Raw genomic sequence first — 48,510 nt, 5'->3', positions numbered from 1 at the left:
TATGGTGCGCGGGACCGGCAATGTGAAGCCCGTCGCCCCGGACCCTTCCCGATCCCGGCCGACGCGCCACGCCTGGTCGAGCTTGCGCGAGCCGTCCGCGCCGGCGTCCGCGGCATGGAGCAGCAGGCACGTCTGCTGCGTGAAGCCGACGAGCAGCGCATGCAGGCGCTCGAGGAAGCTCGCCGTCGCGAAGAGCGCGCCCGCGCCGAAGCGGCCGAGGCCGAACAGCGCCGCGCCGCGGAAAAGGCGCGTGCCGAAGCCGAAGCGGCTCAGGCACCCAAGGAAGAACCCAAGCCCGCACCGGTAGCCGAGGCACCCGCGCCTGCGGCCGAGCCCGTCCCGGCCCCTGCGTCGAAGCCGGCTCCGGCTCCGACCCCGGCTCCCGCTCCGGTGCGTCAGGAGCCCGTCGCGCTTCAGCTCGATACCTCGCGTCCCGCGCCGCGCCAGTTCACGCCGGTGCAGCGTCCGGAAATCCCGCGTCCCGCCCCGGCCCCCAAGCCGGAGCCGACGACCGCCGCGCCGAGCAACACGGGCGGCGCAGCCGCGCCGCGCAGCGCGAATCTCGGCCCCAATCGTGCCCCGACGCGTGCGCCCGAACCGCAAAAGCCACAGCAGCGCGATCGCAAGGGCGACGAGCGTCGCGGCGGCAAGCTGACCGTCAACCGTGCCCTCGGTGGCGACGACGGCGCCCGCGCGCGCAGCCTCGCTGCGTTGAAGCGTGCCCGCGACAAGGAAAACCGTCGTCATTCCGGGCCGCGCGAACCGCAGGTCAAGCAGGTCCGCGACGTGCAGGTGCCAGAAGCGATCACCGTCGCCGACCTCGCCGTCCGTATGGCCGAAAAGGGCGCCGATCTGGTCAAGGCGCTATTTAAGATGGGCATGCCCGTCACGCTGACTCAGACGATCGACCAGGACACCGCCGAACTGCTGGTGACCGAATTCGGGCACAATATCGTGCGCGTGTCGGATTCCGACATCGACCTGGCCGTCGACATGGTCGAGGATGCGCCCGAAAGCCTGCGTCCCCGTCCGCCGGTGGTCACGATCATGGGCCATGTCGATCACGGCAAGACCTCGCTGCTCGACGCGCTGCGCGGCACCGACGTGGTGCGCGGCGAGGCTGGCGGCATCACGCAGCATATTGGCGCCTATCAGGTAACGCTGAAGGACAAGTCCAAGGTCACGTTCCTCGACACGCCCGGCCACGAAGCGTTCAGCGAAATGCGCGCGCGTGGTGCCAACGTCACCGACATCGTCGTGCTGGTGGTCGCGGCCGATGACGGTCTGATGCCGCAGACGGTCGAGGCGATCAATCATACCAAGGCGGCCGGCGTGCCGATGATCGTGGCGATCAACAAGATCGACAAGCCCGAAGCCAATGCCCAGAAGGTGCGTGAGCGCCTGCTGAGCGAGGAAGTCGTGGTGGAGTCGCTTGGCGGCGACACGCAGGATGTCGAGGTTTCGGCCAAGAACAAGACCGGCCTCGAGGACCTGATCGAGAAAATCCAGCTTCAGGCCGAACTGCTCGAACTGCGCGCCAATCCGGATCGCGGGGCCGAAGGTACGGTGATCGAGGCGAAGCTCGACAAGGGCCGCGGGCCGGTCGCGACGATCCTGGTGACGCGCGGCACGCTGAAGGTCGGCGACGTGTTCGTCGTCGGCGCGGAAAGCGGCAAGGTACGCGCGCTGGTCGACGACAAGGGGCGTCAGCTCAAGTCCGCCGACCCGTCGATGCCGGTCGAGGTGCTGGGCCTGTCGGGCGTGCCGATGGCGGGCGATCCGCTTCAGGTGGTCGAGAACGAGGCACGTGCCCGCGAGGTCGCCGAATATCGTGCGAGTGTCATCCAGACCAAGCGCACGACCAATGCGCCGGCAAGCCTGGAGAACATGTTCTCCGCGCTGCGCGAGAAGCAGGCGATGGAGTATCCGCTCGTCGTCAAGGCGGACACGCAGGGCACGGTCGAGGCGATCATTGGTTCGCTGCACAAGATCTCGACCGACGACATCAGGGTGCGCATCCTGCACTCGGGCGTCGGCGGCATCACCGAGAGCGACGTCAATGTGGCGGCGGCTTCGGGTGCACCGATCATCGGCTTCAACGTCCGCCCCAATGCCAAAGCGCGCGAGATCGCCGAACGCAACAAGGTCGCGCTGAAATATTACGACGTGATCTATGACCTGACCGACGAAATCCGCGCCGGCATGGCCGGGCAGTTGGGGCCGGAAGCGTTCGAAACGGTCGTCGGCCGCGCCGAAATCCGCGAGGTCTTCTCGGCGGGCAAGCATGGCAAGGCCGCCGGTCTGCTGGTGGTCGAGGGGGCGATTCGCAAGGCGCTCAAGGCACGCATCACGCGCGACGACGTCATCATCTATCAGGGCGAGATCGCGTCGCTGCGCCGCTTCAAGGATGATGTCGCCGAAGTTCGCGCTGGGCTCGAGTGCGGTGTGACGTTCAGCCAGAACTTCACCGACATCAAGGCCGGCGACTATCTCGAAACCTTCGAGGTCGAGCTGCGCGAACGGACGCTTTAACCAGGTCCCTCTCCCATCGGGAGAGGGAGGGAGCCGACAAGGTCGGCGGAAGGGTGAGGGCAGCGGTGATGGGCAGATCTGCCCTCACCCTCCCACCTGGCGTTGCCGGGCGGGCCCCACCCTCTCCCGTTGGGAGAGGGAAATATGAAGCATAACGAAACGTCCGAAACCCGCTCCGTCCGCCTGCTGAAAGTGGGTGAGCAAGTGCGTCACGTGCTGTCCGACATTCTCCAGCGCGGCGACGTGCATGACGAGGTGCTCGCCAGCCATGTGGTGAGCATCACCGAAGTGCGCATGTCTCCCGATCTGCGCCATGCGACCGTGTTCGTGAAGCCGCTGCTCGGCAAGGACGAGGAAGCGGTGCTCAAGGCGCTGCGCACCAACACCGCCTATCTCCAGCGCGAAGTCGCGCATCGCGTGAAGATGAAATACGCCGCCAAGCTCAAATTTCTCGCCGACGAAAGCTTCGACGAGGGCAGCCATATCGACCGGCTGCTGCGCGATCCCAAGGTGGCGCGCGACCTAGCCAGCGAAGGCGACGAGTCGGACGACTCCGGCGTCTGATCGCGCTACGCTCCACGCATGGCCAAGCTCTATTTCTATTATGCCAGCATGAATGCGGGCAAATCGACCACGCTGCTGCAGGCCGATTTCAACTATCGTGAGCGCGGCATGCGCACGCTGCTGTTCACCGCCGCGATCGACGACCGTGCCGGGGCCGGCCGCATCGCGTCGCGGATCGGGCTGGCGGCAGAGGCGGTGGCGTTCGACGCTGACACCGATCTGCGGCTGCATGTCGAGCGAGAAGCCGATCACGGCCCGGTACACTGCGTGCTGGTCGACGAGGCGCAGTTCCTGACCGCAGCGCAGGTCGATCAGCTGTCGGCGGTCGCCGATGTGCTGGGCATTCCGGTGCTGGCCTATGGACTGCGTACCGATTTCCGCGGCGAACTGTTCGTCGGGTCGGCGCGGCTGCTCGCACTGGCGGACGCATTGGTCGAGATCAAGTCGGTGTGCCGCTGTGGGCGCAAGGCGACGATGAACCTGCGCGTCGATGCGCAGGGGCGTGCCGTGGCAGAGGGGGCGCAAACCGAGATTGGCGGCAACGATCGCTATATCGCGCTCTGCCGCCGCCACTTCACCGAAGCCGTGACGATGGTGGCTTGAGGATGCTGGCAATGGGTCCCGATTCGATCATCTATCGCGCGGCGGTGTGGATCATCCCGCTCGTCATCGCGATTGTGTTTCACGAGGTCGCGCATGGCTGGGTCGCGCGTGCGCTCGGCGATCCGACCGCGGCCGAGCGCAAGCGGCTGTCGCTCAACCCGCTACGCCACGTCGACCCGATTGGCACGGTCGCGCTGCCGCTGATGCTGGCGATCGCCAAGGCGCCGGTGTTCGGCTGGGCCAAGCCGGTGCCGGTCGACTACCGGCGATTGCGCGACCCGCGGCGCGGCATGATGCTGGTCGCGCTCGCAGGGCCGGGCATGAACTTCGCGCTGGCACTGGTCGGCGCGGTGCTGCTCGGACTGCTCGCGGCAGCGAACGGCGCCGCCGAGTTGAGCGCAGGCATGGCCTTCGCGTTCGAAAATCTGTTCAACTTCATCGCGGTCAACGTCTTCCTCGCGCTGTTCAACCTGCTGCCGATCCCGCCCTTCGACGGCGGCCATGTGGTGGAGGGGCTGTTGCCGCCGCATCTGGCCGAGCGCTGGGCCTCGCTCGCGAAGTTCGGCTTTCCGCTGTTGTTCATTCTCCTGCTGGTCGTGCCGTCGATCTGGCCCGAGGCGAACATCGTCGCAAAGTTCGTTGCGCCGCCCGCCCAGGCGGTGACGAGCTGGTATCTGCAGATCGCCGGCGCGCTGGCGGGCTGACGCGATGCACGGCTGGATCATCCTCGACAAGCCGCTTGGGCTCGGCTCGACGCAGGGCGTGAGCGCGGTCAAGCGTGCGCTGCGCGAGGGCGGCTACGGCAAGTACAAGGTCGGGCATGGCGGCACGCTCGACCCGCTGGCGACCGGCGTGCTGCCGATCGCGCTGGGGGAGGCGACGAAGCTTGTCGGGCGGATGCTCGACAGCGACAAGGTCTACGACTTCACCGTGCACTTCGGCGTCCAGACCGAGACGCTCGACCTGGAGGGGCGCGAGGTCGCAACATCGCACGTGCGGCCGACGCCCGCGGCGGTCGAGGCGATCCTGCCGCGCTTCACGGGCCCGATCGAACAGGTACCGCCCGCCTATTCCGCGCTGAAGATCGATGGCGCACGCGCCTATGACCTGGCGCGTCAGGGCGAGGAGGTGGTGCTGGCGACGCGGGCTGTCACGATCCACGCGCTGACGCTGCGCGACACGGATGCCGAATCGGCAACGCTGACCGCGCATGTCTCGAAGGGCACCTATATCCGCAGCCTCGCGCGCGACCTTGCGCTGGCGCTCGGCACGGTGGGGCACGTCACCATGTTGCGGCGGATCAAGGCTGGCCCGTTCGACCTCGCCGCCGCGATTTCGCTGGACAATCTGGCCGATGCCGCTAAGCGCCGCACGCTTGAACAATTGCTCCTGCCGTTGAGGGCGGGGCTGGACGACATCCCGGCTCTACTCCTCGCACCCGGTCAGGCAGGGGCGCTCCGTCAGGGGAAAGTGCTGACCGGGATCGCTGCGAATGACGGCCAACACTTCGCGCTGGACGGCGACACGCCGGTCGCGCTGGTCGAGGTTTCGGACGGCAATGTCCGGGTCGTGCGCGGCTTCAACCTGTAGATGATGTCGAAGGAAAAGACATGACGATCACCACCGAGCGCAAGGCCGAACTGGCCAAGGAACATGGCCGCAGCGAAGGCGACACCGGCAGCGCCGAAGTCCAGATCGCGATCCTGACCGAGCGCATCGTGAACCTGACCGAGCACTTCAAGGGTCACCACAAGGACAATCACTCGCGCCGCGGCCTGCTGATGCTGGTCAACAAGCGTCGCAGCCTGCTCGATTACCTCCGCAAGACGGACGGCGATCGCTACACGGCGCTCATCGCGAAGCTTGGGCTTCGCAAGTAACCGGAAAGGCGGCCTTCGGGTCGCCTTTTTGTCATTTCGGGGACGTAAAACCCGGAACGCTGGCGTTACGGCAATCCGGCCGTGAGCCACACAGGCGTGAAGCTTCATGCCGCACCGCGCAGGCCGGACAGCCTGCAAGATAGGCCCCGGACGCATCGGGCGTCCGGTCCAAAGGAAAAAGAATGTTCGACAAGAAAACCGTATCGATCGAGTGGGGCGGACAGACCCTGACACTCGAAACGGGCAAGGTTGCCCGTCAGGCCGATGGCGCCATCATGGCCAGCCTCGGCGAAACCGTGGTGCTGTGCGCCGTCACGGCCGCCAAGACCGTCAAGGAAGGGCAGGACTTCTTCCCGCTGACCGTCCATTATCAGGAAAAGTACAGCGCGGCCGGCCGCATCCCCGGCGGCTTCTTCAAGCGTGAGCGCGGCGCGACGGAAAAGGAAACGCTGGTTTCCCGCCTGATCGACCGCCCGATCCGCCCGCTGTTCCCCGAAGGTTTCTACAACGAGATCAACGCGATCGCGCAGGTCCTCAGCTATGACGGCCATAACGAGCCGGACGTGCTGGCGATGGTCGCCGCTTCGGCCGCGCTCACCATCTCGGGCGTGCCGTTCATGGGCCCGATCGGCGCGGCGCGTGTCGGTTATGTCGATGGCGAATATATCCTGAACCCGACCGACGAGCAGGTGGCACAGGGCGACCTCGATCTGGTCGTCGCCGCAACCTACGACGCGGTGATGATGGTCGAATCCGAAGCCAACGAGCTCTCGGAAGAGGTCATGCTGGGCGCCGTGCTGTTCGCGCACGATGCGTGCCGCGAAGTCATCAAGGCGATCGTCAAGCTCGCCGAACAGGCCGCCAAGGAGCCGTGGGCGCTCGACAAGGTCGATGACAAGGCCGCGACGCTCGCCAAGCTCAACGACGTGATCGGCGCCGACATCGCCGCCGCCTACAAGCTGACCGACAAGCAGCAGCGCCAGAACGCGCTCAACGAAGCGCGTGCCAAGGCGCGTGAGGCGTTCGCCGACCTCAAGGAAAGCGATCCCGCGCAGTATCTCGGCACGCTCAAGCTCGTGAAGAAGCTCGAAGCGAACATCGTTCGCGGCGCCATCCTGAAGGACGGCATCCGCATCGACGGCCGCTCGACCACGCAGATCCGCCCGATCGAGGCTGAAACGCACTTCCTGCCGCGCGCGCACGGCTCGGCGCTGTTCACGCGTGGCGAGACGCAGACCATCGCGACCGCGACCTTGGGCACCAAGGACGCCGAGCAGATGATCGATGGCCTCAATGGCCTGCGCTACGAGCACTTCATGCTGCACTACAACTTCCCGCCCTATTCGGTCGGTGAAGTCGGCCGCTTCGGCGCGCCGGGCCGTCGCGAAGTCGGTCATGGGAAGCTCGCGTGGCGCGCGCTGCACCCGGTGCTGCCTACCAAGGACGAGTTCCCCTACACGATCCGCCTGACGAGCGACATCACCGAGTCGAACGGCTCGTCGTCGATGGCGTCGGTGTGCGGCGGGTCGCTCGCGATGATGGACGCCGGCGTGCCGATCAAGCGCCCGGTCTCGGGCATCGCCATGGGTCTGATCCTCGATGGTAGCGATTATGCCATCCTCTCGGACATCCTCGGCGACGAGGATCACCTCGGCGACATGGACTTCAAGGTGGCCGGTACCGAAGTCGGTATCACGACCATGCAGATGGACATCAAGATCGCCGGCATTACCAGGGAGATCTTCGAAGCGGCACTCAACCAGGCGAAGGCCGGTCGTGCGCACATCCTGGGCGAAATGGCCAAGGCGCTGGGCGAGACCCGCTCGGAGCTGTCGGCCCATGCCCCGCGCATCGAGACGCTGCAGATCGACAAGTCGAAGATCCGCGACGTCATCGGCACGGGCGGCAAGGTGATCCGCGAGATCGTCGCGACCACCGGTGCCAAGGTCGATATCGACGACGAGGGCCTGATCAAGATCAGCTCGTCCGACACGGCGCAGATCGAAGCCGCGATCAACTGGATCAAGGGCATCGTCGAAGAGGCCGAGGTCGGCAAGATCTATAACGGCAAGGTCGTCAACCTCGTCGATTTCGGTGCCTTCGTGAACTTCATGGGCGGCAAGGACGGCCTGGTTCACGTGTCCGAGATCAAGAACGAGCGCGTCGAGAAGGTCAGCGACGTCCTGAGCGAAGGTCAGGAAGTCAAGGTCAAGGTGCTCGAGATCGATCAGCGCGGCAAGGTTCGCCTGTCGATGCGCGTCGTCGACCAGGAAACCGGTGCCGAGCTCGAAGACACGCGCCCGGCGCGCGAACCGCGTGAAGGCGGCGAAGGCCGTGGTGATCGCGGCCCGCGTGGCGACCGTGGTCCGCGTCGCGACGGCGACCGTGGCCCGCGTCGTGAGGGCGACCGCGATCGCGGCCCGCGCCGCGACGGCGGCCCGCGCGGCGAAGGTCGTGGCGATCGCGGCCCGCGCCGCGAGCGCAGCGAAGGCGGCAAGGACGAGGGTCCCGAGGACTTCTCGCCGCCGGCCTTCCTGACCGGCGATCGCGACTGATGAGCTGACGTCCTGACGGACGCGGAGAGGATGGGGCTCCGGCAGCAATGCCGGGGCCCTTTTTCATTGGCGCGCCGCGCGTTGCGCGATAGCCTTGGCCTTTCCCGTTTCGACCAGGATGTGCCCGTGAACCTTCGCCTTGCCTTGCCGATGCTTCTTGCCACCTGCGCCGCTCAGCCGCTTTTCGCCCAGACGGCCCCGGCGGCATCCCCGGCTCCGGCCGCCGCTGGCACCCAGGCTGAGGACGCGCGGCTCAACGCATTCCTCGACGCCGCGTTCGACGCCAGCGCGGCGCTCAGCCCGGAATCGCTCACTGCGCTCGGCAGCAAGACCAACTACGACAAGTTGGACGATTACACCCGCGCCGCCGGCGAGCGGCGGCGGGCGCTTGCCGAGCAGCAGTTGAAGGACATGCGCGCGCAATTCGATCCGGCGAAGCTCGGGGGCCAAGCGCGCCTGTCCTATCGGCTGTTCGAAACGCAGGTCGAACGCGCGCGCCGATCCTATGCGTTTCGCGACTATGGCTTCCCGGTGTCGACCAACGGCAGCCCCGCCGGCCAGATCCCGGTCTTTCTGATCAACAACCACCGCATCGCCAGCGTGGCCGATGCGCGCGCCTACATCTCGCGGATCACGGAAACCGAGCGCGTGATGCGCGAAGTGGCGCAGACGATGCGCGACCAGGCGGCCAAGGGCATCGTGCCGCCCAAGATGGTGTTCAAGCCGGCGCGCGAGGATGCGGCCAAGGTGATCGTCGGCGCACCGTTCGGCGGCGGCCCGGACAGCACCGTGCTGGCCGATTTCCGCAAGAAGGTGACTGCGCTCGACGTGCCGGAAGCGGAAAAGGCGAGGCTGGTCGCCGACGCGCAGGCCGCGCTGAAAGGCCCGTTCAAGCGCGACTTCGACACGCTGTTCGCGGTGCTCGACGAAATCGAGCCCAAGGCCAAGGGCAATGACGGCGCGTGGAGCCTGCCCAATGGCGCCGCCTTCTACGCAACGCGACTGGCACAGAACACGACGACCGATCTCACCGCCGACCAGATCCACCAGATCGGGCTGGATCAAGTGGCGGCGATCCGCGCCGAGATGGAGGTGGTGAAGCAGCGCATCGGCTATTCGGGCAGCCTCGAAAGCTTTTTCGACGCGGTGCGCACCGATCCGCGCTTCAAATTCCCCAACAGCGATGCCGGGCGCGAAGAATATCTGACTCAAGCGCGCGCGGTGATCGCAAAGATGATGGCGGCGGCGCCGCGCTTTTTCCACACGCTGCCCAAGGCGCCGCTGGAGGTCCGCGCGGTCGAGAAATGGCGCGAGGGCACGGCAGCGGTCGCCTTCTACAACCGGCCCGCGCCCGACGGATCGCGGCCCGGCATCTATTATGTGAACCTCGCCAACATGGATCAGGTGCAGAAGGTGCAGCTGGAGGGGATTGCCGTCCATGAGGGCGCGCCGGGTCATCACTTCCAGATCGCACGTGCGCAGGAACTGCCTGGGCTGCCCAAGTTCCGTCGCTTCGGCGGCTATAGCGTCTATAGCGAGGGCTGGGGGCTATACACCGAACGGCTTGCCAAGGAGATGGGCGCCTATACCGATCCCGAGGCGGAATTCGGCATGCTCTCGCTCCAGATGTGGCGGGCGATCCGGCTCGTCACCGATACCGGGCTGCACGCCAAGCGGTGGAGCCGGGAGCAGGCGATCGACTATTTCGCGAAGAATTCATCGATCGCACGCGCCGATATCGAGCGTGAGGTGAACCGCTATATCAACAATCCCGGTCAGGCGACGAGCTACATGATCGGACAGCTCAAGATCAGCGAACTGCGCAAGCGCGCGCAGGATGCGCTCGGCAGCAAGTTCGACATTCGCGATTTCCATGAAGTCGTGCTGGGCAGCGGGGCGGTGCCGCTCGACGTGCTCGAGGAGGAAGTGAACCGCTACATCGCCGCAAAGCGGAGTTAAGCCGCAGCGTATCGGGACGGCGGCGGGTTCAAGTGGAGGGGCTTCTGTTGCCCGGCGCCCTCCGAACCGCTGAATTCCCTTCTGTTGCCCGGTGGGTTCAACCGCGCATTTTAGTCTAACCTTGGTCCGTTAGGACGTAGGGTTAGGCCGCAATAGCGAGTGCTTCGTTATCGTTGGCACTTGTGTGTATGGGCCGTCGCGGTGGTCCCATTCCGAACGAAGGTAGCGCCTTTCAATACACGTCGATCCTGGTTCGGCCCCGTCAGAAACGGTGTCCAGAAACACCACCTTATGGTGGAGCCGCCGGGTACTGCCCCCGGGTCCGCTGCATCTATTATACGCCACGATTTATCGTCATAGCCGGGCGAACCCGGCACGACCGATATAGGAGGCGCGCACCGCGATGGGAAGGGGGGGGCGGCTGCCAACGATCGCCCGGCCGGCTGCGTTTTCAATCCCCCCATAAAATACTGGGATTTGGCCTTCACTTCGCCGCAAAGCGGGTGCATGGGATCGTCATGCTGACTCAGCGTTCCCGTTATGCCCTCCGCGCGATGCTGTTCATGGCGACTCAGCCCCCCGAAGGTGCGCCTGTGCCCATGACGCGCATCGCGGCCGAGGCGAACGTGCCGCGCAAGTTCCTGGAACTGATCCTCGCTGATCTTCGCGAGGCCGGCTTCCTCATCTCGACTCGCGGCAAGATGGGCGGATACCGGCTGTCGCGGCCCAAGCATCTCATCTCGCTGGGTGAGATTGTGCGCGTGATCGAAGGGCCGCTGGCGCTGGTGCCCTGCGTCAGCCGCACCGCCTATCGTCCGTGCGGCGATTGCAAGGACGAAGCGACTTGCGCGATCCGGCTGGCAATGGCGCGGGTGCGCGATGAAACGGCGCGCATTCTCGACGGCACCAGCCTCGCCGATGCGACCGCACAGGAACTGGCGGCAGCCTAGGCCAGGACCCTAGTCCCGCTTGCGCAGCTCGTCGCGGATTTCACGAAGCAGCGCGACGTCGGCAGGCTCGGCCGCCGGCTCGGCGGTGCCCTCCTTCTTCTCCTGCTCCATCGTCGTCGCCAGCTTGTTCACCGTGCGCACCAGCATGAAGATGATGAACGCGATGATGAGGAAGTTGACCGCGACGGTCACGAACTGGCCGTAGCCGAGCAGCGGCACGCCGGCCTTCTTCAGCGCCTCGTAATCGCTTGACCCCTGCAGGTTCGCGGGGACTTCGCCCAGCACCAGGAAATAGCTCGAGAAATCCAGGCCGCCAAAGATGCGGCCGATCACCGGCATCAGGATATCCTCGGTCAGCGAGGTGACGATCTTGCCGAATGCCGCGCCGATGATGACCGCGACCGCGAGGTCGAGTACGTTGCCGCGCGCGATGAACGCCTTGAATTCCTTGAGCATGAACGCACTCCCGCTTTGCTGACGCGACAAGGGTAGCGTTGCGATTCATCTGGATCAACGTGCGCATCCATTGCGCAAGCGGCGGCGCGGCCCTAACTTGCTGGTGTCGTATCGATGCGACACACTGGTTAGAGGGTGTTTCCACATGAAGCTTCGTCTGGTTGCCGGACTCGTTTGTGCGGCGTTGCTGTCCGCCTGCGGTCTCAACAGCGTGCCGACATCGGAAGAGAATGCGAAGGCCAAATGGGCCGAAGTGCAGAACCAGTATCAGCGCCGCGCCGACCTCATTCCCAACCTCGTCTCGACCGTGAAGGCGGCGGGCGCGCAGGAAAAGGACATTCTGGTTCAGGTGACGCAGGCGCGTGCCTCGGCCAGCCAGGTGCGGGTCAGCGACGCCGACCTCACCGATCCGGCCAAGGTCCAGGCCTATGAACGCGCCCAGGCTGGCGTCACCCTGTCGCTTCAGCGGCTGCAGGAGGCCTATCCGGAACTGCGCAGCCAGGCCAATTACGCCACGCTGATGACTCAGCTTGAGGGGACCGAGAACCGCATCGGCATCGCGCGCCGGGACTATAACGAGGCGGTGCAGAGCTATAACACCACGATCCGAACCTTCCCCGACGCGATCGGCGCCAAGATCTTCTATGGCGCCAAGCCGCTGGTCCCGTTCCAGGCGACCACGCCCGGCGCGGACACGGCGCCAAAGGTCGATTTCGGTACTTGATCGCGCGCCTCGGAGCGGCGGTATGATCCGTTTCCTGCTGACGATCCTCGCCGCGCTGTCGCTGGGCAGCGCGGCGCAGGCTCAGACCTTCCCGAAGCTGACCGGCCGGGTGGTCGACGCCGCCAGCCTGCTCTCGCCCGAGCAGACGGCGCAGATCACGGCGATGTCGGAGGCGACGGAACAGGCGACCGGCCGCCAGCTCGTCGTCGCCACGATCCCCGATCTCCAGGGCTATGAGATCGACGAGTTCGGCTACAAGCTCGGCCGCGCCTGGGGCATCGGACAAAAGGATGCCGACAACGGCGTCATCCTGATCGTCGCGCCGAACGAGCGGCGTGTGCGGATCGAGGTCGGCTATGGCCTCGAACCGATCCTGACCGACGCGCTGTCGGGCATCATCATCCGCGACACGATCACGCCCGCGTTCAAGGCCGGCGACATGGGCGGCGGCATCGTCGCCGGGGCAAGCGCGATCAACGAGCAGCTGAAGCTCCCGCTCGAAGCCGCCGAAGCACGCGCCAAACAGCAGATCGATGCCGGCCAGCGCAAGAAGCGCAGCAGCAGCAGCGGCACGAGCATCTTCACCGTCATTTTCTGGCTGTTCATCCTCCTCTTCGTCATCCTGCCTATCGTGTTCGGCTCGGCGCGCGGCAAACGCTATCGCCGCGGCAGCGCGCCGGTGGTGATCTGGGGGCCGGGCTGGGGCGGCGGATCGTCGGGCGGCGGCGGCTGGGGCGGCGGTGGCTTTGGCGGCGGTGGCGGCTTCGGTGGCGGCGGCGGATCGTTCGGCGGCGGCGGTGCCTCCGGTGGCTGGTAACGCAGGGGGCTGGTGATGGCGCGCAAGTTCACGGCGCAGGAGCATGAGATCGTCACCGCCGCGGTGGCGCAGGCCGAGCGCGGCACGGATGGCGAGATCGTGACCATCGTCACCGACTGGTCGGATCATTATCACGACGTCTCGCTCTATTATGCCGCCGCGGTGATGATCGCCGCGCTCGGCGTGTTCGCGATCTGGCCCGGGCTGCTCGATGCGAAGCTCGCCTGGTTCACCGGCGGCTGGGGCGAGGCCGAGCGGCATGTCGAGCTGGGCCTCATCGTCGTCGTCCAGGCGATCCTGTTCCTCGCCATCCGCTATGGGTTCGAGGCGCTGCCGTTTCGCGGGCTCCTGATCCCCGCCGCCGTGCGCGGCCGGCGTGTGCGGCGGCGCGCGGTGCAGTTCTTCAAGGCCAGCGCGGAAAAGCGCACGGCCGCGCGGGTCGGCGTGCTCCTTTACCTCAGCCTGGCCGAACATCGGGCCGAGATCGTCGCGGACGAGGCGATCGTAGGGAAGGTCGACGACGCCGTCTGGGGCGAAGCGATGGTCGCCCTGGTCGATCGCATTCGCGCCGGCGATCCGGCCGGCGGCATGGCCGCGGCGGTCAGCCGGATCGGCGCAGTGTTGAGCGAGCATTTCCCCAAGACGGCACACGACCTGAACGAATTGCCCGACCGGCTGATCGAACTGTGACGCTACCGCCCGATGCCGACGCCCCGGTCGAAACGATGTGGGCCGGCAACTATATCACCGCCAGGAAGCAGGGGCGGTGGGAATATGTCGGCCGCGCCCGCGGTATCAAGGCGGCAGCGATCGTCGCGCTCGATGACGGTCACCTGATCCTGGTCGACCAGTATCGCGTGCCGCTCGGGCGACAGAGCCTGGAACTGCCGGCGGGCCTCGTTGGCGACGAAACGTCGGGCGAAGCCATCGAGGTCGCGGCCGCGCGCGAGCTTGAGGAGGAAACCGGCTATCGCCCGGGGCGCGTCGAATCCCTCGGCGAATTCTGGTCCTCGCCTGGCATGGTCAGCGAAAGCTTCTTCCTGGTTCGCGCGCACGATCTGACGCGGGTCGGCGCGGGCGGCGGCGTCGGGGAGGAAGGGATCACCGTCCACCGCGTCAGGCTGGACGAGGTGCCGGCCTTCGTTGCCAAGTGCCGCGCGCGCGGCATGGCGATCGACGTCAAGCTGCTGCTGGCACTCGGTTCGGTGTTCCTCGGCTAAGCGGCCGCCGCGAGGAGCTGCGGCACCACCCCGCCGCCGCGCGACTTACCGGAAGTTGTCGGCGTAGGCCTGAAGCTTGAGCTTGCGCTGCGGGGCTGGAACCACGTGGAACTCGATCCCCTCGCGCCGGGCATAGTCCTGCGCCGCTTCGAGCGTCGGGAAGTTCAGCCGCAGCTGATTGCGCGTGTCGCCCGATCCGGCCCAGCCGGTGAGCGGATCGGCGCGCTGCTGGCTCGGGTCGAACTCCAGCACCCAGCGATCGGTGCGGGCGCGGCCCGACTGCATGGCGTTCTTGGGACGCTGATAGATGCGAGCGGTAGTGGACATGACGCTTCCTTTAACGCGCTCCATTGCGGCGCGCATCTGCATTTTTGGTCCGCAACGTCGCACTGGCATTGGCCGGGTCGTCGGGCCAGGGATGGCGCGGATAGCGTCCGCGCATTTCCTTGGCGACATCGGCCCAGCTGCCCTTCCAGAAACCGGGCAGGTCGCGTGTCGTCTGGATCGGCCGGCCCGCGGGCGAGGTGAGCGACAGGACCAGCGGCACCTTGTCGCCGATGGTGGGGTGCGTGGACAGGCCGAACAGCGATTGCACGCGCAGCTCGACCGTTGGCCCCGCCTCGGCGGCATAGTCAATCTCGTGGCTCGACCCGGCAGGCGTTTCAAAGCGGGCCGGGGCGCGGCCGTCGAGCGCCTTCTGCCCTTCCCAGCCCAGCCGGTTCTGCAGAGCATGAGTCAAGGCATGGGGATCGATCACGTCGAGCCGCCGCTTGCCGGCAAGCGCGGGCGGCAGCCAGTCGTCAAGGTCGGCGATCAGCGCCTCGTCCGACAAGTCCGCAATCCCGGCATAGGCGGCGCGGGTGCGCAGCGCGCTTGCGGCGGCGGACCAGGGCAGCAGGTCTAGGCCATGCTTGTTGCGCACGCCGTCGAGCAGCGCGGCGGCGATCTCGTCCGGATCGGCCTGGGTGTCCGGGCCGGACGACAGGCGGATCGCACCCAGGCGACGTTCGCGCGTCGCCTCGGCGCGACCGGTCGCTGGGTCGAAGCGGACGGTGCGGCGCGTAGCGATCCGAAGCGCGAACAACCCTTCGACCACGGCGCCGTCGATCGGCGCGGCCGACAGGATGCGCGCGCCAGCGGCCATGCCCTGCGTTTCGGCGACGGCAAGCCATTCGTGACGGGCAAGGCTGGAGGTGGGATCCAGCTTGAAGCCGCGCCCGCCGGCCGACGCCCAGGTCTCGCCCGACCCGTCGCGGCGCCTGGCGATGCGGTCGGGAAAGGCGAGCGCGACGCAGACGGCGACTTCGTGATCGCCCTCACCTTGTCCACCGCCTGTGGCGGCGGGCCCTGTCCCTCGCCCCTGGGGAGCGGGAGGAAGGGGCGCAGCGCCGGAAGGGTGAGGGTGATCGCTTGCCAGCCGTGCCCAGCGTTCCGCCAGCTTGCGCGCGGCCTCTGCACGCGCCCCGCGCTCGCTCCGCCAGCGGCGCAGGCGGTGCTCCAGGTCGGCATCGGGCCCACCCAGTCCGCGTTCGCCGAGCAGCACGGCGACTTGTGCAGCGGTCCGCGCCAGCCCGCGCTCGCCCGCGCGGACCAGCATGTGGCCAAGGCGCGGCGGCAGCGGCAGGCCGGCGATCGCCTTGCCATGCGGCGTGGGGCGGCCGTCCGCGTCGAGCGCTTCCAGGGCCATGAGGCGGGCACGCGCTTCGTCGATCGCGGCTTGCGGCGGTGGATCGAGCCACGCCAGCTCGCGCGGATCGGACACGCCCCAGATCGCGCAATCCAGTGTCAGCGCCGACAGGTCCGCCTCGAGAATCTCGGGCGGGTCGAAGCGCGGCAGGCCAGCGGTGGCGGCGGCATCCCACAGGCGATAGGCGGTGCCCGGCCCCTGCCGCGCGGCGCGACCGGCACGTTGGGTCACAGCCGCCTGGCTGGCGCGTTCGGTGACCAGCCGGGTCATGCCGGCGGCGCGGTCATAGCGCGGCCGGCGGGCGAGCCCTGAATCGACCACAATGCGAATGCCGTCGAGCGTCAGCGAGGTTTCGGCGATCGACGTGGCGAGCACGATCTTGCGCCGGCCTTGCGGGTCGGGCTGGATCGCGGCGCGCTGCGCGGCCGGGTCCAGGCTGCCGTGCAGCTTGTGCAGGATCGTGCCGGGCGGCGGGTCGATCCGTTCGGCGGTCCGCTCGATCTCGGCAACGCCGGGCAGGAAGGCCAGGATACCGGCAACCGGATCGTCGGCGGCTTCGCGCAATGCCTGTTTGATCGCGGCGGCGACGCTGTCCTCGATCCGCGCTTCGGCGGCGCGGCCAAGATGGATGCAGTCCAGCGGATGGCTGCGTCCTTCGGATTCGATGACCGGCGCGCCCCCCATCAGGGTTGAAAAGCGTGCGCCGTCCAGCGTCGCGGACATTGCCACCAGGCGCAGGTCGGGCCGCAGCGCCGCCTGCGCGTCGAGCGCGAGGGCAAGGCCGAAATCGCTGTCGAGGCTGCGTTCATGCACTTCGTCGAACAGCACGGCGGAGACGCCCGCCAGTTCGGGGTCGCTCTGGATGCGGTTGACGAAGATGCCCTCGGTGACGACCGTGACCCGCGTTCGCGCCGACCGGCGGCTGTCCATGCGCGTGGCATAGCCATAGGTTTCGCCGGGGCGCTCATCGGCCAGCGCGGCCATCCGCTCGGCGGCGGCTCGCGCCGCGAGCCGGCGTGGCGATAGCAGCAGGATCTCCCCCCCTGCGACCCACGCCTCGTCCAGCAGTGCCGGCGCGACGGCGGTGGTCTTGCCCGCACCGGGCGGCGCGACGAGCACGGCGGTGCTGCGCTCGCGCAGCGCGGCGAGCAGGTCGGGCAGGACCGCATGGATCGGCAGCGTCATGCCCGGCCTCATGCCGCGCCGCGCGGGAAAAGTCATTCCGCCGCGCGCGTCGGCGTGCTGCTCCGGGCGATCACGGCCGTTGCCAGTAACGGGTCCTGATCCTAGGCAACGTCCTGCATGGACTTGTACCTTCCCATCGCCAGCCTGTCGGTCAATGCGCTCGTCATCGTGCTGCTGGGGCTCGGCGTCGGGCTGCTGTCCGGCATGTTCGGCGTGGGCGGCGGGTTCCTGACGACGCCGCTGCTGATCGTCTATGGCATCCCGCCGACCGTCGCCGCCGCCTCTTCCGCCAGCCAGGTCACCGGCGCCAGCGTCTCGGGGGTGTTCGCGCATCTGCGCCGCGACGGCGTCGACCTGCACATGGGCGCGGTGCTGATCGCCGGCGGCGTGCTGGGATCGGTCGTGGGCGCGGTGCTATTCCGGCTGCTGCAATCGACCGGGCAGATCGATACCGTGATCGCCATCCTCTATGTCGTGATGCTCGGCGCGATCGGCGGCCTGATGCTGAGCGAAAGCTGGAGCGCGATCCGCGCCTCGCGCTCGGGCGCGCCGCCGCGGGCGCGGCGGCGGCGGCATCATCCGATGGTGGCCGCGCTGCCGCTGCGCTGGCGCTTCTATCGCTCGGGCCTCTACATCTCGCCGCTCGCGCCGCTGCTGCTCGGCTTTGCGACGGGTATTCTCACCGTGCTGCTCGGTGTCGGCGGCGGGTTCATCCTCATTCCCGCGATGCTGTATCTGCTCGGCATGCCGGCGCGGGTGGTGGTCGGCACCTCGCTGTTCCAGATCCTGTTTGTCAGCGCGGCGGCGACGATGATGCACGCGCTCACGACCAAGGCGGTCGACATCGTGCTGGCGGCATTGCTGCTGCTCGGGTCGGTGGTCGGCGCGCAGCTCGGCGCGCGCTTCGCACAGCAGGCCAAACCCGAATATCTCCGGCTGGCGCTCGCCGTCATGGTGCTGCTCGTCGCGGTGCGCATCTTCCTCGGCCTTGTGTGGCGGCCGGACGAGATCTTCACGGTAGAGCTGGCGTGAGGAAGCTGCTCGGCCTTGCGCTCGCGGCACCGTTGCTGCTCGGACAGGCAAAGCCGGTGCTGGTGCCCGACGTGTCGCAGCGCGAGATCGAGATCGCCTATTCCTTTACCGGAGCCGACTTGCTGCTGTTCGGCGCCATCCTCCATGCCGGTGGCAGCGAGCGGCGGGCGGGCGAACCCCCGGCCGATATCGTCGTGGTGGTCAAGGGACCGACCGAATCGGTGTTGGTGCGTGAAAAGCAGAAGGTCGCCGGCATCTGGGTCAATGCTGATCGCACCCGTTATCGCTCGGCACCCAGCTTCTATGCCATCGCCTCGTCGCGCCCGATCCGCAAAATCGTCGATGCGCGCACGCGTGCGATCTACGAACTCGGCCTCGACAGCCTGCAATTGTCGCCGGCCTCCGGCGCGGTGCCCGCAGTCCAGGCGCGGTTCGACGCGGGGCTTGTCGATCTCAAGAAGCGCTCGGGCCTCTATTACGAAGCGCCGCGCGCGGTCGAGATCACCGACGACGTGCTCTATCGCGCCCGCGTGAACATTCCCGCGCGCGTCCCGGTGGGCAAGTTCACGGCCGAAACCTTCCTGATTCGCGACGGGCGCGTGCTGGCGGCGGCGGTGCGCGACATCGACATTCGTAAATCCGGCTTCGAACGGTGGATCGCGCGCGCGGCGGAGCGCTCGTCCTTCCTCTACGGGCTGGCGGCGGTGGCGCTGTCGGTGCTGCTGGGCTGGGCGGCCGGCGCGATCTGGCGACGCTTCTGACCAGGCGGTGGCCGGGCCACACGCAATCTTTACCTTGTGCCGCGCATAACCGACCGCTGATCGACGCAAAGAGCGGTGTGCCGAATGACAGACGAGGTTAGCCTGCATCGCCTTGACCGGATCCGGCCGGCTTCCGAGGCGATGGCACCGACGCCGACCAGCTTCGCGCCGGCTGTGATCGGCAGCGTGTCGGCAGTGGGCGGCGCATCGTCCGAGATCATCCTCGATCCCGCCGCGACGAACGTCCTCTCGACCAGCGCCGACCCGGCGGTCGCCGCGTCGGGCACGATGGGCAGTCAGGTCAAGATGCGCTCTGGACAGGCGTGGCTGATCGCCAATGTCCGCGCCCTGCGGCTCGACGGCAGCAAGTTGGTCGCCCAGGTCGATTTCCTGGGCGAAGGCGACGAAGAACGCCTCACCGGCAAACTCTACAACTTCCGCCGCGGCGTCACGCGATACCCCACTCCGGGTACGCCGGTATTTCCGATTTCGACGTCGGACTTGAAGCAGATTTATTCCGCGGACGACCGCGCGCATATTGAGGTTGGCAACGTCTATCCAACCAGGGATATCCGCGGCGCGCTGTATGTGGATGCGATGCTAGGCAAGCATTTTGCGTTGCTTGGATCAACCGGCACCGGCAAATCGACCAGCGCGGCACTCATCCTGCATCGGATTTGCGAATTGTCGCCGCAGGGCCACATCGTGATGATCGACCCGCACGGCGAATATTCCGCCGCATTCAAAACTAACGGCGCGCTGTTCGACGTCAGCAATCTTGCGATGCCATACTGGCTGATGAACTTCGAGGAGCATTGCGAGGTCTTCGTGACCACGCAGGGTTCGGACCGGCAGGTCGATGCCGACATCCTCGCCAAGTGCGTGCTGATGGCCAAGCAGAAGAACCGTCTGGCGGCCGAGTTCGGCAAGCTGACCGTCGACGCGCCGATCCCCTATCTGCTGTCCGACCTCACGACCATCATCCAGAACGAGATGGGCAAGATGGACAAGGCGACCGATACAGCGCCCTATCTACGTCTCAAGTCCAAGATCGACGAGATCAAGGGCGATCCGCGCTATGCGTTCATGTTCAGCGGCATGCTGGTGTCGGACACGATGGCGAGCTTCATCAGCCGCATCTTCCGCCTGCCGAGCGACGGCAAACCGATCTCGATCATCGACGTGTCGGGCGTTCCGAGCGAGATCACCAGCGTGGTTGTCGCCGTGCTGAGCCGGATGGTGTTCGACCATGCGATCTGGTCGCGCGGTGAAGCGCAGCGGCCAATCCTGCTCGTTTGCGAGGAGGCGCACCGCTATGTGCCCAACGAGCGCAACGCCGACGGTTCGTCAGTCGGTCGGATCTTGAGCCGGATCGCCAAGGAAGGGCGTAAATACGGCGTGTCGCTCGGGCTGATCACGCAGCGTCCGTCCGACCTTGCCGAAGGCGTGCTGTCGCAATGCGGCACCATCATCGCCATGCGCCTCAACAACGATCGCGATCAGGCATTCGTTCGTGCGGCGATGCCCGAGGGCGCGCGCGGATTTCTCGATGCGATCCCGGCGCTTCGCAATCGCGAGTGCATCATGGTGGGTGAAGGCGTGGCGACCCCGGTTCGCGTCACGTTCGATTCGCTCAGCGAGGACAAGCGGCCTGCCTCGAGCGACCCGGTCTTCTCGCAACTGTGGCGACAGACCGGTGGCGAGGATGCAAGCCTTGAGCGGACCATCCGAAAATGGCGGTCGCAGGGACGGTAGGGACCGGCCTTACGGCCGCTTCAACACGAACTGGTCGGGCGTCAGGGCTTCGCCACGCGTGAAGCCGGCTTGGCGGACCGCACCCTTGAACGGGTTCACGCGGTTCATGCGAATGCCGACCGATGCCTTGCCCGGACCCTGCGGCTTGAATGCCAGCGGCAGTTCGAGCTGAAGCACCCCGTCGACATAGGAGCGATAGACCGCGCCGTCATAGCTTTGCGCGACATGATACCAGCGGCCGACCGGAAAGGTCTTGTTCGGGGCCATCAGCGCCTGATTGTAGCCAGGCCCGCGCATGAATGCGTCGAGGTACCAGCGATCGTCGACCACGCGGATCTCGAACAGGATGCGCGTCGTGCCCGTGCCGGGCGCAACCGGCGGACTTTCGTCGCTTTCGAGGTGGAACCAGCGTTGCTCGAACACCCCGCCATCGGGGCGGAACAGCGCTTCGAACGTGAAGCGGGGCGAGCCGGCCAGCGGATGGTCGTCGATGAACACGGCATCGTTGACGCCGTCGAATTCGACCGCGCGACCAAGCGGCGAGCGGATGACCCGGGGATTGCCGATCGCCCGAACGCGATGTCCGCCGATCCGCGTCAACGAGTCGAAGGTCCAGATTCGGGTATCGCGGTGCGTCGCCATTGCCGGCGCGGCGAGCAGCGCGGTGCCGCCGACAATCAGGGAACGGCGATCGAGGATCATTCGGCTGCGTCCGGGGCCTTCTTGCGCGCGCCGCCGACCGGCACTGCGAGCAGTTGGGCTAGCTTTGCCTTGAAGGCGCGCAAGTCGCCGCCGCCGAGCTGCTCGACGACCGAGAAGCTGACCGAGCGCGGGTTGATCGCGACGCCGTTGCGATAGAGTTCGTAATGGAGATGCGGCCCGGTGGAGATGCCGGTCGAGCCGACATAGCCGATCACCTGCCCGCGCGCGACGCGCTGGCCGCTGCGCACTGCGATGCGGCTCATATGGCCATAGCCGCTGCCCATGCCGGCGCTGTGGTTGAGGCGCACGAAATTGCCATAGCCGCCGTTCCGGCCGGCGAACGCGACGACCCCGTCATTGGCAGCGCGGATCGGGCTGCCATGGCCAGCGGCGATGTCCAGCCCCTTATGCATGCGCGCAAAACCCAGCACCGGGTGGCGGCGCAGGCCAAAGGTTGAGCTGATGCGGCCAGCGGCGGGCATCGCCATCTGCCCCTTACGCTCGCCCATGCCGCGCCCGTCATACCAGGTGATGCGCCCATCTTCTTCCCAGCGGACCAGTTGCAGCTTGCCCGATCCGCCGTTGAGCCCGGCATATTGCAGCTCGCCCAGCTGAACCTCGCCGGTCGCGGCCTTGGCTTGCTTGACGATGATGTCGAATTCGCTGTCCGCGCCCACGCGGCCGATCGGCATGCGCGTGGCGACCGCGCGGATATAAGCTTCGACCGCGCTGGCCGGTGCACCTGCGGCACGGGCCGAACGATACAGCGAGTCGCCGACCCGGCCGCGGATGCGAAGCGGAGTATGGTCGATCGCGATCGGAATTTCGTTGAGCGCGAGAGCGGTGCCGCTGCGCACCAGTTCGAGGCTCAAGTCGAAGCGAGCACGAAACGCCAGCTTTTCCAGCGGTCGTGGCTGGGACTTGTCGGCGCGCCGTCCGAGCGTGAGGTCGAGCTGCGTGCCCGATTTGAGGTCGCCAAGATCGACCGCGGCGGCGACGAGATCGGCGGCGCGCGTCGCATCCGCACTCCCCACCCCCGCACGCTGAAGCGCCGACGCGAGCGCACTGCCGGAACCGAGCGTCACCGTGCTTTGCAGCACCGGGCGTTCGGGCGTGTCGGTCAGCGGGTTGGCGAGTCCTGTCGCGGCAAGGCGCGTCCCGGTCTTGCCGCCCATGGCAAGCGGGGCGATGGCTTGTGCCCGTGCGATCGCGGCGTCGTTGCCCGACAATGCGGCAGGGACGGCGCCATAGATCGGGCGTTCGAACCCTGGCGAAAGAAGGACGGCGCCCGCGAGCAGCGCAGCGCAGGTCGCGGTGCCGCGCCACCAGCTGGCCGAGCCGATGCGTGAGCCGAGATCGGGGATCAGTTCGAAGTCTGGGTAGCGTTCCTGGAAGCGTGCAATCAGGCCGGGCGTCGGCAACGGCGCAGGGACGGCACGGCCGAACGACAACGCTGCTGCGCCGCCGGCCTGTTCCACCCCGAAATCGCTGCGCAGAAACAAGGCGCGCGGTCCCCCATTCATCGACTGATCTTTTGCCGACCCCCGGCACAGGTCGGAGCGTTGTGGACGAGAGTTCCTAAAGTCAAATTAAGCAGCCTGCATAAGCGCTTGGCTTGCGGCGAATCGTGCGGGCGTGGGGACGAGGCGTGAGCGGATCCAAGTTGGCCCGAAACGCGTGTGGCGACAATGGCTTGCGCCGGGGCCGCGTCGCGACGATCTTGGCAGTCTGATGAGCCTGTTCTCCACCTCGTCGGTCACCGCAGTGCTGGGGCCGACCAACACCGGCAAGACGCATCTCGCGATCGAGCGATTGTGCGGCCATTCGAGCGGCATGATCGGCTTCCCGCTGCGGCTGCTGGCGCGTGAGGTCTACGACCGCGTCGTCGCGATCAAGGGGCCCAAGGAGGTCGCGCTGGTCACTGGCGAGGAGCGTATCGTGCCGCCGGGCGCGCGGTGGTTCCTGTGCACGGCCGAATCCATGCCGATCGGCGGAGGCATGGATGCCGGAGCCGACAACAAGCTGCCTCGCGACGTCGGCTTCGTCGCGATCGATGAAGGGCAGCTGGGCGCAGACCCCGAGCGTGGGCATGTCTTCACCGATCGCATTCTGCGCGCGCGGGGGCGCGACGAGACGATGATCCTGGGATCGGATTCGCTGCGGCCGGTATTGCGAAAGCTGGTGCCGGACGCCGAAATCATCACCCGGCCCCGTTTTTCGACGCTTTCCTATGCCGGGGCGAAGAAGCTGTCGCGCCTGCCCAAACGGTCGGCAATCGTCGCGTTCAGCGCCGAGGAAGTCTATGCCGTGGCAGAGGCGCTGCGGCGGCTGCGCGGCGGCGCGGCAGTTGTGATGGGCGCGCTGTCCCCGCGCACCCGCAACGCGCAGGTCGCGATGTTCCAGGCGGGCGAGGTCGATTATCTGGTCGCCACCGATGCGATCGGCATGGGGCTGAACCTGGACGTCAGCCATGTCGCCTTCGCCTCGCTCAACAAGTTCGACGGGCGTCGGCAGCGGCGACTGACCGTGGCCGAGATGGCGCAGATCGCGGGCCGTGCCGGGCGTCACCAGCGCGACGGCACATTCGGCGCGCTCGCCGAGGAAGGGCCCGGCGCGTTCACGCCCGAAGAGATCGCGAGTATCGAAGGCCATCGCATGCCGCCGCTCGAGCATCTTTATTGGCGCGAGGGCGAGCCCGATATCTCGAGCATCGATGCCCTGATCGCGAGCCTTGAGCGCAAGCCGGATTCGCTCGTGCTGCGCGCTGCGCCGGAGGCGGTGGACCTTTCCGTGCTCAAGCGGCTGGCGGCCGAGGACTGGGTCCGCGAACGAGTCCGCTCCCCGCGCGCAGTCCAGCGGCTGTGGGCGGCGTGCGGCCTGCCCGATTTCCGCAAGCTCGGCCCCGATCCCCATGCGCGCTTCGTGGCGCGGGTGTTTCGGCATCTGAGCGAAGGCACCGGCCATATTCCGCATCACTGGTTCGCCGACGAACTGGCGCGGCTCGACCGGGTGGATGGTGATGTCGAGACGATCGCCGGCCGGATCGCAGCGACGCGCAGCTGGGCCTATATCGCGCAGCGGGCCGACTGGCTGGCGGAGCCTGCGCTTTGGGCCGACCGCACCCGTACGCTGGAAGAAAAGTTGTCCGATGCGCTGCACGCCAGCCTGACGCAGCGGTTTGTGGACAAGCGCACGACGGTGTTGCTGCGGCAGATCGGGGCGGATGCGTCGAACCTGCCGGTGGTGGTCGGGCCAGAGGGCGAGGTGAGCGTCGAGGAACATGTGCTGGGCCGGCTCGACGGGTTCCGGTTCGCGGTGGCGGCGGATGCGCGGGTGGCGGACAAGCGCATGCTGCTGGCGGCAGCTGAAAAGGGGCTGACGGGCGAGTTGAGGCGACGCGGCGAGGCGCTGGTCGCGGCGCAAGACGATGCTTTCGCGCTGTCGGGTGAGGGCGTGCATTGGGGCGGCGTGGTGGTGGCGCGGCTGGATGCAACCGGCAATCCGGTGCGTCCGCGAGTGCGCATCGACCGTTCGCTGGACGTGCTGGATGCAAGGCTGCGGGTGGCGGCGCAGGATCGCATCGCGCGCTGGTTCGCGGCGCGGATCGCGGCGGACCTGCCGGCGCTTGCTGCGATCGATGCGTTGAGCCGCGATCCTGCGGCGGGCGGGCGCGTGCGTGCGCTGGCGAGTGCGCTGGTCGAGACGGGGGGATTGCTGCCGCGGCGCGCGGCAGGCGCCCTGGTCGAGCAGCTGGAGCCGGACGAGCGCAAGACACTGCGCAAGGCGGGGCTGGTGATCGGGACGCTCGACCTGTTCGCGCCGGCCTTGCTCAAGCCGCGCGCGGCGGCGGCGCGGCGGGCATTGCTGGGCCTGACGGACGTGCCGGCGCAAGGGGCGAGCGTGCTCGCGCGCGGGGCACCGGGCGCGGCGCTTGCACATGGGTTCCGCCCCCTCGGCACCCAGGCTGTGCGGGTCGACCTTGCCGAGCGAATCTCGCAGGCTGCGCACGACCAGCGCAAGGGACGGGCGCCGTTCAGCCTCGACCCGGCGCTCGCGACGTCGATGGGGCTGACTGCGGACACGATCGCGCGGCTGATGGCGCAGCTGGGTTTTCAAAGCGTGCGCGCGCAAAAGGACCAGCCGCCCCGCTGGGTCTGGAAGGGGCTGACGCCGCTCGCCAGGCCCAAGGCCCCGCCGCGCGACACGCCGATGGGGCATGCCTTTGCGAAACTCGCGGCGCTTGCCGATGAATGACGCCAGCATGCGCCTCGACCGGTTCCTGTGGTTCGTGCGGCTGGTGAAGACGCGCGGTGCCGCGCAGGAACTGGCAGAGGCGGGCATGTTGCGGCTCGACGGGCGGCGGATCGAGAAGTCGTCGGTTCAGGTCCGCGTGGGTTCGGTGATCGCCTTTCCGCTGCGGGGCCAAGTGCGGATATTGCGGGTCGAGGGACTCCCGCTGCGCCGCGGCCCCGCCCCCGAGGCACAGGGCATGTATCAGGAATTGACGCCGGGAATGGCGGAATCTCGCGACTGATAACGTCTCGCAGAAGGCTGCGCGCGATTGACGAGGGCGGATGCCGGGCATAGCAGAAACCGACCATTTGCCCGCCGGGGCGTATCAGGGGCCTGAATTGCCATGACCTATGTCGTCACCGATGCCTGCATCCGCTGCAAGTATATGGATTGCGTCGAGGTCTGCCCGGTCGATTGCTTCTATGAAGGCGAGAACATGCTCGTCATCAACCCCAACGAATGCATCGATTGCGGCGTGTGCGAGCCGGAATGCCCGGCCGAGGCGATCCTGCCGGATACCGAGAGCGGCCTTGAGCAGTGGCTGGAGCTCAACAACACCTTTTCGGCGCAATGGCCCAACGTCACGCGCAATGCCGGCCAGACACCGGCCGATGCCGACGAGATGAAGGGCGTCGAGGGCAAGTACGACAAGTATTTCTCGCCGGAACCCGGCGCGGGGGACTGATCGGGCGTTCCGCCCCGGCAAGCTGAGCCGCTTTCAGAAAAAGTCGCACGAACCGGGCGACGGGATCGGACGGCGTGCGCGCTATCCGTAATCCCGACCGTTTGCAGGGTGGTAATTTTATTGCAGCTGTGTTAAGGCGCGCAGCGGACGCGAGGAATCGTGTTTCGGTACTGGAGACCGTGGTTGATTTGCCCCGACGCGCCGTTCTTGCCCCGGTAACCGCACCGGGTCGGCGGCGCAATCCCTTCACGGGGCGCAGGTTCAAAAGAAAGGCTTCCCGCACATGGCTGCCAAGGCGCTGTCCTTCGATGTCGGCGATTATGTCGTTTACCCCAAGCACGGCGTGGGCCGTGTGATCGAGCTCCAGAAATCTGAAATCGCGGGCATGCAGCTTGAGCTGTACGTGCTCCGCTTCGAAAAGGAAAAGATGACCCTGCGCGTTCCGACCAACAAGGCGGAGAGCGTGGGCATGCGCAAGCTTTCGTCGGACAAGACGATGAAGGAAGCGATGGAGACGCTGAAGGGCAAGCCCAAGGTAAAGCGCACCATGTGGTCGCGCCGTGCCCAGGAATATGAAGCGAAGATCAATTCGGGCGACCTCGTTTCGATCGCCGAAGTGGTCCGCGACCTGTTCCGCGCGGACGACCAGCCTGAACAGAGCTATTCCGAACGCCAGATCTTCGAAGCGGCGGCCAGCCGCCTCGCGCGCGAACTGGGCGCGATGGAAGAGACCGACGAAAAGGGCGCGCTGGACAAGATCCTCGACATCCTGCGCGCATCTGCCGCGATCTATAACAAGGACAAGGCGCCGGCCTGACGGTTGGCGACTGGTTCGACGAAGAGGGGCGGTCCTGCGGGGCCGCCGTTTTTCGTTGCGCAGCCGCCCTGCCAGGTGTATTATGTTGCCAACACACATGGGAGAGTCGTCATGAAGACTGCATTTGCTGCGTTGATCGCTGCGCTGCCGCTGGCGGCTTGCGGGTTGGCCAATGGGATGAGCGGGGATGTCGTGCAGCCCTCGGGCAGCGGCGGCACGCGCAGCTTCGATGTCGCAGGCTTCACCGCGGTGGCGCTCAAGGGCGCGGACGATGTCGAGGTGCGGCATGGCGCCGGCTTTGCCGTGACCGCGACGGGCGACAGCGCGCTGCTCGACCAGCTCGAAATCCGCAAGGACGGCGACACGCTGCAGATCGGCCGCAAGGATGGCGACTGGCGCTGGCGCGGCGACAAGGGTGCGAAGATCACGGTTACCCTGCCGCGCCTGACGGCGGCGAGCGTTGCCGGTTCGGGCGACATGGCGGTCGACCGCGCGGACGGCGATTTCAGCGGCGCGATCGCCGGTTCGGGCGATTTGAGCATCGCGCAGCTGAACGGCGGCAGGGCGGGGCTCTCGCTTGCCGGGTCAGGGGACATGAAGCTGGGGACCGGCCAGGCAAGCGAGATCAGCGCCAAGGTCGCCGGCTCGGGCAACATCGATGCAAGCGGGGTCAAGGCCGATCGCGGCAAGATCTCGATCGCCGGTGCGGGCAATGTGCGCGCGCAGTTCACCAGCGAAGCCAAGGTGTCGGTCGTCGGTTCGGGCAATGTCGATCTGACCGGGGGTGCAAAGTGCGACGTGAGCAAGCTCGGCTCGGGCGAGGTGCGTTGCAGCTGAGCCTGGCTTGCGCATCGCCCATGATCGGTGCGATGCGTCACGCATGATGTCGCGCTTGCTTGTCCTGCCGCTGGCGCTGCTCGCGACCGGTGCCGCGCCGGCCACGACCGAGCGGCGCTTTATGCTTACCGATTTCGACCGGATCCGCCTGTCGGGTCCATTCGTGGTGAACGTGACCAGCGGCGGACCGCCGGGCGCGGTGGTGAGCGGCGACCGCAAGGCCACCGACCGCATCGACATGCGGGTCGATGGCGGCCTGCTGGTCATCGCGCCAAGCACGATTCGCTACGATGGCTGGCGCGGCGAGCGCGAAGGGCAGCTGCTGGTCAAGGTTTCGGCACGTCAGCTGCGCGGCGCGCGCGTGAACGGTGGCGGCCGCATCGCAGTCGACCGCATGGCCGGCCAGCGGGTCGAGCTTGGCCTGGCCGGTTCGGGCGTGATCGAGGTGGGTAGCGTGACCGCCGATCAAGTGATGGCGACGCTGACCGGCACCGGCGCGATACGGTTGAGCGGCGGCAAGGTGCGCAGCGCGCGCTTCATCAGCCAGGGCGCCGGGTCGATCGACGCCGCGGGTGCGAGTGTCGCCGACCTTTCTGTCCAGTCGCAAAGCTCGGGGGACAGCCGCTTCAGCGCCAGCCTGACCGCCGCGCTATCGGCGCTCGGCACCGGCGCGGTGCGAGTCGCCGGCACGGCGGTCTGCCGCCTGTCCGGGCCAGGACCGATGAGCTGCGATAACAAGCCGGCTGCGGATTAGCGGTCAGGCCGCAGCCTCAACGACCTCGATCGTCTCGACCGTCCCGTAGCTGAAGAACGGGATCGTCGCGGCAACTCCGGCAAGCCCGAGCAGGATGGCGAAGGTGAGCGCCACGCCGATCGCTCGTCCCGGCTTCCAAACGCTGTCCATGCCGAGCGGATGCAGGATGCGGCCGATCACGAACAGCGCGGCCGCGGTCCAAAGCCACCAGTGCGTGCCGATGGCCAGCTCGATCACCACCAGCAGGATCAGCACGAAGGGGCTGTATTCCACGAAATTGGCATGGGCGCGCATCCGGGAGATCAGGCGCGAATCGCCACCATCGCCGATCGACACGTTCGCGGCGCGACGGGCCATACCGGTGCGAATCGCCAGCCAGAAGTTGATGATCGCGCACGCCGCGGCGGCGGCGAGCGTCACGGGCAGGATGATGGCGTCCAAGTCAGGCTCCCCCTAAAGGGGCGATCCTAGTCTTTCAGCGGCTTGCCTTGCAACTCGGGCGAAAATCGGTATAGGCGCTCGCTCGCTTCGCGATGGCCAGATCGGCGTCCGGCGAGCGCCGGGTTGCTGGCGCTTGCCCGCTTGTCGTTTCCGGCCTAGTCGCGAGTCCGATTTTTAGACGACAGAATCCAGAAGGTTTGCCGACATGGCCGTCCCCAAGAGAAAAGTTTCGCCCAGCCGCCGTGGCATGCGCCGGTCGCACGACGCCCTGAAGGTCGAGGCCTTTCAGGAATGCCCGAACTGTGGCGAGCTGAAGCGTCCGCACGTGCTGTGCGGTGGCTGCGGCCATTATAACGGCCGCGAGATCGTCTCGGTCGAGGCCTGAGCCCTAACCCACGGGAACCTGACCGCATGACCTCCAGCGCGCGAATCGCCGTCGATGCGATGGGCGGCGACGAGGGGCTTGCGGTCATGCTCGCCGGTGTCGCGCGTGCGCGGCATCGGTTCGACGGCATGCGCTTCGTACTGGTCGGGGATGAGGCGGCGATTCGCGACGGCCTCAAGAATCACCCGAACCTGACCGCCGCGTCTGAGATCGTCCACGCGCCCGACGTCATCACCGCGGACGACAAGCCGAGCCAGGCGATCCGCCGCGCCAAGACGACATCGATGGGTATTGCGATCGATCTGGTGAAGCGCGGCGAGGCGGCGGCTGCCGTATCGTCGGGCAATACCGGCGCGCTGATGGCGATGTCGAAGCTGGCGCTGCGCATGCTGCCCGGGATCGATCGCCCCGCGCTGGCCGCGCGGATGCCGACGCTGGGTGCGAACGACGTGGTGATGCTGGACCTAGGCGCCAACACCGAAGTGGACAGCCGCAACCTCATCCAGTTCGCCGTCATGGGCGCGGCTTATGCCCGCACCGTTCTCGACCTGCCGTCGCCCCGCGTCGCGCTGCTGAACATCGGCACCGAGGAGATGAAGGGCACCGACAGCATCCGCGAGGCGTCGGCCAAGCTGCGCGCCGCCAAGCATCTGCCCCTGACCTTCACGGGCTTCATCGAGGGTAATGCCATGTCGCGCGGCGACGTCGACGTGATCGTGTGCGACGGCTTTGCCGGCAACATCGCGTTGAAGACGGTGGAGGGCACCGCGCGGTTCGTCGCCGACCTTCTCAAGCGTGCCTTCTCCAGCTCGATCCGATCCAAAATCGGCTTTCTGATCTCGCGGCCCGCTACCGAGCTGCTGAAGCATCATCTCGATCCCAACATTCACAATGGCGCGGTTTTCCTGGGCCTCAACGGCATCGTGGTGAAAAGTCACGGCAGCGCGAGCGAGATCGGCGTGGAGACGGCGATCGGCGTGGCCGCCAAGATGGTCCGCGACGATCTGACGCGCCGCATTTCCGAGGATCTCGGCAACTTCGAGGCGCAAGCGGCATGAGTGGTGCGGGCGAGGCCCTGGTTCGGCGTGCCGTGATTGCCGGGACCGGCTCTGCGCTGCCGGCGCGGCGCGTGTCGAACGCGGAGCTGGCGCAGCAAGTCGACACCTCCGACGAGTGGATCGTCGAACGAACCGGCATCCGCTTCCGCCACATCGCCGCGCCCGACGAGACGACATCGACACTGGCGACCGACGCGGCCCGGGAGGCGATCGCCAGCGCCGGTATCGCAGCTGCCGCTATCGATCTGATCGTGTTGGCGACGGCGACGCCCGACCAGACGTTTCCGGCGAGCGCGACCAAGGTGCAGGCGGCGCTGGGTATCGGCGATTGCGTTGCCTTCGACGTGGCGGCGGTGTGTTCGGGTTTCCTCTATGCACTCCAGGTTGCCGAGAGCATGATCCGTGCCGGCAGCGCCAATCGCGCGCTGGTGATCGGCGCGGAGACGTTCAGCCGCATCCTCGATTGGGAGGATCGCGCGACCTGCGTGCTGTTCGGCGACGGTGCAGGCGCCATCGTGCTGGAGGCGCAGGAAACGGCGGCAAGCGATGGTCGCGGCGTGCTCGCGACCCGGCTCCACGCCGATGGCCGCCACAACCAGCTGCTCTATGTCGATGGTGGCCCGTCGACCACGGGCACGGTCGGCAAGCTGCGCATGAAGGGCAAGGAAGTGTTCCGTCACGCCGTCACCAACCTTGCGGCTGTGATGAACGAGAGCCTTAGCGCGGCGGGGCTCGCGGCGGCCGATGTCGATTGGGTGGTTCCGCACCAAGCCAATGCCCGCATCCTGGATGCGACCGCGAAGAAGCTGGGGCTTGCCCCCGAAAAGGTGATCGTGACGGTCGACCGGCACGCCAACACGTCGGCGGCATCAGTGCCGCTGGCGCTTGATGCTGCAGTCAAGGACGGCCGGATCAAGCGCGGCGACCTGCTGGTGCTCGAAGCGATGGGCGGTGGATTTACCTGGGGCGCCGCAGTCGTCCGGTTCTGATACGCTATCGTTTCGATGACGTAACGATAGTTGCGTTCCATCGCGATCGTGATAGGGTGCGCGCTTCCCCGGGGAGTTGTTTCCGCATGGCGATCGCCGCGACGTTGACCAGAGCCGATCTTGCCGATGCGCTGAACCGCGAAGTCGGTTTGTCGCGCGCCGATGCATCTCGCCTGGTCGAGCAGATCCTGCACCATATGTGCGAGGCGCTAAGCCGTGGTGAGAACGTCAAGATCTCCGGCTTTGGCAGCTTCATCCTGCGCGACAAGGGCGAGCGGGTCGGCCGCAACCCCAAGACCGGAGTCGAAGTGCCCATCGCGCCGCGCCGCGTGCTGACGTTCCGAGCCAGCCAGTTGCTGCGCGACCGGATTGTCAGCGGGGGCTAACGTGCCTGTCGGTCCGGATAAGGGGCCCAATGCCTTCCGCACGATCGGCGAGCTTGCGCAGGAGATCGGGCGTCCGCAGCATATCCTTCGCTATTGGGAAACACGCTTCCCGCAGTTGAAGCCGCTGCAGCGCGCTGGCGGACGGCGCTATTACCGGCCCGACGATGTGGCGCTGGTGCGGCGCATCGATACGCTGCTGGCCCGCGACGGCTACACCATTCGCGGTGTGCAACGACTGCTTGCGAGCGAGACGGCGGTAAAGCCTGCCGCTGCGCCTGTCTCCGATGCGCGCGGCGTGATCTCGCTGCGTGCCGTGCGCGATGCGCTGGCCCGGGCGCTGCGCGACGACGCCGGCTGAACCGCGGGCTGCGGATCGTCAAAAGTCGACGGCGATGCCCTTGCGTTCCCAGTCGCCATAGCGAGTGGGATCGGTGCCCAGCGGATCTTCCTTGGCCTTTGAGCCGGCTTGCGGCTGCGGCACCGGTGGGCTCTTCGACAGATGCTCTGGCGGTTTTACATGATCGGGGCGCTTGCCCATGAGTTCCTCGATTGCAGCTTTTATGCTCGCTTCCCACATTGGGCGCGAGAAGGAGCGGAGACAAGTGAACGGTTTCAAGACGGGGATGTTGCTGGCGGCGCTGACGGCGCTGTTCATGGCACTGGGCTTCACGATCGGCGGGCGCGGCGGGATGGTCATTGCGCTGCTGGTCGCGGTCGGCATGAACCTGATTACCTACTGGAACGCGGACAAGATCGTGCTGTCGATGCACGGCGCCAGGCAAGTCGATGGTGCGAGCGCGCCCGAATTCTACGCGTTGGTCGCAAGGTTGGCGCAACGGGCGCAGTTGCCGATACCCAAGGTCTATATCATCGACTCGCCACATCCCAATGCGTTTGCGACGGGGCGCAATCCCGAAAACGCGGCCGTCGCGGCGACGACCGGCTTGCTGAACATGCTCGACCGTGACGAGATTGCCGGGGTGATGGCGCACGAACTGGCGCATGTGCGCAATCGCGATACGCTGATCATGACGATGGTCGCAACGATTGCCGGCGCGATCTCGATGCTCGCCAATTTCGGCATGTTCTTTCGCAGCAACGATAATCGCGGCGCGCTGCTGGCGACGATCCTGGCGGTGTTCGTCGCGCCCTTTGCGGCGATGATCGTGCAGATGGCGATCAGCCGGGCACGCGAATATGGCGCCGATCGGGGGGGGGCGGAAATTTCGGGGAACCCGCGCGCCCTCGCTTCGGCGCTGGCCAAACTCTCGCGCGGCGCGGCGGCGATCCCCAACCCGGTGGCGGCGCGCGTGCCGGCGGCGGCGCAACTCTATATCGTTCCGAGCCTTGCGCGCGACGGAGACAGCTGGTTTTCGACGCACCCCGATACCGGCAACCGGATCGCGCAGCTTGAGGCGTTGGCGAGCGAGATGGGCCATGCCGCGCCCGCCCTGGCTCAGGCGCAGCCGCGTCGCTCGGCACTCGGCATAGAGTCCGCGCGCCGCAAGCCAAGCGCGCTGGGTCTTGGGCGGCGGTGCTAGCGGATTGCGGATGATCCGGCGCGATAAAGCGCGTAGGGGCCGCTGATGCCTGATCCTGCCAACCGATCGCCTCGCCGGCCGCTACCCGATGCACCGGGCGTCCCCGCCCGCCGTGCCGCGTTGCGGCTGCTCGACGCGGTGCTGCGGCGCGGCCTGGCGATCGAACAGGCGCTCGACAAGGCCACGACGGGCTTGGCGCCATCCGACCGCGGGCTGGCGCATGCCATCGCCGCCGAAGTGCTGCGTCGGCTTGCCGACCTCGACGGCCTGATCGATTCGGCGACTCGCAACCGCCTTGCCGACGATGCCAAGGCGCGTTTCGTGCTGCGCATCGCGCTGGTTCAGGCGCTGCAGCTCGGCACGCCACCCCATGCCGCGATCGCAACCGCGCTGCCGCTGGTCGATGGCGGGCCGCGCAAGCTGGTGCACGGCGTCTTCGGGACCTTGATGCGGCAGGGCGTGACTCTGCCCGAACATGCCAGCCTGCCGGACGAGGCCCATATGCGGCTGGCGACCAATTGGGGTGACGACGTCGCAGCGGCCGCCGCAATTGCAATCACCCAGCCGCCGCCGCTCGATCTTACGCTGCGCAGTGATGGTCCTGCGCCTGAAGGCGATGTCCTGCTGCCCGGCCATGTGCGGGTGCGCAGCGACATGCCGGTGCCGCAACTGACGGGCTATGCCGAAGGGGCGTGGTGGGTGCAGGACCTTGCTGCGTCCATCCCCGCGCGCCTGATCGGCCCGGGTGCCGGCCGCGTGCTCGATCTATGCGCCGCGCCTGGGGGCAAGACGCTGCAGCTGGCCAGCGCCGGATGGGATGTGACCGCGGTCGACATCTCCGAAAGTCGTCTGGCGCGACTTCGCGAAAATCTGGATCGGACAGGTCTGTCGGCGCAAATCGTCGCTGCCGACCTGCTGAAATGGCAGCCCGAGGGTGCGGTGGACGCCGTGCTGCTAGACGCGCCGTGCAGCGCCACCGGCATCTTCCGTCGCCATCCCGACGTGCTGCACCGCGTTCGCCCGCGCGTGATCGCGGAAATGGCCGAGTTGCAGGCCGCGTTGCTGCCCCGCGCGGCGCAATGGGTGCGGCCGGGCGGTGTGCTGGTCTATGCCACCTGCTCGCTCGAGCCCGAAGAGGGCGAGGCGCAGATCGATCGTTTTCTTGCAGAGCATGACGGCTTTGCCATCGACGCGATCCGGCGCGAGGAGCTGCCGGACGGGATTTCGCCGAACGCGCAGGGCTGGCTGCGCATTTTGCCGGATATGTTGGGCAGGCACGGCGGGCTGGACGGCTTCTTCATGGTGCGGTTGCGGCGCGCGGGCTGATCTCGGTTGATAGCGATTCGGGACTTGCTTAAGGCATGATCATGTCGCCAGTCCGCATCGCACCTTCGATCCTTTCCGCCGACTTCGCCCGGTTGGGCGAGGAGGTGCGCGCGATCGACGAGGCCGGCGCCGACTGGATTCATATCGACGTGATGGATGGGCATTTCGTACCGAACATCACGATCGGCCCGGCGGTGATCAAGGCGCTGCGCCCGCACAGCGCCAAGCCGTTCGATGTCCATCTGATGATCGCACCAGTCGACCCCTTGCTCGAGGCTTTCGCTGATGCCGGGGCCGACTGCCTTTCGGTGCATCCCGAGGCGGGGCCGCATCTCCATCGCACGCTTCAGACGATCAAGGCATTGGGCAAGCGCGCCGGGGTGGTGCTCAATCCCGCGACACCGGTTGATGTGGTCGATCATGTCCTGGACCTTGCCGACCTTATCCTCGTGATGAGCGTCAATCCGGGATTTGGCGGACAGAAGTTCATCGAAAGTCAGATCGCAAAGATCGCCGCGTTGCGCGCTAAGATCGACACGAGCGGCCGGCAGATCGATCTTGAGGTCGATGGCGGGGTCGATGCCTCGAACTGCGCGCGGGTGATCGCGGCCGGGGCCGACGCGCTGGTTGCGGGCACCGCTGCCTTCAAGGGCGGGCCGGCACATTATGCCGACAATATCCGCGCGCTAAGACAAGGGTGAGCGAGCAAGGCGGCGATCCCGCAACCGACGGGATCGACCAGGGCAAGCGGCTGATCCGGATCGGGGGCGACAGAGGTCTGTCGCTTGCCGACCGCATCAGCGAGCGCCTGCACCGCCTGACCTGGCGCACGCCGATTCACAGCCTGCGACTGCGCGGGCGCTATCCGCTCAAGCTGATCGCGGTGACCGACGATCCCTTTCTGGGCGATATGGCGCGGGGCCGTGCGCTGCTTGAAGGCGAGCTGCGTAATCGCGGCGAACGCCACGCCATTGCCGCACTCGACCTTGCCAAGCCGAACTGGTCGAAGCCGTTCGGCGACTATCTGCACAGCTTCGCATGGCTTCGCGATCTTTCCAGCGTGGCGACGCGCCAGGAAGCGGTTCCGATTGCGGAAGCGATGATGCGCAAATGGCTGGGCGTGCATGCCGAAAAGGTGACCGATCCGGCGTGGCGGGCGGACCTGTGGGGGCGCCGCATCCTGTTCTGGACCGCGCATGCGCCGCTCATCCTTTCCAGCACCGATCTAGTCTATCGCTCCCAAGTGCTGAACACGCTCGCGCGGGGGGCGCGGCACCTCGACCGTGCGGCGGATCGCGTCCCGCTGGGCACGGCGCGGATCGCGGCCTGGTGCGGCGTGCTGTCGGCCGGGCTGATGATCCCGGGTGGAGATCCGCGCCGCGCCTTCGGCGAAGCGGGGCTCAACCGCGCGTTGCGCATGTCGGTGGGCGAGGACGGCGGGATCGTCGGTCGCTCGCCCATGGCGCTGCTCGAAGCGGTCATGTTGCTCACGCTGCTGCGCGCGAGCTACGCCGCGCGCCGGATCGATACGCCCGAAAGCGTCGAGGTGACATTGACCCGTATGGTCGCCGCCCTGCTCGGCACGACGCATGGCGACCGCGGCCTCGCGAACTTCCAGGGCGGCGTTGCTGTCCCGGGCGCACAAGTGGACGACGTGATCGCCGCCACCCGCATCCGAACCCGCCCCCTCCGCCAAGCGCGCGAATGGGGTTATCAGCGGCTGGTGCAGCAGAAGACGGTGGTCATCATGGATGCTGCTCCCCCGCCGATCGCGCGAACCGCGGAGGGCGGTTGCGCCTCGACGCTGGCGTTCGAGTTTTCCGATGGGCCTGAACGGATCGTGGTCAGCTGCGGCGGCGCTCGCGGCGCCGACCTTCGCTTGCCGGCGGCGCTGTGCGAAGGCTTACGCACCACCGCGGCGCATTCGACCCTGGTCGTTGGAGACAGCAATTCCACTGCGATCCATCCCGATGGCACGCTGGGGCGCGGAGTCGGCGAAATGGAGCTGAACCGCCAGGAAACCGAGACGGCGAGCAGGATCGAGGCGAGCCATGATGGTTATGTCCGACGCCACGGAGTCACGCATCGCCGCACGATTGCGCTCGGCGCGGACGGGCGCGACGTTCGCGGCGAGGACAGCCTGCTTCCCGCCGGACGGCGAGGCAAGGCAGTGCCGGCACCATTCGCGATCCGCTTTCATCTTCACCCAGGCGTCGAACTGTCACCAACTGCCGACAATGCCGGCGCGTTGTTGAGGCTGCGATCGGGGGCGGTGTGGCAGTTCCGCGCGCGTGGCGCGACGTTTGCGATCGAGGAAAGCGTCTGGGTCGATGGCGACGGCATGCCGCGCGAGACTCAGCAGATCGTCCTTGCAGGCGAAGCGCCGGTTGGCGGGCACAGCGTGTCATGGCTGTTCCACCGGGCGAGATAGGGGTTGCACCCCCGGGCTGACCGCCTAAAGCCCCCGCGCATGAGCAGCATCCAGATCAAGCGCGCCCTCCTTTCCGTCTCGGACAAGACCGGCATCGTCGAACTTGGCGAGGCACTCGCCGCCAAGGGCGTCGAACTGGTCTCGACCGGTGGCACGGCGAAGGCGCTGCGCGATGCCGGGCTGGCTGTGCGCGACATATCCGACCTGACCGGTTTTCCCGAGATGATGGATGGGCGGGTCAAGACGCTGCACCCGGTCGTGCATGGCGGGCTGCTCGCCGTGCGCGAGGATCCGAGGCATATGGGGTCAGCCAGCGAGCACGGCATCGGCATGATCGACCTGGTTGTGGTCAACCTCTATCCGTTCGCGCAGACCGTCGCGAAGGGTGCCAGCCGAGACGAGATCATCGAGAATATCGATATCGGTGGTCCCTCGATGGTTCGTTCGGCAGCCAAGAACCACGCCTATGTCGCCATCGTCACCGATCCGGCCGATTACGGCGTGGTCGCCACCGGCGAGACGAGCCTGGAGGACCGCCGCCGTTTCGCTGCCAAGGCCTATGCGCTGACGGCGCAATATGATGCCGCGATTGCCGGCTGGTTCGCGCATGTCGATCAGGGGCAGCGCTTCCCCGAAACGGTCGCGGTGCCGATGATCAAACAGGCCGAATTGCGCTATGGCGAGAACCCGCATCAGATCGCGGCGCTTTACACTCAGGCCGGTGGCGGCGTGAACGGGATCGCCCAAGCGCGTCAGGTGCAGGGCAAGGAACTCAGCTACAACAATTATAATGACGCCGATGCGGCGCTTGAACTGGTCAGCGAGTTTCGTGACGGCCCGCCGACGGTGGTCATCGTGAAACATGCCAATCCGTGCGGCGTTGCCACTGGCGAGACGCTGATCGACGCGTACAAGGCAGCGTTCGCCTGCGACACGGTATCGGCGTTTGGCGGGATCATCGCGGTCAACCGCCCGCTCGACGAAGCGACCGCAGAGGCGATTTCGGGCATTTTTACCGAAGTCGTGTGTGCGCCCGATGCCGATGATGCGGCGAAGGCGGTGTTCGCGCGGAAGAAGAACCTGCGCCTGCTGCTGACCGGCGACCTGCCCGACCCTGCGCGGCGCGGGCGGGCGATGAAGTCGATCGCCGGCGGCTTTCTGATCCAGTCGCGCGACGACGGGCGGATCACTGCCGACGAACTGAAGGTTGTGACGAAGCGCGCGCCCAGCGAGCAGGAGTTGAAAGACTGCCTGTTCGCCTGGACAGTCGCCAAGCACGTCAAATCCAACGCGATCGTCTATGCCAGGGACGGCAGCACGGCGGGCGTCGGCGCGGGGCAGATGAACCGGCTGGAAAGCGCGCGGATCGCAGCGTGGAAGGCAAAGGACGCAGCGGACAAGGCGGGTTGGGATCAGTCACGCACGATCGGCAGCGCGGTCGCATCCGACGCCTTCTTCCCCTTTGCCGATGGGCTGCTCGCCGCGGTCGAAGCAGGCGCGACGGCGGTGATCCAGCCGGGCGGATCGATCCGCGATGATGAAGTGATCGCGGCGGCGGATGAAGCGGGGCTTGCCATGGTGTTCACCGGAATGCGGCACTTCCGGCATTGAGCGGGCTCAGGCAGGCTGACCTTCCTTCGGCAGCCGCTTGAACAGCTTGCGGTCCTCATCGCTCAGCGCCCATTTGCCGATGATGAGGAAGAATGCGGCGAAGATCGCCGGGATGCCGACCGATAGTTCCAGCCATTCAAGGTTGCGGGGCAGGGCGGTGAAGGCGCTGCCGACCAGCGCCGCGGTTCCGGCCGCGGCGAAGAAGGCGGGGCGCAGGCCGAAGGTGCGCGCCCCGAGCAGTCGACTGAGCAGCGAGCATTTAATCGTCGAGGCGAGCAGCACGGTGAAAGCGAGCGCGACAGCCGGCCCCGCCGCCTGATAGTTCACTCCCCAGCCCAGGTTGCGCATCAGTAACACCAGCGCGAACGACAGGGCTGCCTGGAAGGCGAGGAGCAACAGCGAGATGATAAGGTTTCGCATCCTGGCGACATAAACGAGACCAGCCTCGGCAATCGCGCCTGGCGAGGCGAGGACCTCAGCGGCAAGCAGGAAACATAAAGCTGCGGAACCTGCCACGAATTGCGGGCCGACGATTCCCATGACGCCCTCGGCTGGAATGCCGAGCATCAAGAGCAGCGCCATTTGCAGCGTGATGATCCAGAAAGCGACCTGCTTGATCTGCGCGCCGATCGCCGCCCGATTGCCGGCGGCCAGGTTGCGCGCGATGGAGGGGCCGAGCACGGGATCGAAGCTGGTCTTCAGCTTCTGCGGGATCGAACTGACCTGTTGCGCCATGTAATAGATGCCGACTACCGCAGGCGGGAACAGCAGGCCGAGGATGAACCGGTCAATATTACGCGTGCCCCATTCGATCGCGTCGGCACCGGCGAGCGGCACATTGCGCGTGGCCAGTTGAAGCAGCGGCGTGATACGCGGCGACCAGCCCGTCGGCACGCCGTAACTGCGTATGAAGGGCACCAGGCTGGCGGTTAGCGCGGCCAGCATCGAGAGGACATAGGCGTAGATCAGCCCGTCACGCGACGAGACATAGAAGAAGCCGAATGCCGCGATGCTGATCGTCCATGGCTCGACCACCGCACGCGCGGTCACCGCAGCCTTGACGTTCCCGCGATAGGCGAGCGCGGCTAGGCTGATGTCGGACCAGGCGACCGCGAAAACGATCAGCGCGAGCAGCCGCTCCATGCCCATGACCGGACTGTTGGGGAACATGATCTGCGGAAAGGCGAACAGGACGGCGCTGGCGACGATCGACACGGTGAAGGCGACCGCCATCCCATCCCACACGACATGGACATGCGGGCGCTCGGTCGAGGCAAGCGCCTGCGCCAGACCCCGCTTAAGGCCAAGCGTCGCGAGCAGCGCGGCCAGTTCCACCACGACTACCGCAATGGCGAAGCGGCCGACCACCTCCGGACCGTAAAGCCGCCCGGCGATGAACAGGAAGGGCAGCCGTGCGGCGAGGCGCAGGATGAAGCCCAGGATGTTGGTCCGCCCGCCTTTGGCGAGCGCGGTAATCTCCTCCGACCCGCGCGCGTCACTCAATGCGCGGCGCCCCAGCTGGGGCCGACGCCGATCTCGATGCCGAGCGGCACGGTCAGCGTGATCGCAGGCTCGGCGGCAGTAGCCATGACGCGCTCGATCACCGGGCGCGCGGCTTCGACGTCGCCTTCTGGCAGTTCGAAGACGAGTTCGTCGTGAACCTGGAGCAGCATCTTCACGTTGGGCAGGCCTGCCTCCGCCAATGCCGGGCCCATGCGAGCCATGGCGCGTTTGATGATGTCGGCGCTGGTGCCTTGGATGGGCGCGTTGATCGCCGCGCGCTCGCTGCCGGCGCGCTCGTGCTGAGTCTTGGACTGGAGGCGGGGGAAGTGCGTCTTCCGGCCGAACAGCGTGGTTGTGTAGCCGGCCTGTTTCGCCTCGGTCAGCGTGTCGGCGATATAGCGGCTGATGCCGGGGAAGCTTTGGAAATAGCGGTCGATCATGCCCTGCGCTTCGTCCGGCGTCACATCGAGCCGGCCGGCAAGACCCCAGCGACTGATGCCGTAGAGGATCGCGAAGTTGATCGTCTTCGCCCGTCCGCGCGTGTCGCGGTTGACCTCGCCGAACAGCTCCATCGCAGTGCGATTGTGGATGTCTTCACCGCTCTCGAACGCTTCGCGCAGCGCCGGGACGTCGGCGATATGCGCGGCAAGGCGCAACTCGATTTGAGAATAGTCGGCCGAAAGGATGACGTTGCCCGGTTCGGCAACGAATGCGTCGCGAATCTGGCGCCCGGTTTCGGTACGGATCGGGATGTTCTGGAGGTTCGGGTCGGTCGAGGACAGGCGGCCGGTCTGCGCGCCGGTCAGCGAATAGCTGGTATGGACGCGACCAGTCGCCGGATTGATCTGCGCCTGCAACGCGTCGGTATAGGTGGACTTGAGCTTGGAGAGCTGGCGCCAGTCGAGCACCTTCAACACCATCTCGCGCCCCGGCGAATCCTTGTCGGCGGCGATCCGCTCAAGCTCGTTCACATCGGTCGAATAGACGCCCGACTTGCCCTTCCGTCCGCCCTTGATGCCCATCTTGTCGAACAGCACATCGCCCAATTGCTTGGGGCTGCCGATGGTGAATTTGAAGCCGGCGATGGCGTGGATTTCTTCTTCCAGCGCGGCGATCTGTTTGCTGAAATCGTCGGACAGGCGCGACAGGACAGCGGCATCGATCTTGATCCCCTCGCGCTCCATGTCGGCGATGACGCGGACGAGCGGACGGTCAACCATTTCGTAAACACGGGTTGCGCCTTCATAGGCGAGGCGCGGCTTAAACCGCTTCCACAGCCGCAACGTGACGTCCGCGTCCTCAGCGGCATAGCGAGTCGCGGCCTTGAGATCGACTTCGTGGAAGCCGATCTGCTTCTTTCCCGATCCGGTTACGTCCTTGTAGGCGATGCAGCTGTGCGAGAGGTGCGTCGCGGCGAGTTCGTCCATGCCATGGCCGTGCAGCCCCGCGTCGAGGTCGAAGCTCATGACGATCGTGTCGTCATAGGGGCCGACCGTGATGCCCCCCAGTTCCGGACAGCACCGGGCGAGGACGATCGCGTCATATTTCAGGTTGTGGCCGATCTTGAGCACCGAAGGATCTTCGAGCAGCGGCTTCAACTTGGCGAGCGCCACGTCGCGGTCAAGCTGGACCGGCTTTTCGGCGAACATGTCGGTGCCGCCATGGCCGATGGGCACATAGCAGGCGATGTTGGGTTTCAGCGCCAGGCTGACGCCAACCAATTCGGCGCGGGTCGCATCGACGCCCGTCGTCTCGGTATCGAACGCGACCCAGCCCTGGTGGCGCGCGTCGGCGATCCAGCGGTCGAGTTCCGCCGCGTCGGTGACCGTGGCGTAGCCATCGTGGTTGCAAGGCGGGTCTTCCTCAAGCCCCGGCACGTCCGGCGTCTCGACCGGCGCGTCGGCAACCGTCGTGCCGGCATTGCCGAGCCGCGCGAGCAGCGTCTTGAACCCGTGATGATCGAGGAAGGCGCGCAGCGGCGCATCGGGAATGCCGTTCAGCTCCATCGATTCGAGCGGGTCGGGCAGCGGCACGTCGCAGGCGAGTTCAACCAGTTTCCGCGACAAGCGCGCCTTGTCGGCATGTTCGATGAGGTTGTCGCGCAGCTTGCCCGGCTTCATCGCGGGGGCGGCGGCCAGCACGGCTTCGACGTCACCATGCTCGAGGATCAGCTTGGCCGCGGTCTTAGGGCCGATACCGGGGACGCCGGGGACGTTGTCGACGCTGTCGCCCATCAGCGCAAGGACTTCGCCAAGCTTGTCGGGGCCGACGCCGAACTTCTCGACCACTGCTTCGGGACCCATGCGGCGGTCCTTCATCGTGTCGAGCATGTCGATGCCCGGCTCGGTCAGCAGCTGCATCAGGTCCTTGTCGGAACTGACGATGGTAACCTGCCAGCCCTGCGCCAGCGCGGCTTTCGAGTAGGATGCGATCAGGTCGTCGGCTTCCCAGCCGGCTTCCTCGATGCACGGCAGGCTGAACGCGCGCGTCGCGTCGCGGATCATCGGGAATTGCGGGACGAGGTCTTCGGGTGCCGGGGGACGATGCGCCTTGTACTGGTCGTACATCTCGTTGCGGAAGGTCTGTTCCGACTTGTCGAAGATTACCGCGAGATGTGTCGGGCCATCGGCCTTGTCGAGCTCGTCGGCCAGCTTCCACAGCATCGACACATAGCCATAGACGGCACCGGCCGGCTCGCCATGCTTGTTCGTCAGCTTGGGCAGCACATGATAGGCGCGGAAGATGAAGCTGGAGCCATCGACGAGGTAGAGATGCGGCATCAGACGGGCTTAGCAGTGCCAGAGGCACTCGGCGAGAGGGGATGCGGGGTCAGCGCGCCTGGGGCGGATCGGCAACGACGGGAATGACTGCCTCGTCACTGGCGGCTTCATTGACCGGTCCCGTCAGGCTCGTATTCGTCGTCACAGGCGGCACGGCGCTGGTCGGGTCGGCCGGACCGGGGTCGCAGCCTGCACAGAGAACGGCCAGGGCGATGAATGGGACGGGGTTGGCGATACGCATGCCGGTTCAACGGTAGGCCGGACGAGGCGTTCCGATCCTAACGGTGGTTGGCGACGATTGCGGTGACCACTGCTTGCATCAGCAACTGACGATCGCGCGGCACGCGGGCGGTGTCACCGATCATCACCGCGAGCGTATAGCTCTTGCCGTCTGGCGCGGTGAGGATGCCGATGTCGTTGAATCCCGCGGTCCGGCTGCCAAGATCCTGGCCAGTGCCGGTCTTGTGCGCCAGGCTCCAGCCCGGCGGCACTGCGGCCTTGAGGCGCGCGCGACCGGTCCGGGTGCCCGACATGACGGTGGTCAGGAAATGGGTCGAGGAGGGCGATAGCAGTTCGCCAGCCTTCAGGCGCGCCAGCGCAAGTGCGATGGCCGATGGTGCAGCGCCATCGACCGGATCAGCGACATAGGCGTTGAATGCGGCACGGCGCACCGTCGGCGGAAGGGCGGCGCGCGCGCGCTGGAACTCGCCCGCCATCGAATAGCGCTGCTGCCAGGTGAGGCCGGCGGTGCCGGCCTGAAGCAACCGTTCGCCCGGGCCGAAGCGGATTTGGCCAAGCTGGCGCTCGCGGATGAAGGCACGCACCGCTTCGGGTCCGCCGACCAGGGTGAGCAGGCGATCATTGGCAGTATTGTCGCTCTGCTGCATCGCGCGGAGCAGCAGCTCGCGCACCGTGGTGCGGTAGACGCCATCCTTGACCACCAGCGCGGCGATCGGTTGATGAAACAGCGTCAGATTCTCGCGGGTCAGCGTGACCGGATCGTCCAGCGTCAAACGGCCCTTGTCCCGCGCATCGAGCACGGTCATCGCCACCCACAGCTTGCTCACGCTCTGCTGCGGCATGCGGCGATTGCCGTTTGCGTCGATCTGCCAACCCCAATCGATGCTGCGCACCGAAATGCCCACCACGCCGCCAAAATCGCGCGCCAGCGACGTCACGGTCGAGCTGAGGGTCGCAGGGGCAGGAAAGACCGGCAGCGGTCGGGGCGTCGGCGGAACGGCAACGCGATAAGTGGGCGCGGCAAGTCCGGCAGGCAGGTCGTCGCCATGCACGCCCGCGCCGATCAGCAGGGCAGGCGCAAGGCCGCCCAGCGTCAGCGCGCGCTGCAGAACCGTAAACGCCTTCATCTCCAACACGATAGCCTTTGCCCTTGCCCGCCCCCGATCATGTCGCGACGCAGCCGCTACGCTCAAGCCAAGGCTAGCGTTTCTGCGACGAATGACAGGAATATGGCGGCAGAGCGTGAAGAAACAGGCGCATCTTACGGGAACCGTGCGGTTTCAGCGATCGTGCCTGCGCAGGAATGACTGAATTGCGTGCGGCGCGTCGGCGCTGATTGCATGGCAGGTGCCGGGGCGCACATAGACGCAGAAGCGCTGTTTACGCCGGTCCGCGCACGCAAGTTGGCGGAACGCGGGCAGCTCGCCGGCATGCCGGGCCGGCGCGATGAGGACGTTGAACGCAGCCGATGTTTGCGCCGCGCCGGCGCTGGCGGCGTCGTATTCATAAAGTGGCCAGTCGCGGCCGAGCAGCAGTTGGCTGGTCGAGATGTTGAGATGGCTGCGATACATGGCGACGCCGCACCCGCCCGGGACGGTGCCGGCCGTGCGCCACGCCGACATCAGTTCGCCCGAGGAGCCCCATTGCCGCGTTGCCGACCCGAGCAGCAGGCAGGCGAGCGACAGGAGCAGCCAGGCGCCGCAAAGCTGCGCAACGCTGCGGCCGGAACGCAGGCGGTTGCGCAACACGTCGACGCTGCCGATCGCGGCGAGCGCGACCAGAATGGCTGTGGTCAGCAGGATAAAGCGGTATTCCTTGTGCCCGATCAGCGAATGAACGGCGAGGTTGACCAGCGCCGCGGCGAACAGCGCCGGGTAGCGGCGCGCACCGACCGCAGCGAGCAGCAGGATCAGCGGAAACGCTGGCCCCCATAGCTGCCAGAGCGATTCGAGATACCACCAGGGCGGCGACACGCCGAACCCTGCCGCGCGCCCCTCGACCAAATTCTGGTGGATATTGTGCCAGGCCCAGGCGAGCGGGACGCTGCCCATGATGAGCTCGGCGGTCGCGCTGATCGCCAGTGCGACAGCGCCACCGGCGGCCAGGTTTAACCAGTGCCGCCGGTCGAGTGGCGTCATGCCGGCGGCCAGCACCAGCGCGGCAGGTGCATATTGCAGCCGTACCGCCACCGCGAGGCCGAGGAGCAGCCCCGCCCAGCGTGCGCTTCGAATGTCGCGCACCGCCAACAGCGCGCCGGCGCCGAGCAGCAGCGCCGTCGCGACCGGCTCACTCAGCGTGCGGGGCGCGAAATAGGCAAGCTCGAACCAGATCGCCGCGGCGAAGCCGGCCACCATGCCGTGCGCGCGGGAGAGGCGCCAGCCCAGTCCGGCAATTGCGACCACGCCGCCCATCGCAATCGCCACGCAGACCAGCCGGGCGAGCAGCACGCCTAACCCGGTTCCCGGCGCGAGCTGCTCGCCCAACTCCAGCGGCCCGGCGAAAAGCAGCGGGAGCAGCCATGAGCGCATGCCCGCGTCGGCCTCCCAGGTGGCGACCCACGGCCGGCCGGCGACATGCCGCGCGGGCTCTAGATATTGCCACAGCTCGTCAGGATGGTGCAGCGTGGGCCAGAATGCCGCAGCGACCCTCAGCAGCAGGGCAACGGCCAGGATCGCCAGCCATCCACGACCGGCCTGTCTCAGGGCACGAGCACCGTGTCGACCGCCTCGGGCGCGGTTTCGGGATAGTCGAGCGTGAAGTGCAGCCCACGGCTTTCGTGACGATGCAAAGCGGAGCGCACGATCAATTCGGCCGCCTGCAGCAGGTTGCGCAGCTCGATCAGGTCGGGCGTGACGCGGAAATGACCGTAATAATCTGCGACTTCCTCGTTCAGCAGCTTGATACGATGCGCGGCACGTTCGAGCCGTTTGGTGGTGCGCACGATGCCGACATAATTCCACATGAAGCGGCGGATCTCGGTCCAATTCTGCTTGATGACCACTTCTTCGTCGGAATTAGTGACGCGGCTTTCGTCCCACGGGCGGATCGCGGGTGGTGGAGGCAGGCTGTCCCAGCTGGCCGCGATGTGCCGCGCCGCCGCCTCGCCGAACACGAAGCATTCGAGCAGCGAATTGCTGGCAAGCCGGTTGGCCCCGTGCAACCCGCTTTCGGTGCATTCGCCCGCAGCATAAAGACCGGGAAGGTCTGTGCGGCCGTCGAGATCAATGACGATCCCGCCACAGGTGTAATGCTGCGCCGGCACGACCGGGATCGGCTGCATCGTCATGTCGATGCCGAGCGTCAGCAGCTTTTCGTAGATGTTCGGGAAATGGCCGCGCACGAAGTCGGACGGCATGTGGCTGATGTCGAGATGCACGAAGTCCAGACCATCGCGCTTGATCTCGGCATCGATCGCGCGCGCGACGACATCGCGTGGCGCAAGCTCCATCCGCACCGGGTCATAGTCGCTCATGAAGCGCTTGCCGCTCTGCGGGTTGATCAGCCGCCCGCCCTCGCCCCGCACCGCTTCGGTAATCAGGAAGTTCTTGACGTCAAGATTGTAGAGGCAGGTCGGGTGGAACTGCATCATCTCCATGTTCGAGATGCGGCAGCCCGCGCGCCACGCCATCGCGATGCCGTCGCCAGTCGCTCCCTTGGGCGCGGTCGAGAAAAGATAGGTGCGGCCCGCGCCGCCCGTGGCCAGGATCGTCGCACGGGCGGTGAACAGCTCGACCTTGCCGCTTGCCCGGTCAACGGCATAGACGCCCCACACATGGCCCGAGCCAGAATAGCGTGCGGCTTCGTGGCGGCCGGTAGCAAGGTCGATCGCCACCATGTCCGGCACCAGCGTGATGTTGGGGTTCGCGCGCGCCGCCTTGATCAGCGCCTCCTGCACCGCCCAGCCGGTAGCATCGTCGACATGGACGATGCGGCGCGCGCTGTGGCCGCCCTCGCGCGTCAAGTGCCAGCCTTCGCCATCGGTATCGATGTTGAACGGAACACCAAGCCCGGCCAGCCGCTCGATTGCGCTGGGCGCATTCTCTACCACGAACTCGACCGTCGCGCGATCGTTGAGGCCCGCGCCGGCGACCATCGTGTCGTCGATATGCGATTTGAACGTGTCGCCTGGTTCGAGGACTGCGGCGATCCCGCCTTGTGCCCAGGCGGTCGAGCCTTCGTTCAGCGCGCCTTTGGCCAGCACGGTGACCTTGAACCGGCTGGCGAGATTGAGCGCGGCAGTAAGGCCGGCCGCGCCCGATCCGACGATAAGAATGTCGCTGGTCTTGTTCTCGTCGGTCACTCAGGTCTCCCGCGGCCCTTAGAGCGGGCGCGGCGTGATTGCACAAGCCAGCGCGCGTAGGTCAGCGATCGGCGGCGATGACCGTATAGCGAAGTGTCGCGGTGCCATTGGCCGGTACGCTCGTTGCCCACAGATTGCGGCCGTTCTTGCGTGCCAACCTGTTCGAGGGGTTACGGACCGCCGCTTCATCAATGTCGAAATCACCCTCGAACCGAATCGAAAAGGGGTTGGCATTTCGTAGGATCAGCTCGAACGAGCGCTTGCCACGTGCAGTGGACAGGGCGCGCTGCTCCAGCGTGACGTTCGACGTGGGGTGAAGTTTGAACTCCACCTCCTCACCAACCGCTTTGTCGTCGGTGAAGGATTCGCCGATCAACAGCTCACGCCCGCCCTGCCTTTCGAAAAGCGCGACCGCACCGGCGGGAAGCGGTAGACCCAGGCCCTGGTCGACCCTGTTCACCGCCCGCAACCGCACCTGCGGCTGCGACACGCCCCCGAAGGATATTGTCGCGGCATAAACGAGACTGATCGGCACCGCGTCCCTGGCAATCAGCGCGACCTGCTTGTGCGAGCGGGCGGCGAGTGTCGTCGGGTCAGGCACGCGATATGCCTTGAGATCGCCGAGATCCTCCTGAACCACCCGTCGTACGCGCGCAGCAGTGACCACGATCGCTTCGGCCATCATCGGGGCGGGCGGAGACCTGTCTCTTTTTCACACCCACCCCTGCCCGCGTCTGAAGAAGGGGTCATA

46 protein-coding genes and 1 other RNA gene are annotated in these 48,510 nt (G+C 66.7%); 32 read left to right on the top strand and 15 right to left on the bottom strand.

The window, feature by feature from the left end:
- The 8 genes from infB to BFL28_RS11360 form a co-directional block, all read left to right on the top strand.
- A partial coding sequence (gene infB, locus BFL28_RS11395; RefSeq protein WP_119184588.1) for a translation initiation factor IF-2 occupies positions 1-2,532 on the top strand: 2,532 nt, incomplete at its 5' end.
- A gap of 144 nt (positions 2,533-2,676) precedes the next feature.
- Positions 2,677-3,096, top strand: a complete 420-nt coding sequence (rbfA, locus tag BFL28_RS11390) for a 30S ribosome-binding factor RbfA (protein WP_069320685.1) — start codon at positions 2,677-2,679, stop codon at positions 3,094-3,096.
- Positions 3,097-3,114: 18 nt separating this feature from the next.
- Positions 3,115-3,699: a thymidine kinase gene (locus tag BFL28_RS11385; RefSeq protein ID WP_069320684.1), complete on the top strand. Its 585-nt coding sequence runs from the start codon at positions 3,115-3,117 to the stop codon at positions 3,697-3,699.
- Between the two features lie 11 nt (positions 3,700-3,710).
- On the top strand, positions 3,711-4,403 hold the full coding sequence (locus BFL28_RS11380) for a site-2 protease family protein (protein WP_069320697.1): 693 nt from the start codon (positions 3,711-3,713) through the stop codon (positions 4,401-4,403).
- A 4-nt stretch (positions 4,404-4,407) separates the two neighbouring features.
- Positions 4,408-5,289, top strand: a complete 882-nt coding sequence (gene truB, locus BFL28_RS11375) for a tRNA pseudouridine(55) synthase TruB (RefSeq protein ID WP_069320683.1) — start codon at positions 4,408-4,410, stop codon at positions 5,287-5,289.
- 20 nt (positions 5,290-5,309) lie between these two features.
- Positions 5,310-5,579 carry a 30S ribosomal protein S15 gene (gene rpsO, locus BFL28_RS11370; protein ID WP_069320682.1) on the top strand — a complete coding sequence of 90 codons (270 nt, stop codon included), beginning with the start codon at positions 5,310-5,312 and terminating at the stop codon, positions 5,577-5,579.
- Between the two features lie 182 nt (positions 5,580-5,761).
- Positions 5,762-8,134 (top strand): polyribonucleotide nucleotidyltransferase, encoded by a 2,373-nt coding sequence (gene pnp, locus BFL28_RS11365; RefSeq protein WP_069320681.1) that lies wholly within the window; start codon positions 5,762-5,764, stop codon positions 8,132-8,134.
- 150 nt (positions 8,135-8,284) lie between these two features.
- Positions 8,285-10,093 (top strand): DUF885 domain-containing protein, encoded by a 1,809-nt coding sequence (locus tag BFL28_RS11360; protein WP_420911763.1) that lies wholly within the window; start codon positions 8,285-8,287, stop codon positions 10,091-10,093.
- A gap of 70 nt (positions 10,094-10,163) precedes the next feature.
- Here the strand turns inward: BFL28_RS11360 and ssrA are convergent.
- Positions 10,164-10,507: a transfer-messenger RNA gene (gene ssrA / locus BFL28_RS11355) on the bottom strand.
- 104 nt (positions 10,508-10,611) lie between these two features.
- On the opposite strand from ssrA, the gene BFL28_RS11350 reads away from it, so the two are divergent.
- Positions 10,612-11,043, top strand: coding sequence for an RrF2 family transcriptional regulator (locus tag BFL28_RS11350; RefSeq protein WP_069320680.1), 432 nt, complete (start codon positions 10,612-10,614; stop codon positions 11,041-11,043).
- 9 nt (positions 11,044-11,052) lie between these two features.
- Here BFL28_RS11350 and mscL read toward each other — a convergent pair whose 3' ends face one another.
- Positions 11,053-11,499, bottom strand: coding sequence for a large conductance mechanosensitive channel protein MscL (gene mscL, locus BFL28_RS11345; protein ID WP_069320679.1), 447 nt, complete (start codon positions 11,497-11,499; stop codon positions 11,053-11,055).
- A gap of 145 nt (positions 11,500-11,644) precedes the next feature.
- On the opposite strand from mscL, the gene BFL28_RS11340 reads away from it, so the two are divergent.
- From BFL28_RS11340 to BFL28_RS11325, 4 genes are read left to right on the top strand one after another with little or no spacing between them, the layout of a single operon-like run.
- On the top strand, positions 11,645-12,223 hold the full coding sequence (locus BFL28_RS11340; RefSeq protein WP_069320678.1) for a LemA family protein: 579 nt from the start codon (positions 11,645-11,647) through the stop codon (positions 12,221-12,223).
- 22 nt (positions 12,224-12,245) lie between these two features.
- Positions 12,246-13,040 carry a TPM domain-containing protein gene (locus tag BFL28_RS11335; protein WP_069320677.1) on the top strand — a complete coding sequence of 265 codons (795 nt, stop codon included), beginning with the start codon at positions 12,246-12,248 and terminating at the stop codon, positions 13,038-13,040.
- Between the two features lie 15 nt (positions 13,041-13,055).
- Positions 13,056-13,730 (top strand): TPM domain-containing protein, encoded by a 675-nt coding sequence (locus BFL28_RS11330; protein ID WP_069320676.1) that lies wholly within the window; start codon positions 13,056-13,058, stop codon positions 13,728-13,730.
- A 35-nt stretch (positions 13,731-13,765) separates the two neighbouring features.
- A complete protein-coding gene (locus BFL28_RS11325; RefSeq protein ID WP_069320695.1) occupies positions 13,766-14,260 on the top strand; it encodes an NUDIX hydrolase in 495 nt (164 codons plus the stop codon).
- A 45-nt stretch (positions 14,261-14,305) separates the two neighbouring features.
- Here BFL28_RS11325 and BFL28_RS11320 read toward each other — a convergent pair whose 3' ends face one another.
- Both BFL28_RS11320 and hrpB read right to left on the bottom strand, forming a co-directional pair.
- Positions 14,306-14,587, bottom strand: a complete 282-nt coding sequence (locus BFL28_RS11320; protein ID WP_119184587.1) for an ETC complex I subunit — start codon at positions 14,585-14,587, stop codon at positions 14,306-14,308.
- Positions 14,588-14,597: 10 nt separating this feature from the next.
- The gene (gene hrpB / locus BFL28_RS11315; protein ID WP_069320694.1) at positions 14,598-17,132 is read right to left on the bottom strand and encodes an ATP-dependent helicase HrpB; all 2,535 of its coding nucleotides are present in this window, start codon (positions 17,130-17,132) and stop codon (positions 14,598-14,600) included.
- 117 nt (positions 17,133-17,249) lie between these two features.
- Here hrpB and BFL28_RS11310 point away from each other — a divergent pair, with 117 nt between their 5' ends.
- The 3 genes from BFL28_RS11310 to BFL28_RS11300 all read left to right on the top strand — a co-directional run bounded on the left by BFL28_RS11310 (position 17,250) and on the right by BFL28_RS11300 (position 20,680).
- Positions 17,250-18,164 carry a sulfite exporter TauE/SafE family protein gene (locus BFL28_RS11310; RefSeq protein ID WP_069320675.1) on the top strand — a complete coding sequence of 305 codons (915 nt, stop codon included), beginning with the start codon at positions 17,250-17,252 and terminating at the stop codon, positions 18,162-18,164.
- Positions 18,161-18,925, top strand: coding sequence for a TIGR02186 family protein (locus BFL28_RS11305; RefSeq protein ID WP_069320674.1), 765 nt, complete (start codon positions 18,161-18,163; stop codon positions 18,923-18,925). The genes BFL28_RS11310 and BFL28_RS11305 overlap by 4 nt, the downstream gene beginning before the upstream one ends.
- A 141-nt stretch (positions 18,926-19,066) precedes the next feature.
- A complete protein-coding gene (locus tag BFL28_RS11300) occupies positions 19,067-20,680 on the top strand; it encodes an ATP-binding protein (RefSeq protein WP_173655730.1) in 1,614 nt (537 codons plus the stop codon).
- A 9-nt stretch (positions 20,681-20,689) separates the two neighbouring features.
- Here the strand turns inward: BFL28_RS11300 and BFL28_RS11295 are convergent, their stop codons facing one another.
- Together BFL28_RS11295 and BFL28_RS11290 are read right to left on the bottom strand one after the other, a co-directional pair.
- Complete coding sequence (locus tag BFL28_RS11295) at positions 20,690-21,382, bottom strand: LamG-like jellyroll fold domain-containing protein (RefSeq protein ID WP_069320673.1); 693 nt, start codon at positions 21,380-21,382, stop codon at positions 20,690-20,692.
- Positions 21,379-22,905 carry a M23 family metallopeptidase gene (locus BFL28_RS11290; RefSeq protein ID WP_241527297.1) on the bottom strand — a complete coding sequence of 509 codons (1,527 nt, stop codon included), beginning with the start codon at positions 22,903-22,905 and terminating at the stop codon, positions 21,379-21,381. Before BFL28_RS11290 ends, BFL28_RS11295 begins: the two co-directional genes overlap by 4 nt.
- Before the next feature lie 208 nt (positions 22,906-23,113).
- On the opposite strand from BFL28_RS11290, the gene BFL28_RS11285 reads away from it, so the two are divergent.
- The 6 genes from BFL28_RS11285 (at position 23,114) to BFL28_RS11260 (ending at position 28,768) form a co-directional block, all read left to right on the top strand.
- On the top strand, positions 23,114-25,636 hold the full coding sequence (locus BFL28_RS11285; protein ID WP_069320690.1) for a helicase-related protein: 2,523 nt from the start codon (positions 23,114-23,116) through the stop codon (positions 25,634-25,636).
- Entirely contained in the window at positions 25,629-25,916 is a 288-nt protein-coding gene (locus tag BFL28_RS11280; RefSeq protein ID WP_069320672.1) for an RNA-binding S4 domain-containing protein, read from the top strand. Before BFL28_RS11285 ends, BFL28_RS11280 begins: the two co-directional genes overlap by 8 nt.
- A 102-nt stretch (positions 25,917-26,018) precedes the next feature.
- Complete coding sequence (gene fdxA, locus BFL28_RS11275) at positions 26,019-26,360, top strand: ferredoxin FdxA (RefSeq protein ID WP_069320671.1); 342 nt, start codon at positions 26,019-26,021, stop codon at positions 26,358-26,360.
- Positions 26,361-26,643: 283 nt separating this feature from the next.
- The gene (locus BFL28_RS11270) at positions 26,644-27,177 is read left to right on the top strand and encodes a CarD family transcriptional regulator (protein WP_069320670.1); all 534 of its coding nucleotides are present in this window, start codon (positions 26,644-26,646) and stop codon (positions 27,175-27,177) included.
- 111 nt (positions 27,178-27,288) lie between these two features.
- The gene (locus BFL28_RS11265; protein WP_069320669.1) at positions 27,289-28,014 is read left to right on the top strand and encodes a head GIN domain-containing protein; all 726 of its coding nucleotides are present in this window, start codon (positions 27,289-27,291) and stop codon (positions 28,012-28,014) included.
- Between the two features lie 46 nt (positions 28,015-28,060).
- Positions 28,061-28,768 carry a GIN domain-containing protein gene (locus BFL28_RS11260; protein ID WP_158011647.1) on the top strand — a complete coding sequence of 236 codons (708 nt, stop codon included), beginning with the start codon at positions 28,061-28,063 and terminating at the stop codon, positions 28,766-28,768.
- Between the two features lie 3 nt (positions 28,769-28,771).
- On the opposite strand, the gene BFL28_RS11255 is transcribed toward BFL28_RS11260, so the two are convergent.
- Positions 28,772-29,209: an MAPEG family protein gene (locus BFL28_RS11255; protein WP_420911762.1), complete on the bottom strand. Its 438-nt coding sequence runs from the start codon at positions 29,207-29,209 to the stop codon at positions 28,772-28,774.
- Positions 29,210-29,414: 205 nt separating this feature from the next.
- Between BFL28_RS11255 and rpmF the strand changes: the two genes are divergently transcribed.
- The 5 genes from rpmF (at position 29,415) to BFL28_RS11230 (ending at position 32,385) form a co-directional block, all read left to right on the top strand.
- A complete protein-coding gene (gene rpmF / locus BFL28_RS11250) occupies positions 29,415-29,594 on the top strand; it encodes a 50S ribosomal protein L32 (protein WP_069320667.1) in 180 nt (59 codons plus the stop codon).
- A 26-nt stretch (positions 29,595-29,620) separates the two neighbouring features.
- Positions 29,621-30,652: a phosphate acyltransferase PlsX gene (gene plsX / locus BFL28_RS11245; protein WP_069320666.1), complete on the top strand. Its 1,032-nt coding sequence runs from the start codon at positions 29,621-29,623 to the stop codon at positions 30,650-30,652.
- On the top strand, positions 30,649-31,641 hold the full coding sequence (locus BFL28_RS11240) for a beta-ketoacyl-ACP synthase III (RefSeq protein WP_069320665.1): 993 nt from the start codon (positions 30,649-30,651) through the stop codon (positions 31,639-31,641). The genes plsX and BFL28_RS11240 overlap by 4 nt, the downstream gene beginning before the upstream one ends.
- Before the next feature lie 86 nt (positions 31,642-31,727).
- On the top strand, positions 31,728-32,027 hold the full coding sequence (locus BFL28_RS11235; RefSeq protein WP_069320664.1) for an integration host factor subunit alpha: 300 nt from the start codon (positions 31,728-31,730) through the stop codon (positions 32,025-32,027).
- Position 32,028: 1 nt separating this feature from the next.
- A complete protein-coding gene (locus BFL28_RS11230; protein ID WP_069320663.1) occupies positions 32,029-32,385 on the top strand; it encodes a MerR family transcriptional regulator in 357 nt (118 codons plus the stop codon).
- Between the two features lie 18 nt (positions 32,386-32,403).
- On the opposite strand, the gene BFL28_RS11225 is transcribed toward BFL28_RS11230, so the two are convergent.
- Positions 32,404-32,565 (bottom strand): DUF1674 domain-containing protein, encoded by a 162-nt coding sequence (locus tag BFL28_RS11225; RefSeq protein ID WP_069320688.1) that lies wholly within the window; start codon positions 32,563-32,565, stop codon positions 32,404-32,406.
- Between the two features lie 64 nt (positions 32,566-32,629).
- Between BFL28_RS11225 and htpX the strand changes: the two genes are divergently transcribed.
- Genes htpX through purH form a run of 5 tightly spaced genes read left to right on the top strand, consistent with a single transcriptional unit; the run spans position 32,630 to position 38,936 of the window.
- On the top strand, positions 32,630-33,568 hold the full coding sequence (gene htpX / locus BFL28_RS11220; RefSeq protein WP_069320662.1) for a zinc metalloprotease HtpX: 939 nt from the start codon (positions 32,630-32,632) through the stop codon (positions 33,566-33,568).
- Between the two features lie 45 nt (positions 33,569-33,613).
- The gene (locus BFL28_RS11215; protein WP_069320661.1) at positions 33,614-34,894 is read left to right on the top strand and encodes an RsmB/NOP family class I SAM-dependent RNA methyltransferase; all 1,281 of its coding nucleotides are present in this window, start codon (positions 33,614-33,616) and stop codon (positions 34,892-34,894) included.
- A gap of 41 nt (positions 34,895-34,935) precedes the next feature.
- Positions 34,936-35,595 carry a ribulose-phosphate 3-epimerase gene (gene rpe / locus BFL28_RS11210; RefSeq protein ID WP_069320687.1) on the top strand — a complete coding sequence of 220 codons (660 nt, stop codon included), beginning with the start codon at positions 34,936-34,938 and terminating at the stop codon, positions 35,593-35,595.
- Positions 35,592-37,325, top strand: a complete 1,734-nt coding sequence (locus BFL28_RS11205) for a heparinase II/III family protein (protein ID WP_069320660.1) — start codon at positions 35,592-35,594, stop codon at positions 37,323-37,325. The genes rpe and BFL28_RS11205 overlap by 4 nt, the downstream gene beginning before the upstream one ends.
- Before the next feature lie 39 nt (positions 37,326-37,364).
- Positions 37,365-38,936, top strand: coding sequence for a bifunctional phosphoribosylaminoimidazolecarboxamide formyltransferase/IMP cyclohydrolase (gene purH / locus BFL28_RS11200; RefSeq protein ID WP_069320659.1), 1,572 nt, complete (start codon positions 37,365-37,367; stop codon positions 38,934-38,936).
- Positions 38,937-38,942: 6 nt separating this feature from the next.
- On the opposite strand, the gene BFL28_RS11195 is transcribed toward purH, so the two are convergent.
- The 7 genes from BFL28_RS11195 to BFL28_RS11165 form a co-directional block, all read right to left on the bottom strand.
- On the bottom strand, positions 38,943-40,439 hold the full coding sequence (locus BFL28_RS11195; protein ID WP_069320658.1) for a lipopolysaccharide biosynthesis protein: 1,497 nt from the start codon (positions 40,437-40,439) through the stop codon (positions 38,943-38,945).
- Complete coding sequence (gene polA / locus BFL28_RS11190) at positions 40,436-43,219, bottom strand: DNA polymerase I (RefSeq protein WP_069320657.1); 2,784 nt, start codon at positions 43,217-43,219, stop codon at positions 40,436-40,438. The genes BFL28_RS11195 and polA overlap by 4 nt, the downstream gene beginning before the upstream one ends.
- Before the next feature lie 49 nt (positions 43,220-43,268).
- On the bottom strand, positions 43,269-43,460 hold the full coding sequence (locus BFL28_RS11185; protein WP_069320656.1) for a hypothetical protein: 192 nt from the start codon (positions 43,458-43,460) through the stop codon (positions 43,269-43,271).
- Positions 43,461-43,497: 37 nt separating this feature from the next.
- Positions 43,498-44,586 (bottom strand): serine hydrolase, encoded by a 1,089-nt coding sequence (locus BFL28_RS11180; RefSeq protein ID WP_079247081.1) that lies wholly within the window; start codon positions 44,584-44,586, stop codon positions 43,498-43,500.
- A gap of 153 nt (positions 44,587-44,739) precedes the next feature.
- The gene (locus BFL28_RS11175; RefSeq protein ID WP_277621003.1) at positions 44,740-46,116 is read right to left on the bottom strand and encodes a glycosyltransferase family protein; all 1,377 of its coding nucleotides are present in this window, start codon (positions 46,114-46,116) and stop codon (positions 44,740-44,742) included.
- A gap of 41 nt (positions 46,117-46,157) precedes the next feature.
- Positions 46,158-47,759: an L-aspartate oxidase gene (nadB, locus tag BFL28_RS11170; RefSeq protein WP_069320654.1), complete on the bottom strand. Its 1,602-nt coding sequence runs from the start codon at positions 47,757-47,759 to the stop codon at positions 46,158-46,160.
- 61 nt (positions 47,760-47,820) lie between these two features.
- Positions 47,821-48,441, bottom strand: a complete 621-nt coding sequence (locus tag BFL28_RS11165) for a hypothetical protein (RefSeq protein WP_131818632.1) — start codon at positions 48,439-48,441, stop codon at positions 47,821-47,823.
- Positions 48,442-48,510: the final 69 nt, after the last annotated feature.

Source organism: Sphingomonas turrisvirgatae, assembly GCF_001721295.1.
GTDB lineage: Bacteria > Pseudomonadota > Alphaproteobacteria > Sphingomonadales > Sphingomonadaceae > Sphingomonas > Sphingomonas turrisvirgatae.
The sequence above is the reverse complement of the archived record's forward strand: the minus strand, read 5'-3'. Positions and strand labels throughout refer to the sequence as shown.

What these genes read in the sequence shown, in the direction of transcription:
- BFL28_RS11310 (WP_069320675.1), top strand. Translation starts at nt 17,250, where the DNA reads ATGGACTTGTACCTTCCCATCGCCAGCCTGTCGGTCAATGCGCTCGTC.
- BFL28_RS11260 (WP_158011647.1), top strand. Translation starts at nt 28,061, where the DNA reads ATGTCGCGCTTGCTTGTCCTGCCGCTGGCGCTGCTCGCGACCGGTGCC.
- BFL28_RS11180 (WP_079247081.1), bottom strand. Translation starts at nt 44,586, where the DNA reads ATGAAGGCGTTTACGGTTCTGCAGCGCGCGCTGACGCTGGGCGGCCTT.
- BFL28_RS11290 (WP_241527297.1), bottom strand. Translation starts at nt 22,905, where the DNA reads ATGAATGGGGGACCGCGCGCCTTGTTTCTGCGCAGCGATTTCGGGGTG.
- BFL28_RS11165 (WP_131818632.1), bottom strand. Translation starts at nt 48,441, where the DNA reads ATGGCCGAAGCGATCGTGGTCACTGCTGCGCGCGTACGACGGGTGGTT.
- rbfA (WP_069320685.1), top strand. Translation starts at nt 2,677, where the DNA reads ATGAAGCATAACGAAACGTCCGAAACCCGCTCCGTCCGCCTGCTGAAA.
- BFL28_RS11235 (WP_069320664.1), top strand. Translation starts at nt 31,728, where the DNA reads ATGGCGATCGCCGCGACGTTGACCAGAGCCGATCTTGCCGATGCGCTG.
- truB (WP_069320683.1), top strand. Translation starts at nt 4,408, where the DNA reads ATGCACGGCTGGATCATCCTCGACAAGCCGCTTGGGCTCGGCTCGACG.
- fdxA (WP_069320671.1), top strand. Translation starts at nt 26,019, where the DNA reads ATGACCTATGTCGTCACCGATGCCTGCATCCGCTGCAAGTATATGGAT.
- BFL28_RS11225 (WP_069320688.1), bottom strand. Translation starts at nt 32,565, where the DNA reads ATGGGCAAGCGCCCCGATCATGTAAAACCGCCAGAGCATCTGTCGAAG.
- rpe (WP_069320687.1), top strand. Translation starts at nt 34,936, where the DNA reads ATGTCGCCAGTCCGCATCGCACCTTCGATCCTTTCCGCCGACTTCGCC.
- BFL28_RS11185 (WP_069320656.1), bottom strand. Translation starts at nt 43,460, where the DNA reads ATGCGTATCGCCAACCCCGTCCCATTCATCGCCCTGGCCGTTCTCTGT.
- rpsO (WP_069320682.1), top strand. Translation starts at nt 5,310, where the DNA reads ATGACGATCACCACCGAGCGCAAGGCCGAACTGGCCAAGGAACATGGC.
- BFL28_RS11350 (WP_069320680.1), top strand. Translation starts at nt 10,612, where the DNA reads ATGCTGACTCAGCGTTCCCGTTATGCCCTCCGCGCGATGCTGTTCATG.
- BFL28_RS11340 (WP_069320678.1), top strand. Translation starts at nt 11,645, where the DNA reads ATGAAGCTTCGTCTGGTTGCCGGACTCGTTTGTGCGGCGTTGCTGTCC.
- BFL28_RS11265 (WP_069320669.1), top strand. Translation starts at nt 27,289, where the DNA reads ATGAAGACTGCATTTGCTGCGTTGATCGCTGCGCTGCCGCTGGCGGCT.
- BFL28_RS11320 (WP_119184587.1), bottom strand. Translation starts at nt 14,587, where the DNA reads ATGTCCACTACCGCTCGCATCTATCAGCGTCCCAAGAACGCCATGCAG.
- BFL28_RS11280 (WP_069320672.1), top strand. Translation starts at nt 25,629, where the DNA reads ATGAATGACGCCAGCATGCGCCTCGACCGGTTCCTGTGGTTCGTGCGG.
- BFL28_RS11270 (WP_069320670.1), top strand. Translation starts at nt 26,644, where the DNA reads ATGGCTGCCAAGGCGCTGTCCTTCGATGTCGGCGATTATGTCGTTTAC.
- polA (WP_069320657.1), bottom strand. Translation starts at nt 43,219, where the DNA reads ATGCCGCATCTCTACCTCGTCGATGGCTCCAGCTTCATCTTCCGCGCC.
- BFL28_RS11380 (WP_069320697.1), top strand. Translation starts at nt 3,711, where the DNA reads ATGGGTCCCGATTCGATCATCTATCGCGCGGCGGTGTGGATCATCCCG.
- BFL28_RS11240 (WP_069320665.1), top strand. Translation starts at nt 30,649, where the DNA reads ATGAGTGGTGCGGGCGAGGCCCTGGTTCGGCGTGCCGTGATTGCCGGG.
- pnp (WP_069320681.1), top strand. Translation starts at nt 5,762, where the DNA reads ATGTTCGACAAGAAAACCGTATCGATCGAGTGGGGCGGACAGACCCTG.
- BFL28_RS11330 (WP_069320676.1), top strand. Translation starts at nt 13,056, where the DNA reads ATGGCGCGCAAGTTCACGGCGCAGGAGCATGAGATCGTCACCGCCGCG.
- purH (WP_069320659.1), top strand. Translation starts at nt 37,365, where the DNA reads ATGAGCAGCATCCAGATCAAGCGCGCCCTCCTTTCCGTCTCGGACAAG.
- BFL28_RS11385 (WP_069320684.1), top strand. Translation starts at nt 3,115, where the DNA reads ATGGCCAAGCTCTATTTCTATTATGCCAGCATGAATGCGGGCAAATCG.
- BFL28_RS11325 (WP_069320695.1), top strand. Translation starts at nt 13,766, where the DNA reads ATGTGGGCCGGCAACTATATCACCGCCAGGAAGCAGGGGCGGTGGGAA.
- BFL28_RS11300 (WP_173655730.1), top strand. Translation starts at nt 19,067, where the DNA reads ATGGCACCGACGCCGACCAGCTTCGCGCCGGCTGTGATCGGCAGCGTG.
- BFL28_RS11285 (WP_069320690.1), top strand. Translation starts at nt 23,114, where the DNA reads ATGAGCCTGTTCTCCACCTCGTCGGTCACCGCAGTGCTGGGGCCGACC.
- rpmF (WP_069320667.1), top strand. Translation starts at nt 29,415, where the DNA reads ATGGCCGTCCCCAAGAGAAAAGTTTCGCCCAGCCGCCGTGGCATGCGC.
- hrpB (WP_069320694.1), bottom strand. Translation starts at nt 17,132, where the DNA reads ATGACGCTGCCGATCCATGCGGTCCTGCCCGACCTGCTCGCCGCGCTG.
- BFL28_RS11335 (WP_069320677.1), top strand. Translation starts at nt 12,246, where the DNA reads ATGATCCGTTTCCTGCTGACGATCCTCGCCGCGCTGTCGCTGGGCAGC.
- mscL (WP_069320679.1), bottom strand. Translation starts at nt 11,499, where the DNA reads ATGCTCAAGGAATTCAAGGCGTTCATCGCGCGCGGCAACGTACTCGAC.
- BFL28_RS11215 (WP_069320661.1), top strand. Translation starts at nt 33,614, where the DNA reads ATGCCTGATCCTGCCAACCGATCGCCTCGCCGGCCGCTACCCGATGCA.
- BFL28_RS11360 (WP_420911763.1), top strand. Translation starts at nt 8,285, where the DNA reads ATGCTTCTTGCCACCTGCGCCGCTCAGCCGCTTTTCGCCCAGACGGCC.
- plsX (WP_069320666.1), top strand. Translation starts at nt 29,621, where the DNA reads ATGACCTCCAGCGCGCGAATCGCCGTCGATGCGATGGGCGGCGACGAG.
- BFL28_RS11295 (WP_069320673.1), bottom strand. Translation starts at nt 21,382, where the DNA reads ATGATCCTCGATCGCCGTTCCCTGATTGTCGGCGGCACCGCGCTGCTC.